At 34.7% G+C, this 57,671-nt stretch carries 54 protein-coding genes, 1 tRNA gene and 3 rRNA genes (2 of these 58 only partly in view); 42 read left to right on the forward strand and 16 right to left on the reverse strand.

Features of this window, described 5'->3' with window-relative positions:
- From rlmB to CIGN_RS01820, 11 genes are all read left to right on the forward strand, one after another.
- Window positions 1-628, forward strand: the 3' portion of a protein-coding gene (gene rlmB, locus CIGN_RS01770; RefSeq protein ID WP_086268890.1) for a 23S rRNA (guanosine(2251)-2'-O)-methyltransferase RlmB. Its footprint begins 59 nt before the window's first position; only the last 628 of its 687 coding nucleotides appear in the window; its start codon lies beyond the left edge, outside the window; its stop codon occupies window positions 626-628.
- Window positions 621-1,541 carry a hypothetical protein gene (locus CIGN_RS01775; protein WP_086225652.1) on the forward strand — a complete coding sequence of 307 codons (921 nt, stop codon included), beginning with the start codon at window positions 621-623 and terminating at the stop codon, window positions 1,539-1,541. Before rlmB ends, CIGN_RS01775 begins: the two co-directional genes overlap by 8 nt.
- Entirely contained in the window at window positions 1,535-2,353 is an 819-nt protein-coding gene (locus CIGN_RS01780) for a hypothetical protein (protein WP_086225654.1), read from the forward strand. Before CIGN_RS01775 ends, CIGN_RS01780 begins: the two co-directional genes overlap by 7 nt.
- A gap of 10 nt (window positions 2,354-2,363) precedes the next feature.
- Entirely contained in the window at window positions 2,364-3,572 is a 1,209-nt protein-coding gene (locus CIGN_RS01785) for an LL-diaminopimelate aminotransferase (protein WP_086225655.1), read from the forward strand.
- Window positions 3,569-4,834, forward strand: a complete 1,266-nt coding sequence (locus CIGN_RS01790; protein WP_086253896.1) for a homoserine dehydrogenase — start codon at window positions 3,569-3,571, stop codon at window positions 4,832-4,834. Before CIGN_RS01785 ends, CIGN_RS01790 begins: the two co-directional genes overlap by 4 nt.
- A 3-nt stretch (window positions 4,835-4,837) precedes the next feature.
- Window positions 4,838-5,176, forward strand: coding sequence for a YraN family protein (locus CIGN_RS01795; protein WP_086225657.1), 339 nt, complete (start codon window positions 4,838-4,840; stop codon window positions 5,174-5,176).
- 176 nt (window positions 5,177-5,352) lie between these two features.
- A complete protein-coding gene (gene trxA, locus CIGN_RS01800; RefSeq protein ID WP_086232468.1) occupies window positions 5,353-5,667 on the forward strand; it encodes a thioredoxin in 315 nt (104 codons plus the stop codon).
- Window positions 5,668-5,785: 118 nt separating this feature from the next.
- Window positions 5,786-6,724, forward strand: a complete 939-nt coding sequence (gene trxB, locus CIGN_RS01805; protein ID WP_086225660.1) for a thioredoxin-disulfide reductase — start codon at window positions 5,786-5,788, stop codon at window positions 6,722-6,724.
- Between the two features lie 115 nt (window positions 6,725-6,839).
- Window positions 6,840-7,601, forward strand: a complete 762-nt coding sequence (gene dapB / locus CIGN_RS01810) for a 4-hydroxy-tetrahydrodipicolinate reductase (RefSeq protein ID WP_086298815.1) — start codon at window positions 6,840-6,842, stop codon at window positions 7,599-7,601.
- Between the two features lies 1 nt (window position 7,602).
- Window positions 7,603-8,943: an amidophosphoribosyltransferase gene (purF, locus tag CIGN_RS01815; RefSeq protein ID WP_086302062.1), complete on the forward strand. Its 1,341-nt coding sequence runs from the start codon at window positions 7,603-7,605 to the stop codon at window positions 8,941-8,943.
- A gap of 572 nt (window positions 8,944-9,515) precedes the next feature.
- Window positions 9,516-11,114, forward strand: coding sequence for a flagellin B (locus CIGN_RS01820; protein WP_086252813.1), 1,599 nt, complete (start codon window positions 9,516-9,518; stop codon window positions 11,112-11,114).
- Between the two features lie 71 nt (window positions 11,115-11,185).
- On the opposite strand, the gene CIGN_RS01825 is transcribed toward CIGN_RS01820, so the two are convergent.
- The 10 genes from CIGN_RS01825 to CIGN_RS01870 all read right to left on the reverse strand — a co-directional run bounded on the left by CIGN_RS01825 (window position 11,186) and on the right by CIGN_RS01870 (window position 17,239).
- Window positions 11,186-11,551: an ATP-binding cassette domain-containing protein gene (locus CIGN_RS01825; protein ID WP_086229994.1), complete on the reverse strand. Its 366-nt coding sequence runs from the start codon at window positions 11,549-11,551 to the stop codon at window positions 11,186-11,188.
- 28 nt (window positions 11,552-11,579) lie between these two features.
- Window positions 11,580-11,930, reverse strand: coding sequence for an ATP-binding cassette domain-containing protein (locus CIGN_RS01830; protein ID WP_086229993.1), 351 nt, complete (start codon window positions 11,928-11,930; stop codon window positions 11,580-11,582).
- On the reverse strand, window positions 11,927-12,910 hold the full coding sequence (locus tag CIGN_RS01835; protein WP_086298819.1) for a FecCD family ABC transporter permease: 984 nt from the start codon (window positions 12,908-12,910) through the stop codon (window positions 11,927-11,929). Before CIGN_RS01835 ends, CIGN_RS01830 begins: the two co-directional genes overlap by 4 nt.
- A gap of 8 nt (window positions 12,911-12,918) precedes the next feature.
- Window positions 12,919-13,125: a hypothetical protein gene (locus CIGN_RS01840; protein WP_086229992.1), complete on the reverse strand. Its 207-nt coding sequence runs from the start codon at window positions 13,123-13,125 to the stop codon at window positions 12,919-12,921.
- Window positions 13,126-13,165: 40 nt separating this feature from the next.
- Entirely contained in the window at window positions 13,166-14,971 is a 1,806-nt protein-coding gene (locus tag CIGN_RS01845; RefSeq protein ID WP_086229991.1) for a TonB-dependent receptor, read from the reverse strand.
- Between the two features lie 11 nt (window positions 14,972-14,982).
- Complete coding sequence (locus CIGN_RS01850; RefSeq protein ID WP_181892515.1) at window positions 14,983-15,738, reverse strand: ABC transporter substrate-binding protein; 756 nt, start codon at window positions 15,736-15,738, stop codon at window positions 14,983-14,985.
- Window positions 15,717-15,944: a hypothetical protein gene (locus tag CIGN_RS01855; RefSeq protein ID WP_086229988.1), complete on the reverse strand. Its 228-nt coding sequence runs from the start codon at window positions 15,942-15,944 to the stop codon at window positions 15,717-15,719. Before CIGN_RS01855 ends, CIGN_RS01850 begins: the two co-directional genes overlap by 22 nt.
- A 21-nt stretch (window positions 15,945-15,965) precedes the next feature.
- Entirely contained in the window at window positions 15,966-16,565 is a 600-nt protein-coding gene (locus tag CIGN_RS01860) for a hypothetical protein (RefSeq protein ID WP_086239287.1), read from the reverse strand.
- Window positions 16,558-16,953 carry a hypothetical protein gene (locus CIGN_RS01865; protein WP_086302064.1) on the reverse strand — a complete coding sequence of 132 codons (396 nt, stop codon included), beginning with the start codon at window positions 16,951-16,953 and terminating at the stop codon, window positions 16,558-16,560. The genes CIGN_RS01860 and CIGN_RS01865 overlap by 8 nt, the downstream gene beginning before the upstream one ends.
- Window positions 16,954-17,041: 88 nt before the next feature.
- Window positions 17,042-17,239 (reverse strand): hypothetical protein, encoded by a 198-nt coding sequence (locus CIGN_RS01870; protein WP_086302065.1) that lies wholly within the window; start codon window positions 17,237-17,239, stop codon window positions 17,042-17,044.
- 247 nt (window positions 17,240-17,486) lie between these two features.
- Here CIGN_RS01870 and CIGN_RS01875 point away from each other — a divergent pair, with 247 nt between their 5' ends.
- From CIGN_RS01875 to CIGN_RS01885, 3 genes are read left to right on the forward strand one after another with little or no spacing between them, the layout of a single operon-like run.
- A complete protein-coding gene (locus tag CIGN_RS01875; RefSeq protein WP_086302066.1) occupies window positions 17,487-19,895 on the forward strand; it encodes a nucleotidyltransferase family protein in 2,409 nt (802 codons plus the stop codon).
- A 3-nt stretch (window positions 19,896-19,898) separates the two neighbouring features.
- Entirely contained in the window at window positions 19,899-21,707 is a 1,809-nt protein-coding gene (gene glmS / locus CIGN_RS01880; RefSeq protein WP_086302067.1) for a glutamine--fructose-6-phosphate transaminase (isomerizing), read from the forward strand.
- Between the two features lie 18 nt (window positions 21,708-21,725).
- Window positions 21,726-22,307 (forward strand): tetratricopeptide repeat protein, encoded by a 582-nt coding sequence (locus CIGN_RS01885; RefSeq protein ID WP_086302068.1) that lies wholly within the window; start codon window positions 21,726-21,728, stop codon window positions 22,305-22,307.
- 50 nt (window positions 22,308-22,357) lie between these two features.
- Here the strand turns inward: CIGN_RS01885 and murI are convergent, their stop codons facing one another.
- Both murI and CIGN_RS01895 read right to left on the reverse strand, forming a co-directional pair.
- Window positions 22,358-23,113 carry a glutamate racemase gene (gene murI, locus CIGN_RS01890; protein ID WP_086270193.1) on the reverse strand — a complete coding sequence of 252 codons (756 nt, stop codon included), beginning with the start codon at window positions 23,111-23,113 and terminating at the stop codon, window positions 22,358-22,360.
- Entirely contained in the window at window positions 23,113-24,915 is a 1,803-nt protein-coding gene (locus tag CIGN_RS01895) for a menaquinone biosynthesis decarboxylase (RefSeq protein ID WP_086302069.1), read from the reverse strand. Before CIGN_RS01895 ends, murI begins: the two co-directional genes overlap by 1 nt.
- Window positions 24,916-25,344: 429 nt before the next feature.
- On the opposite strand from CIGN_RS01895, the gene CIGN_RS01900 reads away from it, so the two are divergent.
- The 15 genes from CIGN_RS01900 (at window position 25,345) to CIGN_RS01970 (ending at window position 42,804) form a co-directional block, all read left to right on the forward strand.
- Window positions 25,345-26,856, forward strand: a 16S ribosomal RNA gene (locus CIGN_RS01900).
- A 98-nt stretch (window positions 26,857-26,954) separates the two neighbouring features.
- Window positions 26,955-27,031, forward strand: a tRNA-Ile gene (locus tag CIGN_RS01905).
- Window positions 27,032-27,780: 749 nt separating this feature from the next.
- Window positions 27,781-30,811 (forward strand): 23S ribosomal RNA (locus tag CIGN_RS01910).
- Window positions 30,812-30,962: 151 nt separating this feature from the next.
- A 5S ribosomal RNA gene (rrf, locus tag CIGN_RS01915) occupies window positions 30,963-31,082 on the forward strand.
- The 16S, 23S and 5S rRNA genes sit together here with 1 tRNA gene alongside, the layout of an rRNA operon.
- Before the next feature lie 1,236 nt (window positions 31,083-32,318).
- On the forward strand, window positions 32,319-32,453 hold the full coding sequence (locus tag CIGN_RS08400) for a hypothetical protein (protein ID WP_257789255.1): 135 nt from the start codon (window positions 32,319-32,321) through the stop codon (window positions 32,451-32,453).
- A gap of 309 nt (window positions 32,454-32,762) precedes the next feature.
- Window positions 32,763-32,963 carry a tautomerase family protein gene (locus tag CIGN_RS01925; RefSeq protein ID WP_086232857.1) on the forward strand — a complete coding sequence of 67 codons (201 nt, stop codon included), beginning with the start codon at window positions 32,763-32,765 and terminating at the stop codon, window positions 32,961-32,963.
- A complete protein-coding gene (bcp, locus tag CIGN_RS01930) occupies window positions 32,963-33,481 on the forward strand; it encodes a thioredoxin-dependent thiol peroxidase (protein ID WP_086253840.1) in 519 nt (172 codons plus the stop codon). The genes CIGN_RS01925 and bcp overlap by 1 nt, the downstream gene beginning before the upstream one ends.
- 5 nt (window positions 33,482-33,486) lie before the next feature.
- Complete coding sequence (locus tag CIGN_RS01935; protein WP_086302070.1) at window positions 33,487-34,560, forward strand: epoxyqueuosine reductase QueH; 1,074 nt, start codon at window positions 33,487-33,489, stop codon at window positions 34,558-34,560.
- Between the two features lie 107 nt (window positions 34,561-34,667).
- Window positions 34,668-35,114: a 3-hydroxyacyl-ACP dehydratase FabZ gene (gene fabZ, locus CIGN_RS01940; RefSeq protein ID WP_086228739.1), complete on the forward strand. Its 447-nt coding sequence runs from the start codon at window positions 34,668-34,670 to the stop codon at window positions 35,112-35,114.
- A gap of 12 nt (window positions 35,115-35,126) precedes the next feature.
- Complete coding sequence (gene lpxA / locus CIGN_RS01945) at window positions 35,127-35,912, forward strand: acyl-ACP--UDP-N-acetylglucosamine O-acyltransferase (RefSeq protein WP_086225530.1); 786 nt, start codon at window positions 35,127-35,129, stop codon at window positions 35,910-35,912.
- Entirely contained in the window at window positions 35,912-37,126 is a 1,215-nt protein-coding gene (clpX, locus tag CIGN_RS01950; RefSeq protein WP_086225529.1) for an ATP-dependent Clp protease ATP-binding subunit ClpX, read from the forward strand. The genes lpxA and clpX overlap by 1 nt, the downstream gene beginning before the upstream one ends.
- Before the next feature lie 10 nt (window positions 37,127-37,136).
- A complete protein-coding gene (locus CIGN_RS01955; protein WP_086225528.1) occupies window positions 37,137-38,171 on the forward strand; it encodes a rod shape-determining protein in 1,035 nt (344 codons plus the stop codon).
- Window positions 38,172-38,184: 13 nt separating this feature from the next.
- On the forward strand, window positions 38,185-38,910 hold the full coding sequence (gene mreC, locus CIGN_RS01960) for a rod shape-determining protein MreC (protein ID WP_236844774.1): 726 nt from the start codon (window positions 38,185-38,187) through the stop codon (window positions 38,908-38,910).
- Between the two features lie 169 nt (window positions 38,911-39,079).
- Window positions 39,080-42,334 (forward strand): carbamoyl-phosphate synthase large subunit, encoded by a 3,255-nt coding sequence (gene carB, locus CIGN_RS01965; RefSeq protein ID WP_086302071.1) that lies wholly within the window; start codon window positions 39,080-39,082, stop codon window positions 42,332-42,334.
- A 47-nt stretch (window positions 42,335-42,381) separates the two neighbouring features.
- Window positions 42,382-42,804 (forward strand): Sua5/YciO/YrdC/YwlC family protein, encoded by a 423-nt coding sequence (locus tag CIGN_RS01970; protein WP_086302072.1) that lies wholly within the window; start codon window positions 42,382-42,384, stop codon window positions 42,802-42,804.
- On the opposite strand, the gene CIGN_RS01975 is transcribed toward CIGN_RS01970, so the two are convergent.
- Genes CIGN_RS01975 through surE form a run of 3 tightly spaced genes read right to left on the reverse strand, consistent with a single transcriptional unit; the run spans window position 42,797 to window position 45,085 of the window.
- Window positions 42,797-43,678, reverse strand: a complete 882-nt coding sequence (locus CIGN_RS01975; RefSeq protein ID WP_180383730.1) for a nuclease-related domain-containing protein — start codon at window positions 43,676-43,678, stop codon at window positions 42,797-42,799. The genes CIGN_RS01970 and CIGN_RS01975 overlap by 8 nt on opposite strands.
- A complete protein-coding gene (locus CIGN_RS01980; protein ID WP_086302073.1) occupies window positions 43,675-44,313 on the reverse strand; it encodes a ThiF family adenylyltransferase in 639 nt (212 codons plus the stop codon). The genes CIGN_RS01975 and CIGN_RS01980 overlap by 4 nt, the downstream gene beginning before the upstream one ends.
- Before the next feature lies 1 nt (window position 44,314).
- Complete coding sequence (gene surE / locus CIGN_RS01985; protein WP_086302074.1) at window positions 44,315-45,085, reverse strand: 5'/3'-nucleotidase SurE; 771 nt, start codon at window positions 45,083-45,085, stop codon at window positions 44,315-44,317.
- A 79-nt stretch (window positions 45,086-45,164) separates the two neighbouring features.
- Between surE and lpxB the strand changes: the two genes are divergently transcribed.
- The 13 genes from lpxB to flhB are packed head-to-tail and all read left to right on the forward strand — an operon-like array spanning window position 45,165 to window position 57,320.
- Window positions 45,165-46,190, forward strand: coding sequence for a lipid-A-disaccharide synthase (lpxB, locus tag CIGN_RS01990; protein ID WP_086302075.1), 1,026 nt, complete (start codon window positions 45,165-45,167; stop codon window positions 46,188-46,190).
- A gap of 40 nt (window positions 46,191-46,230) precedes the next feature.
- A complete protein-coding gene (greA, locus tag CIGN_RS01995) occupies window positions 46,231-46,716 on the forward strand; it encodes a transcription elongation factor GreA (protein WP_086225517.1) in 486 nt (161 codons plus the stop codon).
- An 8-nt stretch (window positions 46,717-46,724) separates the two neighbouring features.
- A complete protein-coding gene (argC, locus tag CIGN_RS02000; RefSeq protein WP_086302076.1) occupies window positions 46,725-47,741 on the forward strand; it encodes an N-acetyl-gamma-glutamyl-phosphate reductase in 1,017 nt (338 codons plus the stop codon).
- Window positions 47,738-48,454: a UDP-2,3-diacylglucosamine diphosphatase gene (locus CIGN_RS02005; protein ID WP_086302077.1), complete on the forward strand. Its 717-nt coding sequence runs from the start codon at window positions 47,738-47,740 to the stop codon at window positions 48,452-48,454. The genes argC and CIGN_RS02005 overlap by 4 nt, the downstream gene beginning before the upstream one ends.
- A complete protein-coding gene (locus CIGN_RS02010; RefSeq protein WP_086225514.1) occupies window positions 48,447-49,403 on the forward strand; it encodes a chemotaxis protein in 957 nt (318 codons plus the stop codon). Before CIGN_RS02005 ends, CIGN_RS02010 begins: the two co-directional genes overlap by 8 nt.
- Window positions 49,404-49,413: 10 nt before the next feature.
- Window positions 49,414-51,774: a hybrid sensor histidine kinase/response regulator gene (locus CIGN_RS02015; RefSeq protein WP_086302078.1), complete on the forward strand. Its 2,361-nt coding sequence runs from the start codon at window positions 49,414-49,416 to the stop codon at window positions 51,772-51,774.
- 9 nt (window positions 51,775-51,783) lie between these two features.
- Window positions 51,784-52,284, forward strand: a complete 501-nt coding sequence (locus CIGN_RS02020; RefSeq protein ID WP_086232868.1) for a chemotaxis protein CheW — start codon at window positions 51,784-51,786, stop codon at window positions 52,282-52,284.
- Between the two features lie 9 nt (window positions 52,285-52,293).
- Window positions 52,294-52,917, forward strand: coding sequence for a phosphoserine phosphatase SerB (gene serB / locus CIGN_RS02025; protein ID WP_086229884.1), 624 nt, complete (start codon window positions 52,294-52,296; stop codon window positions 52,915-52,917).
- Between the two features lie 10 nt (window positions 52,918-52,927).
- Window positions 52,928-53,908 (forward strand): transaldolase, encoded by a 981-nt coding sequence (locus tag CIGN_RS02030; RefSeq protein WP_086239158.1) that lies wholly within the window; start codon window positions 52,928-52,930, stop codon window positions 53,906-53,908.
- A gap of 57 nt (window positions 53,909-53,965) precedes the next feature.
- Window positions 53,966-54,502, forward strand: a complete 537-nt coding sequence (locus CIGN_RS02035; protein WP_086227339.1) for a 50S ribosomal protein L25/general stress protein Ctc — start codon at window positions 53,966-53,968, stop codon at window positions 54,500-54,502.
- The gene (gene pth / locus CIGN_RS02040; RefSeq protein WP_086302079.1) at window positions 54,502-55,047 is read left to right on the forward strand and encodes an aminoacyl-tRNA hydrolase; all 546 of its coding nucleotides are present in this window, start codon (window positions 54,502-54,504) and stop codon (window positions 55,045-55,047) included. Before CIGN_RS02035 ends, pth begins: the two co-directional genes overlap by 1 nt.
- Before the next feature lie 53 nt (window positions 55,048-55,100).
- Entirely contained in the window at window positions 55,101-56,234 is a 1,134-nt protein-coding gene (gene nspC / locus CIGN_RS02045) for a carboxynorspermidine decarboxylase (protein ID WP_086289728.1), read from the forward strand.
- A gap of 9 nt (window positions 56,235-56,243) precedes the next feature.
- On the forward strand, window positions 56,244-57,320 hold the full coding sequence (flhB, locus tag CIGN_RS02050) for a flagellar biosynthesis protein FlhB (protein ID WP_086228752.1): 1,077 nt from the start codon (window positions 56,244-56,246) through the stop codon (window positions 57,318-57,320).
- Between the two features lie 228 nt (window positions 57,321-57,548).
- On the opposite strand, the gene thiS is transcribed toward flhB, so the two are convergent.
- Window positions 57,549-57,671 carry the 3' portion of a sulfur carrier protein ThiS gene (gene thiS / locus CIGN_RS02055; protein WP_086277262.1) on the reverse strand. It continues 78 nt past the right edge of the window, so only the last 123 of its 201 coding nucleotides appear in the window; the start codon falls outside the window, past its right edge; it ends in the stop codon at window positions 57,549-57,551.

The raw sequence follows: 57,671 nt of genomic DNA on the forward strand, positions 1-57,671 counted from the left end.
CGAAGAGATATATCTAGCAAAAGAGGTTCAAAAAGATATATTTAGCCAAATAGCAAAAGTCGGCTTGAAAATTCAAAAAGTTGATAATCAAAAAGCCCAAGCGCTTGCCCGTGGAGGCAATCATCAAGGCTTTTTAGCAAAGGTAAAAGATTACGAGTTTGCTAATTTAAATGAGATTAAAAAGTCTGATTATTTAGTGATTTTATATGGTCTTAGTGATGTAGGAAATATTGGCGCTATAGTAAGGACTGCTTATGCATTGGGTGCTGGCGGTATAGTTATAGTAGGTAAAAATGAGAGCCTAGCAATGCAAGGAGTAGTGCGTGCTAGTAGCGGTGCAGCGTATGAACTACCAATTGCTTTATGCACTGATGGGTTAAGCTTTATAAATGAGCTTAAGCAAGTTGGATTTAAAATTTATGCAGCAAATGCCGGAGGCAAGAATACTAAAGAATTTGAATTTGAGCCTAAAACTGCTTTAATTATGGGTAGTGAAGGCGAGGGAATACCAAATAAGGTATTGCAAAAATGCGATGAGAGTCTAGGCATAAATATGCGCAAGGACTGGGATAGCTTAAATGTCAGTGTGGCGTTTGGAATATTATTTGATAGGATTATAAATGGCTAATGGTATAGAAAAACTTTTAGAAATGGATTTAAAAGAGGTAACTAAGCACACTCATATCGAGACTGAGTATCTAAGATATATGTGTGAAAAAAATTTCGAAAAACTTCGCAAATTAAATGCTTCTGGTTTTGCTAAGATTTTAAGCCGTGAATATGATATGGATTTACAAGGCTGGATTGATGAGTATAATGAGTATTGTAAAGAACATAATGGTGATGATAATGCAGGTTTTACAGTAGCGCCAAAACTTCCAGCATATACACCAAAAACCGATAATAGTATGGCTTTAACAGTAATTTTGGTTGTAGTATTAATCATAGTAGCACTAGTTTGGGTAGTTAAATTTACAAATATTTTAGATAATATAGAGTTACCAAGTTTTGATAAAAATCAAAGCGTAACCTACTCAGCAAATGCCGTAGTAGAATCAGCTAAAGAGAATTTAGAAGCAATTAGTCAAACAATAGAAAAAGTGGTTCAAAAAGATGAAAATATCACTACTGAATCTAATCAAACTAAAATAGACTCAAATTCAACTTCTATAGAGGCCAATGCGACTACAGAACTAAAAACTCAAACTCTAAATATAGAAACTACAAAAGTAGAAGTACCACAGATTACAGCGCCAACCAATGAAATTGCTAAAATTATTCCAACTAAAAATATATGGATTGGTATTAAAGATATTGATGGTAAAAATAAAAGATTTCATACAACTAAAAATCCTATCGATCTAAATTTAAGCACTGATCAACTAATTCAAACAGGCCACGGCGAGTTAATTTTAGAGATTGATGGGGATCAAAAGAAATTTAGCGTTCAAAAGCCATTAAGATTTGTAATTCAAAATGGCACAATTAGAGAGTTGGAGTATGACGAATTTGTGAAACTAAACAAAGGTTCTCAATGGTAAGAGTAGCGTTTCTATTTTGTGTTTTTGCTTTTAGTTGTTTTGGATTTGATTTACATAGCAATATCAAAAGTATAATTTCAGAGCAAAGTTACGCTAAAAATAGAGATAAAATCGAGCAGATATTTGCTATAGAGTCTGATTTTATTGATAGTAGGGGTAATCCAAATTACGCTAAAATTACAAATACTTTAAGAGTAAATTCGCTCTTAAATCTTAGTTTTTCTTTGCCGGTGAATTTAGAAATTGCCTTTTATAGTCCAAGTTCTGATATTTTGCTTTTTAAAAGTGTATCTGAAGCTCTTAAAAATCTTGGCTATTCATATTTTTTGAGTAAGTCATTAAAGACTGATACTCAAGGAATAGTTTGGCAAATATCTATGAATTCACGCTTTTTGCTAGATCCAGGTGCGATTTATAGAGAGCTTGGAAAGAATCAAATTTATATAAAAGATATTAATCGTGATGGTGAGTTTAGTTTTACTTATAGTATTGATGCTAGCAAAGCTATATTATCTACACATCAATATATTAGTGATAGCGAATTTGACCTTGCAAAGCCATTAGAGCCATATTTTTTAAATATTAGTGGCAAAAGTGAGGCTTTAATAAAAAGCTACGCTTCTGATAGTTGGATTTGCGTTATAAAGGTACTTGATAGGGATCTAAATTTGATTACACAGATTAAATCAGATAAACCAGAAAAAGAAATATATATCAAATTTCCACCAAATTCATACTATATGCTAATTGATGATGCTTTTAGCTTAGAAAATATTAAGCGTGGATTAAAAATATATATAAAATCAAATTAAGGAGTTTTTTATGTTTGATGAAATTAGATTTAACACTATTGAGAGGTTGCCAAACTACGCATTTGCCGAGGTCAATGCGATTAAGATGGCAGCACGTAGAGATGGGGCTGATATTATAGATTTTTCGATGGGAAATCCAGATGGTAGAACACCACAGCATATTATAGATAAATTATGCGAGAGCGCTATGAAGGATAAAACTCATGGTTATAGTGTTAGTCAAGGTATTTATAAACTTCGTGTTGCGATATGTAACTGGTATAAAAGAAAATATGGCGTAATACTAGATCCAGAAACCGAAGCAGTCGCAACTATGGGTAGCAAAGAGGGATTTGTCCATCTAGTACAAGCCATCACAAATCCTGGTGATGTAGCTATTGTACCAGATCCAGCCTATCCTATTCATACTCAAGCTTTTATTATAGCAGGTGGAAATGTTACTAAAATGCCACTTATTTATAATGCAAATTTTGAAGTAGATGAGAATAAATTTTTTGAAAATTTAGAACATGCTATAGAAGAAAGTATTCCAAAGCCAAAATATGTTGTAGTAAATTTTCCTCATAACCCAACTACTGTAACCTGCCAAAAGAGTTTTTATGAGCGTTTAGTAGATATGGCTAAGCGTGAGAGATTTTATATCATTAGTGATATTGCTTATGCTGAGCTTACATTTGATGGATATAAGACCCCAAGTATATTTGAAGTAGATGGTGCAAAAGATGTAGCTGTAGAGTGTTATACCTTATCCAAATCATACAATATGGCCGGTTGGCGTGTAGGATTTATATGTGGTAATAAAAAATTAGTAGCCGCACTCAAAAAGATAAAATCGTGGTTTGACTATGGTATGTTTACCCCAATCCAAGTAGCGGCCACCGTAGCACTAGATGGAGATCAAGACTGCGTTGAGCAGATTAGACAGACTTATGAAAAACGCAGGGATACACTCATAGAAGCTTTTAGCGCAGCTGGTTGGGAGATAGCAAAACCTAGAGCTAGTATGTTTGCTTGGGCAAAATTACCACCGCAAGTAGGAAATATAGGAAGTAAAGAATTTGCTAAGCAGCTATTGACCAAAGCTTGCGTAGCTGTTAGCCCTGGTGCTGGATTTGGTGTGGCTGGTGATGAGTATGTCAGGATTGCATTTATAGAGAATGAAAATCGTATTCGCCAAGCTGCTAGAAATATCAAAAAATATTTAAAAGAAGTCCAATGAGAGTAGCGATATTAGGTGTTGGGACAGTAGGAACTGAGGTTGCTAATGTGCTCATTAAAAATAGCGATCTAATCGTCTCAAGAGCTGGAGTTAGTATAACTCCAGTAGTGGGTGTAGTAAGGAATTTATCAAAACATAAAGACTCAATAATTCCACTAACTGATGATATAGATAGTGTTATAAATAGAGATGATATTGACGTATTTATCGAACTAATGGGCGGAATTGATAAGCCCTATGAGATTATAAGTAAGATTTTAGAGCGCAAAAAGGCTGTAGTAACAGCAAATAAAGCGCTATTGGCTTATTACAGAAATGAGCTTGAAGCACTTGCTGGAGATACGGCATTTGGATATGAAGCTAGTGTAGCTGGTGGGATACCAATTATAAAAGCTTTAAGAGAGGGCTTAAGCGCAAACCATATTCAAAAAATAATGGGTATAATGAACGGAACGAGCAATTATATTCTAACAAATATGATGAATAGTGGAGTGCAATTTGACGAGGCGCTTAAAAAGGCTCAAGAGCTAGGATACGCCGAGGCTGATCCGACCTTTGATATAGGTGGATTTGATACGGCACATAAATTACTTATATTAGCTAGTATTGCCTATTGTGTGCATGCTAAGCCTGAAGATATTTTGATTGAAGGTATTAGTCAAATTAGTAGTGAGGATATATATTTTGCTAATGAATTTGAATATGCTATCAAGCTTTTAGCTATTGCTAAGCGTGGAGAAGGTACTTTAGAGCTTAGAGTTCATCCAGCATTTATTAGCAAAGATAAGATGCTAGCAAATGTAAATGGGGTAATGAATGCTGTAAGTGTCGTAGGTGATGCAGTTGGAGAGAGCTTATTTTATGGTGCTGGTGCTGGTGGGTCTGCTACAGCAAGTGCAGTTATAAGTGATTTAATAGATATTGCTAGAGAGATTAGAAATCCTATGCTAGGATATAAAGCTCCACTAGAGTCTGCACCATTAAAACTTCTAAAGCCTAACCAGATTAGAACCAAATATTATTTAAGATTAAAGGTAGCTGATGAGGTTGGGGTTTTGGCTAAGATTACAAATTTAATGAGTCAAAATAATCTCTCAATTGATAGTTTCTTACAAAAAGCAAAAAGCAAAGATGAAGGATGTGCTACCTTATTTTTTACTACTCATACTTGTTTAGAAGCTGATATGCTAAGAGTAATTAATAGCTTAGAAAATGAGAACTTTATCAAGGCTAAGCCATTTATGATTAGGATTGAGAGTTAATCTTTGGGTTTAGCTGAATATCTTTTTGGTCATGAAGCTGAGAAAAGTGCTGCTAAATTTTTATCAAAAAATGGCTATAAGATACTCAATTTAAACTATAAAACTAAATTTGGAGAGATTGATATCATTGCTAAGCGTGATTCAACTCTTCATTTTATTGAGGTTAAAGCCTCAACTAAAGATTATCAAACTATCTATAGAGTAACAAAATCTAAATTGGAAAAAATTATAAAAGCTATAGATTTTTATATGCTAAACTCAAATTTAAATTTACCATATCAAATCGATATAGTCTGTATAAATAATCAAAATATAGAATTGATAGAAAATATTACATATTGATTAAATTTCTTCTTTCATTTTTTTAAAATTTAATAATTAATAAAAATTATTAACTTTTATATTTTATAATAAGCCTTGATTTGATGAAGTTTGAGTTACCTAAAATTATGTTTGTTAGTTTTAGTTTAACTTTTTTGATGTATAATTTTTATTGTAAAACCATAGAAGGAGATAAAATGGGTAAATATATTGAATTAACTGCTGAAAATTTCAATATCGCTAAAGAGGGCGTTGCTCTAGTAGATTTTTGGGCTCCATGGTGCGGACCATGTAGAATGCTAGCTCCAGTTATTGATGAGTTGGCTGAAGAGTTCGATGGTAAAGCAAAAATCTGTAAAGTAAATACAGATGAGGTTCAAGATTTAGCTGTAGAATACGGCGTACGCTCTATTCCAACTTTACTATTCTTTAAAGATGGAGAGATTAAAGAGACATTAATTGGCGCTCAATCTAAAGCTGCAATTGCAGATAAAATCAATTCACTTTTATAATTCAAACGGGGCTTTGCCCCGACTCACTTCATTTCAAATCAATTTTTAAGTTAAATTTATTTTTATGTAATATATTTGTAATATTGTATAGATATAAATTTAAAATTAGGAGACTATAATGTTAGATGTAGCTATAATTGGTGGTGGTCCAGCTGGTCTTAGTGCGGGGCTTTATGCTACTCGTGGTGGATTAAAAAATGTTGTAATGTTTGAAAAGGGTATGCCTGGTGGTCAAATCACTAGTAGCTCTGAAATGGAGAATTATCCTGGTGTCGCTACTGTTATGGATGGTATGAGTTTTATGAGTCCGTGGCTTGAGCAATGCACTAGATTTGGTCTAAAACACGAAATGGCGGCCGTAGAAAAAGTATCTAAAAATAGCGATGGCAGCTTTACTATCACTTTAGAAGGTGGCAAAACTGAACAAGCAAAAGCCGTAATTGTATGTACAGGCTCAACCCCAAAAAGAGCTGGCTTTAAAGGTGAGGATGAATTCTTTGGTAAAGGCGTTAGCACTTGTGCTACTTGCGATGGATTTTTCTATAAAAATAAAGAAGTAGCTGTTTTAGGTGGTGGTGATACGGCTATCGAAGAGGCTGAGTATTTAACTAGAATTTGCTCAAAAGTATATCTAATTCACCGCCGTGATACATTTAGAGCTGCTCCAAGCTCAGTTGAAAAAGTTAAGAAAAATGAGAAAATTGAGCTAATTTTAAATGCTACTATAGATGAAGTCTATGGTGATAGCACTGCTGGTGTAAAAGGGGTGAAAGTCAAACTAGCAGATGGAAGCATAAGAGATTTAGTAGTGCCTGGCATATTTACATTTGTGGGTCTAAATGTAAGAAACGAAGTATTAAAAGATGGAGATAAATTCATTTGCGATATATTGCCATCAGGTCAAGTAAAAGTTGATTTAAAAATGCAAACTTCAACTCCAGGTTTATTTGCCGCAGGAGATTTAAGACAAGATGCGCCTAAGCAAGTAGTCAGTGCCGCCGCAGATGGTGCTGTAGCCGCACTTAGCGCTATGAGTTACATTGAGAGCTTACATTAATTCTTAAGCCACTTGCCTTAGCGAGTGGCTCTTTTATAAAATTCAATTTACTTATATCAAATTTTTATCTTTTTTTAGCTAGAATAAAGTTTTAATTTATCCAAAAAGGGCGATGATGATTCGTATAGGTTTGCATGGGGCAAGTGGCAAGATGGGAAGCGAGATAATCGCAAATTTAAAAGGGCTTAATAATGCGAAATTATCAGTAGCATACACTATAGAGCCTATGAGCGTGGATGATGGTGTGATAGTAACTGATAAGTATGATGTTTTGTTTGATAATAGCGATGTGGTTATTGATTTTAGTATCGCAAAGGCATCTATAAATTTGATTAATTACGCTAGGACAAATCCAAAACCACTGGTTATAGGCACAACTGGGCTAGGCGATGAAGGGGGCGAGCTAATCAAACTAGCAAGTGCTATGATGCCAATACTTCAAGCTACAAATATGAGTCTGGGTGTAGCGGTGCTAAATCGCTTAACTGAGATAGCTAGTAGGGTGCTAAGTGAATTTGATATTGAGATTGTTGAGATGCATCATCGCAATAAGATAGACGCTCCAAGTGGTACAGCATTGACACTTGGCGAACATGCTGCAAAAGGTAGAAATTTAAGTTTAGCAAATGTTAGAGTAAGCGGACGAGATGGAATGATAGGAGCTAGAAGCAAAGATGAGATTGCTGTAATGGCTTTGCGTGGTGGCGATATCGTTGGACGCCATACAGTAGGATTTTATAACGATGGTGAGTATATAGAGCTTAATCACACAGCTACAAGTAGGGCTACATTTGCTAAAGGTGCGATAAAGGCTGGAATTTGGCTAGCTAATAAAGAGCCAAAATTATATACAATCTATGACGCTTTAGGAATATAATATGTGTGCAATAGTTGGAGTAATCAATTCAAAAGACGCAGCAAAAACAGCCTATTATGGGTTGTTTTCTATGCAACACAGAGGGCAAGAGGCAAGTGGGATTAGCTCTAGTTATAATCATCAGATTAAAACTATTAAAAATAGAGGCTTAGTAACTGAGGTTTTTAATAGCGCTAGCTTCGAGATATTACAAGGGCAGATGGCTATAGGGCATAATAGATATTCAACCGCTGGAAGTGATAGTGTGCTAGATGCTCAGCCGGTGAGTGCGAAATACTCTTTGGGTGAGATTAGTATCGTTCATAATGGAAATTTGATTAATAAATATGAAGTTAGGGAGCGATTAATCGAAGATGGTGCGATATTTCAATCCAATATGGATACGGAAAATATCTTGCACTTAATAGCAAAAAGCAAAAAAGAGAATTTGCAAGACCGTATTATAGAGGCTTTGGGGCAGATCGTTGGGGCGTATTGTTTGTTGATTTTGAGTCGCTCCAAGATGTTTGTGGTGCGTGATCCATACGGCGTTAGGCCTCTTAGTATAGGTAGATTAAAAGATGGTGGATATATCGTAGCTAGTGAGAGCTGTGCTTTTGATCTGGTGGGGGCTACATTTGTGCGTGATGTAGCACCTGGAGAGATGATAGTATTTGAAGAGGGCAAAAGCGCCTTTAAAAGCATAGAGTTATTTGAAGCTAAAGACCCTAGATTGTGTGCATTTGAATATATATACTTTGCTCGTCCTGATAGCATGATAGATGGTAAAAATGTATATCAAATTAGAAAAAAATTAGGAGAAATTCTGGCTGATAAATCTAGCTGTAAAGCTGATTTTGTAGTGCCTGTGCCAGATTCTGGTGTTCCTGCGGCTTTGGGGTATGCTGCTAGGAGTAAAATCCCATTTGAGATGGCGATTGTGAGAAATCACTATGTGGGTAGAACCTTTATAGAGCCAACCCAAGAGATGAGAAACCTTAAGGTTAAATTAAAATTAAATCCTATGAGTAGTGTCTTAAAAGGCAAAAGCATTGTAGTAATCGATGATAGCATAGTGCGAGGGACAACTAGCAAGAAAATAGTAGAGCTATTACGCAATGCTGGGGCTAAAGAGATACATATGAAAATTGCTGCTCCAGAGATTAAACATCCTTGTAGATATGGTATTGATACTCCAAGTTATGAAGAGCTAATCAGTGCTAGGATGGATGCTAGAGAGGTGTGTAAATTTATTGGTGCTGATAGTTTAGAGTTTTTAAGCATTGATGAATTAACTCAAGGATTAGGTAATGAGCGTAAGTACTCTCTTGTAAGCTTTGATGGAGATTATTTTATAAGCTAAATTTGTCTATATACTTGTTTTGATATCTTTTAACTTTGCTTTGCAATTAGGCAAAATGTTAAATTGATTACAAGTATCGCATTTTCTTTTTTATCTCGCTTTAGCATAATCTAATCTGTGCTAAAGTGAGCCTAACATTATAAATATATAAATCATATCTTAAACACTAATATTATCTACAAATCACTATATATTAAATAGCAAATTTATGCAACATTATCTATAAACCAAATCTATAAACCAAAAACTATCAAATTCACTCTTATCCCATAGTCAACCTATTAACCTCCCCCAAACCCACAAATTTAATTACACCCCCATAATATTTAATATCTCACCCAATCCAATCTAAATTCCACTCTAAAAATTATAAAATCACTTAGCCTAAATCTACAATATATAATCTAAATTTAATAAATTTCTCAAATTTATTAAAAATTTGCAATATTTTCTTCAAATTTATCAAAATCCCCCCCCATATATAAACTTTTTAATATTTGGTTCGATATAATAAAAACAACCCCTAAATGGATTTAAGTTTTATAGGGAAATCTTAACACAAAGGAAAAGTTGTGAGCTTTAGAATAAATACTAACATCGCAGCGATGAATGCTCATGCCAACTCTTTGATCAATGATAGAGAACTTACTAGCTCACTTGGTCGCCTAAGCTCAGGTCTTAGAATTCAAACAGCAGCTGATGATGCATCAGGTCTTGTTATTGCTGATTCACTAAAAAGCCAAGCTAGCTCTTTAGGTCAAGCCATATCTAATGGTAATGATGCAATTGGTATTGTTCAAACTGCAGATAAAGCTATGGATGAACAGATTAAAATACTTGATACTATTAAAACCAAAGCTATCCAAGCAGCCAACGACAGCCAAAACAGCGACTCTAGAAAAGCAATCCAAAATGATATCTCAAGACTTCTTGATGAACTAGACAATATCGCCAATACCACAAGCTTCAATGGTCAAAAGCTATTAAATGGTAACTTCTCAAACAAAAACTTCCAAATAAGTGCTTATAGCAACCAAACGGCCAAAATCAGCGTAGAAAACACCAACTCAAACGCCATAGGCCACACCCATTATCTCTCTACTACGCCTATGATTTTTGATAATAATAATTTTGATACTGCGAATTTCACTATGCAATTAAACGCCGTCCCAAGCCATTTAAATGGCATTAAATTCGACGCTATCTCTGGTCAAGAGATACTAGATAATGGGCTAGGAGTCATAGCTGATAAGATAAACTCTTATAGCAGCGAGACGGGTGTTAAGGCTAAAGTGAAGAATGAATTTATTAGCTCTGTTCCGATACTTGGTAGTGCTTTTTTTCCCGGCAGTGTTTCGAAATTAAGCATAAATGGAGTAGAGATAGGGACAAATTTAAGCGTGGCAAATAGAGATCCTTCAAATGCTCTAATAGACACTATCAATGCCAAAAGCGATATAACTGGCGTTAGTGCTTATAATGCTGGAGGGCGTTTATCAATGAGCTCTAGTAACGGTAAGCCAATATTAATTCAAGTAGGCACGACAAATGATGCCGATGCATTGGGGCTAGCTATGCAAGATAGCACCGGTGCAAAAAGCACAAGTGCATTAATCTTAGGTGAACTCTATCTACAATCAAATAATGGCTCACCACCATCTTTGGATCTCAAAGAGACTACAGGCAATATAAAAGGTGCTGGGATTGATGGTTTAAATCCTAAGGCCGCTGATACAAATGATATAATAGGCTCTCAGCTAAGAGAACAATTATCACTTAGTCTAAGTGATTTGGTTAGAAACAAGCTAGATGAGCATGTATTAAGGGCGATGGGTCAAGTAGAGCTATTAAATCCAATTTTGGAGTTGCCAGCTGGAGTTAATAGCTATGCAGGGGCACAAGCTTTGATAGATGTATCATTAAATGCGCTTAAAAAGCTAGACAAACTAAGAGCTGATCTAGGTTCAGTCCAAAATCAATTAGTAGCTACGATAAACAACATCACAGTTACCCAAGTCAATGTCAAATCAGCCGAAAGTCAGATACGGGATGTGGATTTTGCTAGTGAGAGTGCGAATTTCTCTAAATTCAATATCCTAGCTCAAAGCGGTAGCTACGCCATGAGCCAGGCAAATGCTGTACAACAAAATATATTAAGACTATTACAGTAAAATCTGATTTTAGGAAGTGCCATTATTATAATGGCACTTCTAGCAAAAATTTTTATTATTAGGGTTTAGACTCAATGAATCTCTCCTAGATAATCAAAAAAACTATTTGATACATTAAAGCTTTTGCTAAGCTGAGTTTTGTTGATTAACGAATTATCTCCTAAAATATGTTTTTTATCTTTGTGCATTATTAATACTTTCTCGGCTAATTTTTTGGCATTTTGAGGATAGTGAGTATTTATAATTATAGCTTTATTTTGAGCTTTTAATTTTTGGAGAGTTTCTAGGATTATGTGTTGATTTTTAAAGTCTAAATTTGACTCTGGTTCATCTAAAATTATTATACTAGGATTATTTACTAAAGCTCTAGCAAAAACTACCATTTGAAGCTCTCCGCCACTTAGATTATCACAACTTTTATTGGCTAAATATTCAATTCCAAGACTAGATAAAGTGGCTAATGCTCTATCTTTGTGCTCTTTTTTTAGGGATAAATTTTATACTTGTATTGCATCCTAAAAGCATCATATCGATTACTTTTAGTCCGATATTTAAATTTTTAGCTTGTGGAATATAGGCAATATGTGAAAATAACTCGTTATTTTTAAAACTACAGATCGATCTGTTATTTATGTAGCTTTTGCCAGATTGCCATTTTAATAATCCAATGCAACATTGAATAAGTGTAGTTTTTCCTACGCCATTGCAACCTAAAATAGCTAATGCCTCTCCTTTGTTGATGCTAAAGTTTAAATTATCAAATATTACACGCCCTGATCTACTAAATTTTCCATCTTCTACTCTAAACATACTCATAATTTCATAACCTCTTTACTACGATATAAAATAACAATAAAAAATATTGCCCCAATTATAGCACTAAGAATTGATATAGGTATTTCCTCAGAGCTAATTGAGCGACTAAGTGTATCTATAATAATCATAAAAATAGCTCCTATGAGCATACTAAATGGTAAAACCAATGCGTTATTGCTTCCTATTATTAGTCTAGCAATATGTGGAATAACTAATCCAACCCAGCCAATAATACCACAAATACTAACTGAACTAGAGACTAATAGTGTCGAACTAAGAATTAAAAGAATTCGAATTTGTCTTATATTTAATCCAAGACTTTTAGCTTCATTATCATCAAGCATTAATAGATTATGTTTCCATCTAAAAATTAAAGTAATAACTATGCCTAATGTCATTACAATGCAGCCAAATATAAGTTGGGATATATTGCTTATGCTTAGGCTTCCAAGCAGCCAATATGTAATAGCAGGAAGAGTATCTTGCGGATCGGCTATATATTTTAAAATTGATATTAGACTTTGAAATAGAGCTGAGATAATAATTCCACCAAGGATAATCATAATGCGATTATCCATATCTCTAGCAACAATAAGCGTTAAAAATAGAGTTAAAATTCCAAATGCAAAAGCAAGGCTACTTAAAAACACTATATTTAATCCAAAAAGTAAAGCTAGTGCTGCTCCAAATCCAGCCCCACTAGCTACACCTAGTATATCTGGGCTAGCTAGTGGATTTCGAAAAATAGCCTGAAAAGATGCTCCAGCTACACCAAGTGCTGCTCCGACAAAAATAGCTAAAATTACTCTTGGCAATCGAACTTCAAATAGTATGTATCTTAGTTTTTCATCTATAGGATCCCCTTTGATTAATGCTATTAATAAGTTATAAATTTGATGATAATCAATGTCATATCTACCAATGCTAAGTGCTATTAAACTAGTGCAAATTAAAATCAAAGTTGCTATAAAGTAATACATTTTAACCCTTAGTAATTATAGGCAAATTTAAGAAATGCATTTGTTCCTGGCTCCATAAGTGGATTTGAGATAGTTTTTGAATATGCAATATCTTCTGCAACAGATGGATTTCTGCCTTTTGTATTAAAGAGATTTTCTACTCCAAATGTAATCCACATATTTTTAAATTCAGAATCAAAATATCCCAAATGTGTAGAGATATATATATCGCTCATTGTATATGATCTGCTCTTTCTTTCTTGTGTATTATCAATTCTATTTTTTACCCAAATATGCTCTTTGTGACCACTTAATATCTCCCCAGTTGAATTTGTATCCTAACGAAGCTAAACCATAAAATGGAGCTATATAGGCTAATGGCTTATCTGCGGTTTTATCTTGCCCATAATTATGTGAGCCTACTAAATCTATAAAAAAATTATTGTATTTATGATGACTTTCATACTCTAAACCTTGAATTAATGCTTTTCCTATATTTACTGGCTTAACTTTGTCATTACTTATAGGTTGATTTTGAATCATATCGGTATAATCGGTTCTAAAATAGACTAAAGAACCATAGTTATATGCATCGCTATATCTTAGGCCAGTCTCATATGTATAGGCAATTTCAGCTTTAAGATCGTGGTTTGCTTCCGTAGTTGGACTTGGAAATAATCCATTTGTGCCAGGGCTTTTATAGCTTCTAGAGAGATTACCCACAATGCTAAAATAGTCGTTAAGATTATATAATGCACCAATACTACCAGTGATAGCATCTGATGTTTTCATATCATTATCATTTAAAAATTTAGTAGCTTCTGGTGTTTCACCAGTATACTGTTGCGATCCAATTTTAACTATATTGTAATCATATCGCAAAGAGCCCGAAAGAGTTAAGTCATTAAATATGCTCCAATCATCTTTTATAAACGCAGCAATCTCAGTGCTAGATGTTGGTCTAGAGCTTGTACTTTCTCTATTAGTTGTTAAATTTACAATTTTTATTGGAGTTGGAGAGTAGGCTGTAAGTGTCGATATACCGTAGCTTAACAGATGATTTTGAATTTGTGAATCAAATAGTATATTTGTTCCTATTTGGTTGGTATTATATACTTTATTGTGTGTCCAAGGTTCGTTTATAGAGCGTCTATCTATACGCAAATCAGTATCATAATGCCTATAATAAGCATATATATCCATTTTATCGGCAAAACCTAAATTCCAAATTTCTGTTCCGACTCTTATATAGTACTCATACATTGGATCTTCATTTCGAATAATTCCAAATGAACTACCAGGTTTTGCATGGATACCGCCAGCATTATAGGTATTTATTTTTTGAAATTTACCCATTGAGTAGTATCTAATATCGTCATATGAGTAACCGATGTGATAATCAGCACCCCAGCTTTGATATTTGGAGCGTTGTGCTATGCCATCTGGGGTGCGAAAGTCGCTACCTTTTCTACCATGGGTACCAATTAATATATCCCAGCCATCGCCACCGCCGATTATTTCGGTACGTCCGCCAAAGCCGTTATTTACACTATTAAATTCTAATGCTCTGATTTTAGCGTCTAGATCAAATGGGGCATTTGTATCGCCGTGATAGAGTCTAGATTTAAAATTGATAACACCATTTATTGCGCTAGAACCATATAACGAGCTGGCTGCGCCTCTGATTACTTCTATTCCATCTAGTGAATTTGGATCAATCATATTTAATTCTAAAGTGCTTCTACCTGTGACTTTTACACCATCTACAGCGATTATTGAGCGAGAGTTATTAGAATTCATACCACGAACAGTAAGCTGTCCGCCAATCCCACCAGAGCGTGAGTATGTGATACCTGGAACGTTATTTAATAGGCTTTGAACGCCACCGCTGCCACCAGATGTAAGGATGTCTTGATTTGTTACGACACTAACACTTCTAGTTGGTAGCTCATTTTGATACTCTTTTAATTGTTCTGTTGTATCAAGGGAGTTTATATTTAAATTTGCAACGCTTTCATCTAACTTATGTACTTGTGCTAGAACGCAAGAAGTGGCCAAACTTATTAATAATATTTTTTTCATTTTACACCTTTTTAATTTATTATTGCAGCTTCTATAGATGGATTAAATATCATATGAATATCTTGATTATCAAGTGATATATCAAAAAATATTTTATAAAATTTTTCATATTCATCTTTTAAATTTAAATTCATAAATATATCTGGATGGTTGTGCTTAGCTAAAAATAAAAGCGTCAATCCAAGATCTAAACTAGGAGCAAAAGGACGATATGAAGCCATTGGTAATTTGTATACTCTTTTATTTTTTATAGCATTTATGCTTTGCCATTGCTTTTTTGAATATATATCATCTGGGGTAGTTTGGGTAAAATTTGAGATATAGATAATATCTGGATTATGTGCAAATATCTCCTCTATACTTATGCTAGTTTTTTGTTCTTTTCCCCATTGGTTTAAGGCGCCTGAAGCAGTTATAAGATAGTCATTAAATATGCCAGATGTGATGTTGTCTTTATCGATTCTATGTATGATTAGAGCTGTTGGTTTTTTAGCATTAGCAGTTGCTGTTTTAATCTGATTTTCAATATTTGATATATATTCTATTATAGATCTACTTTTTTCAGAGATATCAAAGTGCTTCTCAATCTCTTTTAGCCAGTGAGCTAGAGTAAGTTTGGAATTATATGAATCTATATTTGTAGTTAATTCAATAACATTTAAATTAGCAGCTTTTAATCCTTGACAGATTTTAATATTTGATATACCGCAGATGTATAAATCAGCATTTAATAAAATCAACTCTTCTAAATTTGGATTATTGGCCAAAATTGCTTTTTGGTATCCAGGACGATATTTTTTTTTATTAAAGAGTGCTCCATTGCGCTGTATGAAGCCTTTGGGATGAGTGTTAGATTAGCATCGCTAAGCAAGCTAACTATAGGTGGTAAAGGCCACAACCCAACAACAACAACGTTCTTGGCATTTGCTATTGTAGTAATAGCAATAAGTAGCAAAAATAGTAATTTTTTCATATTTTAGCTCCATTTTTTATATCATATTCTACCCATGCTATAAATTTTTTCTAAAAATACAATAGTAGTTGGCATGAAGCCTTGACCGATATGATAATCTGGATCTAATGAGGTTATATACATATTTCCTGCAAAACTATAGCTATCCTTATATAAAATAGTTTTGCCGATCTTATCAACTATAATTTTTTTAGCATATTTGGGTGGATTAAATACTCCATGATAGTGCCATTTGCATTCTTGCAACTTTAAAAAATTCCAAATCTCATCACTGCTATCATACGCATACATAGGTAAGTCAGCTCCAGGATGAATCCACCACCAAAAATTTACTTGAGTAGGGGTAAAATCTATAGATGGTAAATGATCGCCCATTATATCGCCAAAGCTAATTATATGCCCATCATTTTGTAGATATTCCTCAAATTTAGCCTTGTTTTGAGTTAAAATTTTAGGGTTTAGCCTTGAAGCAATGACAATATAGTCATATTTACTAAGATCTGTAGAGTGTAAATCCAATATATAGATTTGTTCTTTGAAAATATTTTTAAATTTACAATTGCAAACTTGAAAAAAATTTTGATTATGAAAGGCTCCACCAGTGATTATTGAATTATTCATTATTATTTCCTTTTAATTCATTTTCTAGCCATTTTATAAGATTTAACCCCATTCTTTTAGCTGTGCTTTGCTCAAATAATCCATATCCAAATAGATCAGCTCCAGCCGTATGTAATATGACCCCATTTGTGCTATTTTTATCTATATATGCGACACATTTGTCTTGACTGTCTTTTAAGATTATTGTTGCATTTTTAGGCGGAGTAATATAGCCACGACTAAAAAAACCACATACTCCACGCCTATATGTGATATCATAATCTTTAACTCCATTTGTAATTTGATGATAGCAGGTATGAATCATTCTACTTTTAATTGGAATTTGGCTTGGTATATATAGGGATGGAGTATCTAGCCAGTTGATATACATTGCGCAAAAAACTAGCAAAATACCGCCTTTATCTAAGAATTCGCTAATTTTATCTTTATGTTTTAATAAAAATATTTGATCGCAACTTCCATTTATTAAAATTATTTTAAATTTTTAATAAAGCATCTGCTTTTTCTAGCATTTCATATGCATTTATTTTAATAAAAATATCACCATAAAAGTTATTGTTTTGCGATTCCATGTTATCTATTTCTTGAGTATCTAATACAGCTATAGAATCTATAGACTTTATAAATTCAATTGAGCTGTCAATATCATCGTAACAGATGGGTTTTGATTGCATATTTTTCCTTTGTTAATATAATTTAAAGGCGGAATTATTACATAAATTAAATTATAAAGAAAATAAAACAAATAATATTTATTATCAATTTTAATCAAAAATAAATACTTTTAAATATCGATAAATACATATATATTTTTATAATTATTATTAACTAAATTATGTTAATATCAATTTGATTATATAAAATTTATGTATAATATAGTTACAAGTTGAATTTAGATAAAATACTACTTAAAGGAAGTAGATGGAACCTAATAAGAATAAAACAAATTTAAAACTTAAAGATGAGATTATAAAGTGTAAAAATAGCCTTAAAAGCAATTTTATGCGACTTGGTGGGCGCAATTATGGGATTTATCAATCCAAAGAGATAGATAAGTTTCTAAAAACAGCCTTTAATATACTCAAATTTGACTCATTTGGGGAGTTTGACCCAAGTGATGAGAGTGTGCCTTTGTGTGTGGTGGCAATCGGTAGCTACGCACTTGGTGAGATGAGTGTCAAGAGCAATATTGACCTAGCCATAATATATAAAAACGAGCTAGGATACAACTCAAATGCCATAGCGCAAAGATACGCTAATATCTTAAAAGAGGTTGGCCTAGATATCGAGGCTAAAATTTGTGAAAAAGATGAGCTATTATCTTTGGCTAATGATATTGAGCTTATGGTGCTATTTAGCCATATTCGCTTGGTTTGTGGATCAAAAATCTTATATAAAAATATCAAAAATCAAATTTCAAAACTCAATGAAAAGAAAAAAGATGAGCTAATTAGCTATCATTTAAGAAAACTTGAGCCGATGAGTTGTCCGCAATATTTAGATTGTAGCCCAAATCTACTTAATGGTAGCGGTGGATTTATGGATTATAAAAGGATATTTTGGCTTTTTAGCCTTTTTGGCGGGACATTAAAGACAAATATATTAAAGTATATTGATGAAGATGAGTTAAGTGAGTTGAATTTGGCTTTTGATTATATCAGCTCGCTTCGCTCTGCCCTTCAAATTAGCGGCGGTGGCGAGATATTGGGTCGTGAATATCTAGATTCTGTAGCTAAAATAATGCAAACCAAAGCAAAAAAAGGTCTAAGTCCTCAAGAGATACTCCTAAGCAAATGCCTATGGGCAATGCATACTATATATATCTACTCAAGATATTTAGCAAGGCGCGCTTTTGGCGTAAGAATATCTTTAGGTACTGCTAGAATTTGTAGGCTTTCAAATGGGATATATAATATTGCAAATACTATCTATGTGCCAAGCTGTAAAAAGCCAAAAGATTTTGAGCTTGTCCTTAAAGAATTAAGCCTACTCCCTGATGCTGAGCTTGCTTTTGATATAAGTGCTTTAATATATATAAAACGCCTAGAAGATAGTAGCTCTACAAAGGTCTATGAAGGGCTAAAAAAGATATTAAATCGCAGATATAGTAAGGATATCTTAAAGCTACTCTTAGATAGCTCAAAGCTATTTAAGATTATAAAGCCGATGGAGTTTAGCACTCACTTGGCTAGTTTAGAAGGTGAGTATAGCCTAGATGAGAGTTGCGTGGCGATCGTAGGAGAGATAGAGAATATCCAAGATAGATTTGTTCTTAGTCTATATAATGATCTTTGTGCTAATGGCAAAATGCTATTAAAGCTAGTAGCGCTTATGCATCAAGCCTCGCCAAATTATGTAAGTAGCGCTAATATATTTAGATCGTATTGTGCAAAATTAGATCTATTACAAAAGACTATAAATATGGGGATAAATCTGATAAAAAATCAAAATCAATTAATAGATATCCTATCAGAGCCAATTAGTGAGCCAATAATGCTAAATTTAGTAAGCTCTATCAAAGAAAAACAAGCTCTAAAACTACTATATATCCTAACTTACGCTAGGTTAAAAGCTAGGAATTTAAATCATTTTAGCGATATTGACAATGCCAAATTGCGTCAAATTTATGATAGTGCTTTGAGTGCTTTTGATAGCGATGAGAGCTTGATGGATAGCGTTAATAAACGGACAAAAAAGATAGAATTACTCAAAAAACAGAGAGAATTTATAGCTTTAGATAAGGATATAAAAGAGCAAATTCTAAGTATAGAGTCAAATTTGCTCTTTAGCAAGTATAGCCAGCAGCAGATAATAGATATCGCCCTTAGGGCTAGTGAGTGCTCAAATATCGATTTAGAACTAACTAGCCATAGCCTACAAATCATAGCCAAGAGCAATTGGAATATGGCGATGGCTCTTAGGGAGCTTCGTGGGTTTGATCTTGCGTATATGGAGATTTGTGAGCTTTTTGATGGTAAGAGCTATATAAGGCTAGATTATAATTCCAGTATTGATAAGAGCAAAAGCGAGATTATTCAAGCACTATGCTCTAAAGAGAAACCACAATATGACAAGCCGGTGATTTTGCCTAATGAAGTTAGCTTTGATATGAACTATTCTCAAAATTATGCGAAATTAAATATCAACGCCAAAGACCAGCGTGGATTTATGATTTATATCCTAAGTATGCTTAGCAAATTCCAAATTAAGCTAGCAAATGCTAGAATACAAACCATTAAAAACCGCACTAGAAACATGTTTCTTTTATCTATAAATGATGATTTAAAGAGCGTAGTGGATGAGTTTTTAAAAGAGATTATAACGGAGTAAAATATGTGTGGAATCGTCGGATATATCGGTAAAAAAGAGAAAAAAAATATTATATTAAATGGATTAAAAGAGCTTGAATATCGTGGATATGATAGTGCGGGGATGGCGATTATCATAGGTAATGAGATGAGCTATTATAAGGCTGTTGGTAAGCTTGAGAATTTAGCCAATAAAATGAAAGAGTGCCAATACCATGGTGATGGCGTAGCTATAGGCCATACTAGATGGGCGACACATGGCAAACCTACTGAGATAAATGCTCATCCGCATTTAGGCGAGTATAGCTTTGTTATTCATAATGGAATTATAGAAAATTACAAAGAGTTAAAAGATGAGCTAGAAGCTAGTGGGGTAAAGTTTTTAAGTCAGACTGATACGGAGGTTATAGTCCATCTTTTTGAAGAGTATAATAAAAATGCTAAAACCCCATTTGAAGCTTATAAAAAGACAATTAGCAGATTAAAGGGTGCTTATGCTACCTTGCTTGTTACTAAGGCTGCTCCAGATGAGATATTTTTTGCTAAAAATGCGGCTCCTTTGATTATTGCTAGAGATGGGGATGAAATTTATCTATCTAGCTCGGATTCTCCATTAATCGGCCTAGCTAAGGAGGCCATATATCTAGAAGATGGCAGTTACGGAGTGGCGAAATTAGGAAATTTAACTATATTTGATGAGAATAATCAAGAGATAAAGCCAAATTTCACCGAACTACCAAAAGACAAAGGCTACGCCCTAAAAGATGGTTATAGATTTTTTATGGAAAAAGAGATATATGAGCAGTCTCAAGTGATCGCTGAGTGCTTGATGGGTAGATTGAGCGATGATGATTTGAATTTGGATATCGATATAAGCTTGTTTAATGATATCGATGAGGTGGTCTTGTGTGCTTGTGGGACTAGCTACCATGCGGCCTTAGCTGCTAGCTATCTATTAGAGAGACTTGCTAAAATCAGAGCTAACGTAGTTGTGGCTAGCGAATTTAGATATAAAGAGCCATTTTTAAACCCAAATTCGCTATTTATAGTAATTAGTCAAAGCGGTGAAACAGCAGACACGCTAGAAGCCTTAAAAATAGCTAAAAACGCAAATTTAAAAACCCTAGCTATCTGTAATGTGGATAATTCTAGTATTGTCAGAATGGCTAAAGAAGTGTTGCTAACTCGTGCTGGGATAGAAAAGGGTGTAGCAAGTACCAAAGCCTTTGCTACTCAAATGATATGCTTATGGATGCTATCTCTAAAATTAGCTAAAATTCGCCACACAATCGATGATAAAACCTTAGAAAATGAGATTAAAACATTGAGAAATATCCCATCTGTTGTGAATTTTGATAAGAGCTTACAAGAGAAAATCTATCGCAAAGCCAAGCACTATGTCCATGGGCATGGATTTTTCTTTATCGGTAGGGATATATTTTACCCACTTGCTCTTGAAGGGGCGTTGAAATTAAAAGAGATTAGCTACCTACACGCCGAGGGTTATCCGGCTGGTGAGATGAAGCACGGGCCAATCGCTTTGGCCGATGAGGGGCTATATACGATTGCTTTATTACCACAAACCATCTTATATGATAAAACTAAATCAAATGTCGAAGAATTAGCCGCTAGAGATGCCTTCATCACTACCATTTCGCCTTTGGAATTTGAGCTTAGCGATGACTTTATCAAGATTAATTCTCACTCACATCCGATGAGTGAATTCTTTGAAATTATGGTTGTTTTACAACTTTTTGCGCTTGAGATTTCTATTAGATTAGGCAATGATGTAGATATGCCAAGAAACCTTGCTAAGAGCGTAACGGTAGAATAGGAATTTAATAAAAATATTATGAAAAGGCTTATTTGGATTATTGCGTTACTTTTTAGTGTGGTTGTGGCTAAGGATTTGAATTTAAAAGAATTAGAAATCTCTTGCGATAATGGCGATATGGATGCTTGCTTTTATCTTGGATATTTCTATAAATATGGCAAATTTGTAGAGCAAAGCTACCACAAAGCCGCCGAGCTATATCAAAAAGCTTGCGATAATGATTACGCATTTGCCTGTTCTGCTCTTGGGGATCTGTATGTAAGTGGCAAAGGTGTAGAGCTAAACTACCGCAAAGCCGCAAAATTATACGAAAAAGCCTGTGATAACGGCGATTTATGGGGTTGTGGTAGCCTTATAAACCTATATCGTGAAGGCGAGGGTATAAGACAAAATTACCAAAATGCTATCAAATCATCCCAAAAGGCTTGTGATAATGCCAACTCACTAGGTTGCCTTAACCTTGGAATCGCATATGAAAAAGCCAAAGGCGTAAGACAAGATTACGCTATAGCTAAGGAGTATTTTGGCAAGGCGTGTGATTTGGGCGATCAAATTGGTTGTGATAATTATAAAAGATTAAATATCTATGTAAAAGATTAAATAATAGATAGCTTATAATGATCTAAGCATATATCCCACGGCTTATCTGATTAGATTTTTCTCATCTCATCAAGCCTTGAGAGAAATGGGGTGATGAGATTTATATCTTTTTGTTTTTTAGATGAGTAGTAGATTAAATTTTTATCTAAATTTTTGCCATTTTCTAGCTCATCTAATCTTCTTTTGATCTGCTTTATAGTCCCATTTATCCCATCTACAATCTTACAATTTGGCATTAAAGCAGCAAAACTATCTTTAAAATAGTTAAAATGCGTACATCCTAGTACCAAAAGGGATATATTTGTAGCATTGATTTGAGCTATTTGCTCAGCTATATATCGCTTCACTGATGGTGAGTCAAACTCCATATTTTGAGCGAATTCCACTAGCTTTGGCATAGGTAAAAGATAGGTTTTATCGCTTAAATTTGATCTTTTTAAAAGCTCATTTAGCTTAGCACCCTTTATCGTAGCTGGCGTAGCGATAACTAGTATATTGCCATCTTCGCTTTGACCTAACTTCACTGCTGGTTCCATCCCGATAATTGGTATGCTAAATTTCTGCCTAAGGTCGCTTATAGCAGCACTCGTGGCGGTATTACACGCAATTACTATTATATCAGCCATAGGGCGCAAAAACTCGACCGCATCAGTGCTAAGAGCTCTTATCTCATCAATGCTCTTTACCCCATAAGGTGCGTTGTCATTATCGGCAAAATATATAAAATCACACCCTTTAAGCTCCCTTTTAGCCTCATTTAAAAGACTTAGCCCCCCAAATCCAGAGTCAAATACCGCTACAACCATCAGCCAAATATCTCAAATTTTTCAAATAATTTTGTATCATTATCTATCAAGCCTCTATCAATCAAATTTTTAACAACTTCTTGATTGCAATTGGTCTCTTTAGGCCACTCTTTTGTATAGCCATCATCTATGGTTTTGCGAGTCGCATCAATGCAAATTTGCTCATCATCTATATATATATCTCGCTGGGCATCAATACTATTAGTAATACGCCATACCATCATATATGGATTATCTATTTTTGAATCAATATCTGTAAATATTATAATTTTAAAATGTTTTTTAAGCGTTAAAAGAGAGTTAAAAAGAGATTTTAGGTTTGATTTTTTATCTACTTTTACCATACAGATTGGATTTTTGGTATCGGTAAAATATTGATATATCTCTAAAATATCAGAGCTTATTTTTTTAAATTTATCTAGTAGTTCGGTATTGCTTATCACACTTGGTGTTAAAGTAGAGTAGTCTATAGATGCATCTATGCCTAGTTTGCCTCCATAGCATGAGTTTGGACTAGCATGATCGAGCTGATCGCAAACTCCACTTGTTATTAGGCAGCTTTTTGGACTAAATTTATTTAGTACAAATTTAGCCAAATTTTCATAATCATCTAAATCAGGTGCATTGCTTGGGACAAATATAGCATGTTTTACAAAGCTCATCTGACCAACGCCCCAAAATGCATGCATAAGCTGCTGAGCGTGTGCTGGATAAAGGTTATTAAATTTAGCTAATATTAAGTTATGAAATACTCCATTTTCAGGCATTTTATAATCAATCAGATCTGGCGCAGTAGTTTGCAAAAGTGGCAAAAATATACGCTCAGTTGCATATCCCATATATTTATCTTCTAAAGGCGGCTTGCCCACGACAGTTGCAGCAAATATTGGATTTGTCTTATGCGTAATTTTGCTTACTTTCATTACTGGAAACGGCTCTATTGGGGTATAATAGCCAGTATGATCGCCAAATCTTCCCTCATCTTTTAACTCATTTGGATCTACAAATCCCTCGATAATAAAATCAGCATCAAAAGGCACATAAATATCATTAGTAAGTGATTTTACCAATTTCGCTGGTTTTTTACGAATAAATCCATATAGCATTAATTCAAAAATATTTTTTGGTAGTGGTGCTTGCCCACACCATATATATAATGGATCTCCGCCAATAGCAACGCTTACAGGCATTTTTTGGCCAGCTTGTTTGTATTCGTGAAAAAAATGCGCCCCATCTTTGTGAATTTGCCAGTGCATTCCAAGTTCATTTTGGCTATGGACTTGAAGGCGATACATACCCAAATTTTGAGTAGTTCCATTTAACGCCTTAGTATAGACTTGACCCATTGTGATAAAGGCGCCACCATCATCATCCCAAGTTTTCAAAACCGGAAGTTTATATAAATTTGGCTCTTTAAATTCACATTCTTGACATATACCATTGCCTTTTAATCTTTTTGGAAAAATGGATTTTAAACTCAAAAGATAGCCGAAAAAATCTATTTTTTCTTTCATTGAATTTGGTTTTTTAGGTTTTAAAAGAGCTGAAATTTCATTAGAAATATCACTAATATCACGCCCAAAAATTATCTCAAGTGCCTTAAAACTACCAAAAATATTTGTTATCACAGGGGGAAATTTATCACCATTTTTATTAGTTGGATTGGTAAATAGTATAGCTTTAGAATTATCTTTTTTAACTTCGATGTAGCTAATATGAGCAATTTCAAGATCAATATCGCATGGCGCTTCTATAATTTTTAATAGATTATTTTTTTTAAGCAAATTTATATAGTAATGCATGTTTACTCCATTTTTAAACAAAGAAAGTCTATCATAATATATAAAACATTAAGCAAAAAGTTAGATAAAATCATAAATTTAGAGTAAAAAATTTGAATTTAAACTAAATTTAATTAAAAATTTAAAATATTTAGGAAAATAGCCTAATATTTAATCTTTTTTTAAGCATATCTCTTATATAATTCCAGCTCACGAATTGAGAAACACCTTAACCTTCTGAAAAGCTTGGTTAAATCATCTCTTTATCGTTTTTGTTTTTTAATTTTTATAATGTTAAACTATCTTTTATAGTCAATCTTTGAAATCTAAACAAGTGATCGATTGAGCCAGAATCTTATTATATTATAATAGATTCAATACTTATATAACAGATATAAAGTTTTTAGATTAAAACTTCATAATACTTAAGTAGTTTATCTACTTTAATTTTTTATGGAGAGTTTGATCCTGGCTCAGAGTGAACGCTGGCGGCGTGCCTAATACATGCAAGTCGAACGGACAAGTAAGAGCTTGCTCTTATGAGTTAGTGGCGCACGGGTGAGTAATGTATAGTTAATCTGCCCTATGCTGGAGGACAACAGTTAGAAATGACTGCTAATACTCCATACTCCTTCTTAACATAAGTTAAGTTGGGAAAGTTTTTTCGGCATAGGATGAGACTATATTGTATCAGCTAGTTGGTGAGGTAATGGCTCACCAAGGCTATGACGCATAACTGGTCTGAGAGGATGATCAGTCACACTGGAACTGAGACACGGTCCAGACTCCTACGGGAGGCAGCAGTAGGGAATATTGCTCAATGGGGGAAACCCTGAAGCAGCAACGCCGCGTGGAGGATGACACTTTTCGGAGCGTAAACTCCTTTTCTTAGGGAAGAAATTTGACGGTACCTAAGGAATAAGCACCGGCTAACTCCGTGCCAGCAGCCGCGGTAATACGGAGGGTGCAAGCGTTACTCGGAATCACTGGGCGTAAAGGACGCGTAGGCGGATTATCAAGTCTTTTGTGAAATCTAATGGCTTAACCATTAAACTGCTTGAGAAACTGATAATCTAGAGTGAGGGAGAGGCAGATGGAATTGGTGGTGTAGGGGTAAAATCCGTAGAGATCACCAAGAATACCCATTGCGAAGGCGATCTGCTAGAACTCAACTGACGCTAATGCGTGAAAGCGTGGGGAGCAAACAGGATTAGATACCCTGGTAGTCCACGCCCTAAACGATGTATACTAGTTGTTGCTCTGCTAGTCAGGGCAGTAATGCACCTAACGGATTAAGTATACCGCCTGGGGAGTACGGTCGCAAGATTAAAACTCAAAGGAATAGACGGGGACCCGCACAAGCGGTGGAGCATGTGGTTTAATTCGATGATACGCGAAGAACCTTACCTGGGCTTGATATCCTAAGAACCTCTTAGAGATAAGAGGGTGCTAGCTTGCTAGAACTTAGAGACAGGTGCTGCACGGCTGTCGTCAGCTCGTGTCGTGAGATGTTCGGTTAAGTCCGGCAACGAGCGCAACCCACGTATTTAGTTGCTAACAGTTTGGCTGAGCACTCTAAATATACTGCCTTCGTAAGGAGGAGGAAGGTGTGGACGACGTCAAGTCATCATGGCCCTTATGCCCAGGGCGACACACGTGCTACAATGGCATATACAATGAGACGCAATATCGTGAGATGGAGCAAATCTATAAAATATGTCCCAGTTCGGATTGTTCTCTGCAACTCGAGAGCATGAAGCCGGAATCGCTAGTAATCGTAGATCAGCCATGCTACGGTGAATACGTTCCCGGGTCTTGTACTCACCGCCCGTCACACCATGGGAGTTGATTTCACTCGAAGTCGGAATGCTAAACTAGCTACCGCCCACAGTGGAATCAGCGACTGGGGTGAAGTCGTAACAAGGTAACCGTAGGAGAACCTGCGGTTGGATCACCTCCTTTCTAGAGTACAAAGTGATAATCTCACAATTATCACTTCAATATATCTCAATCACACTTGTTTAGGTTTGAGGGATTGATTTTTTAAAAGTAGTTATTAAGGGCCTATAGCTCAGCTGGTTAGAGTGCACCCCTGATAAGGGTGAGGTCACAAGTTCAAGTCTTGTTAGGCCCACCATTATTCATTTTTATCCGTTTTTATTTTTCATATTGGCATATCATATTTGTAATTCTCAAGATTTTTGTTATTTAAATTTTTTAAAATCTAATGTTGCTTGATTAAAATTTATAATTTCTATTTTTCAAATACTATATTCTTATATTTTTTGATTTACCTAAAATTGCTTCATTTTGTATTAAAAATTTTTAATAATATTAAATTTTTTAATTATTTAACTAGATTTTAGTACAAATTTTCAAAAAATTATAATATTTTCTGAAAATTGTTTTATATTTAAGCTTATTTTAATATTAATATTGTATAATTCCACTCACATTTCAAGTTAATCTTATTTAGCTTTGAAAAGTAAAGTTACTTAAATTACCATTGTTAAAAGTTACAATCAAGTTTTAATATTTAAAACAATTTTACAGGACTTGTTAGAGCTTTGAATTTAGTTTAATTTCAAATATTCTATATCAAACACTGTTATCCCAATAATATAAAAGATATAGTTTATAAATATTAACTTCACAATCTATTAAGCTTTAAAACTTACTTAATAGTAGTTAATACTTTCCGTCTTATTAAATTTAAATTCAAATACTATAAATCTAAACAGATTAACAAGAATTAAGTAATTAATTCTTAAATAATTAAATAGTTTATTTTTATATTTATATTTATCTATTTAATTTATATCTACTAGACTTTATCTTTAACAAGGAAGTGATGCGAATTAGAATATCAATAATCTAATTAAAAAAAGGTAAGCTACTAAGGGCAAATGGTGGATGCCTTGGCTAGTAGAGGCGATGAAAGACGTGCCAGGCTGCGATAAGTCTCGGGGAGCCGTCAAGGGGCTTTGATCCGGGAATTTCTGAATGGGGCAACCCAGTATATAGTGATATGTACTACCGCAATGCGGAGCGAACGTTGGGAATTGAAACATCTTAGTACCAATAGGAAAAGAAATCAAACGAGATTACGCTAGTAGCGGCGAGCGAAAGCGTAAGAGGGCAAACCACTAGCTTGCTAGTGGGGTTGTAGGACTGCAATATAGACTTAAACAATCTAATAGAATAAGTTGGAAAACTTAAGCATAGAGGGTGATACTCCCGTATATGAAAGTGCGTTTATACTTAGCAGTATCCTGAGTAGGGCGGGACACGTGTAATCCTGTCTGAAGCTGGGTAGACCACTATCCAACCCTAAATACTACTACTAGACCGATAGTGCACAAGTACCGTGAGGGAAAGGTGAAAAGAACTGAGGTGATCAGAGTGAAATAGAACCTGAAACCATTTGCTTACAATCATTCAGAGCCCTATGATTTATCAGGGTGATGGACTGCCTTTTGCATAATGAGCCTGCGAGTTGTGGTGTCTGGCGAGGTTAAGGAAACCCGGAGCCGTAGCGAAAGCGAGTCTTAATAGGGCGTATAGTCAGATGCTGCAGACCCGAAACGATGTGATCTATCCATGAGCAGGTTGAAACTGGTGTAAGAGCCAGTGGAGGACCGAACAGACGGCCGTTGAAAAGGCTCCTGATGACTTGTGGATAGGGGTGAAAGGCCAATCAAACATCGTGATAGCTGGTTCTCTCCGAAATATATTTAGGTATAGCGTTGTGTAGTAACTTTGTGAGGTAGAGCACTGAATGGGCTAGGGCATACACCAATGTACCAAACCCTATCAAACTCCGAATGCGCAAAGTGTAATCACAGCAGTCAGGCGGCGAGTGATAAAATCCGTCGTCGAGAGGGGAACAACCCAGACTAACAGCTAAGGTCCCTAAATCTCATTTAAGTGGAAAACGATGTGGAGTTACTGAAACAACCAGGAGGTTGGCTTAGAAGCAGCCATCCTTTAAAGAAAGCGTAATAGCTCACTGGTCTAGTGATTCTGCGCGGAAAATATAACGGGGCTAAAATGAGTACCGAAGCTTTAGACTTGCACTTAATTCTAATTATAAATTTGGCTATGAGCTTTTAAGTTATATTTCTTATAATTTAATTGCACTCATATAAATTAAATTATGAGAAAATAGTTTAGCTAAAATAATTAGAAGTAGTTAGAATTAAGTGCAAGTGGTAGGAGAGCGTTCTATTCAGCGTTGAAGGTATACCGGTAAGGAGTGCTGGAGCGGATAGAAGTGAGCATGCAGGCATGAGTAGCGATAAAAGGGGTGAGAATCCCTTTCGCCGTAAACCCAAGGTTTCCTACGCGATGCTCGTCATCGTAGGGTTAGTCGGGTCCTAAGCAAAGTCCGAAAGGGGTATGCGATGGAAAATTGGTTAATATTCCAATACCAATTATTATGTGCGATGGAAGGACGCTTAAAGTTAGTGGAGCTAGCGGATGGAAGTGCTAGTCTAAGGGTGTAGGTTGAGTTATAGGCAAATCCGTAACTCTCTATCCGAGACCTCAAAGGCTCTTGACGCTCTTCGGAGTAGATGGAGAATCCATGATACTATCGAGCCAAGAAAAGTTTCTAAGTTTAGTAATAATTGCCCGTACCGTAAACCGACACAGGTGGGTGGGATGAGTATTCTAAGGCGCGTGGAAGAACTCTCTTTAAGGAACTCTGCAAAATAGCACCGTATCTTCGGTATAAGGTGTGCCTAACTTTGTATTAAGATTTACTCCCAAAGCAAAGAAGGTTACAACAAAGAGTCCCTCCCGACTGTTTACCATAAACACAGCACTCTGCTAACTCGTAAGAGGATGTATAGGGTGTGACGCCTGCCCGGTGCTCGAAGGTTAATTGATGGGGTTAGCATTAGCGAAGCTCTTGATCGAAGCCCGAGTAAACGGCGGCCGTAACTATAACGGTCCTAAGGTAGCGAAATTCCTTGTCGGTTAAATACCGACCTGCATGAATGGCGTAACGAGATGGGAGCTGTCTCAAAGAGGGATCCAGTGAAATTGTAGTGGAGGTGAAAATTCCTCCTACCCGCGGCAAGACGGAAAGACCCCGTGGACCTTTACTACAGCTTGACACTGCTATTTGGATAAAGATGCGCAGGATAGGTGGGAGGCTTTGATCCATAGACTCTGGTTTATGGTGAGCCATTGTTGAGATACCACTCTTCTTTATTTGGGTAGCTAACTAGCCTAAGTTATCCTTAGGTAGGACAATGTCTGGTGGGTAGTTTGACTGGGGCGGTCGCCTCCCAAAGTGTAACGGAGGCTTACAAAGGTTGGCTCAGAACGGTTGGAAATCGTTCGTAGAGTATAAAGGCATAAGCCAGCTTAACTGCGAGACGTACATGTCAAGCAGAGACGAAAGTCGGTCTTAGTGATCCGGTGGTTCTGTGTGGAAGGGCCATCGCTCAAAGGATAAAAGGTACCCCGGGGATAACAGGCTGATCTCCCCCAAGAGCTCACATCGACGGGGAGGTTTGGCACCTCGATGTCGGCTCATCGCATCCTGGGGCTGGAGCAGGTCCCAAGGGTATGGCTGTTCGCCATTTAAAGCGGTACGCGAGCTGGGTTCAGAACGTCGTGAGACAGTTCGGTCCCTATCTGCCGTGGGCGTAAGAAGATTGAGGAGAGTTGACTCTAGTACGAGAGGACCGAGTCGAACTGGCCACTGGTGTATCAGTTGTTCTGCCAAGAGCATCGCTGAGTAGCTAAGCCGGGATGTGATAAGAGCTGAAAGCATCTAAGCTCGAAGCCAACTCCAAGATGAATCTTCTTTTAAGAGCTCTAGTAGACTACTAGTTTGATAGGCTGGGTGTGTAATGGATGAGAGTCCTTTAGCTGACCAGTACTAATAGCTCGTTTGCTTATCTTATAAGCATCACTTCCTTGTTAAGGATAAATATAATCCTTTTAGGTTTTTTAAAATATTTTTAGATATTAAACTTAGTGATTTTTAGCTTTAATACTCTAAGCAGTGTTAAATAAGATATTATCTTTATTGATATGATATTTTATTTAACACTGCTCGTGGCTATACATGATTAGGAAACGCCTTGCTCCATCTCGAACCAAGAAGCTAAGCTTTTCATGGCCGATGATACTCTCCCTTACTGGGATGCTGGAAAAGTAGGTTGCTGCGAGCTTTGTTTTTTATTCTTTGTATCTTATATTTATTAATCTATAGTTTTAGTATTTATTTGTTTTTACCTTAATAGATGAAATGGTATAAATCGCTTTTTATTTTTATATCTTTTAACTAATTTATTAATTCTTGGATATTTTATTATTATAAGTTGTTAAGCTTAGATGTTTTAGTGTTTTTATGGCTTATATTATTAATCCTTTAGATATTCTTGTTTTGGATGGAACTTTATTAGATACTAATTATACTAATCTTATATTATATAAAGATGTTTTAAGCAATAAGTTTGGAATGTCTCACTTAATAGAGTTACTATAAAAACTTTAAACAACTGTTTGGAAAATCCATTATCTGTAGTAGAATTACTTAAAATAAAAGAGTATAAAGATCAAATTTATTCTAAATATTTAAATTTAACAAAAGTAAATTATTTACTATTATTAGAATTGCATAATTATCTAAAAACAAATAGAATTATTTTATTGACTAATACTAATAAAAATAGAGCTGATGAGCTTATAAAATTTTTTATGATTTACAAAATTATTTTTCTTATATCTATTATAACTCTAGCAGAAATAAGTATTATAATTTGATTAATAATTTAAATTTAGTTCCTAATAATCTTATTGCTTATGATGATGAAACAATTTAAATTTAAAATGCAAGAATGCGTGAAGTAAAACTATATTATCAAATTTTTATATAGGATAAAATATGCAAAAATATAATATATTTGATTTTACAATTAGTAGAAATGATTTTTATCTAAACTATAAAAGCCTTTTATAGCTTAGATTATATTGGTAATTTACGTGTTGATTGTGAAAATTTAAAAAAGAATCCTGCTAGATTTATTTATACTATTAAAGATGATTTTTGCAAATCAAAAGATCAAGGTAAACTTGATAATACTTCAAATATATGTTTTAAATATATCTATACTTTTTTATCAAATATTGATTTGCTTAAATGGTCTTTTAAGTATTCATATTATGTTTGTTTGGTTTCTGATATAATACTAATAATGAAAAATGCGCTTTAGAGATAGCTAGATTTGCGTGAATAATTTAAAAGATCCTATAATAAAAGATGGTATTGATTTTTTCTTAGAGTTAAAGATGATGAGTGTTTGTATATATTGCTTCTAAATTTGTACAAAAATGGAGTCGTGATTGCAAGTGGATTAGCATTTAGATGTGATGGTATTGCTCATAGGGCTGCTTTTTAATTTAATATGCTAACAGTTACGATTTTACCAAGTAGGATAAAAGAGATTATCCCTAAACAAAATACTGATTTGGCAAACCAAATATCTATTAATGGTGAATTGATTATTAGTAGATATTATAAAGATGCTTTAAATTTTTAAAGAACAAATGAGTGGATGTGTGTAAAGAGATTTAAAATTTACTATGTGGTGATTATAAATATTATTCTTTTATACTATTTATATCGCTGAGTTTTATTTAGGATTGCTAAAATATTAAAATAAAAGCATATTAAATATATTAAGAATTGAATTTGCAAGACATATTTTACACTAGATATTAAAATGTTTATTAATAATTATAAAAATATTGATATGTAGTAATTATCCAAATTTATCTTTATCTTTTGTTTTTTAATATTAGATATAATTTTCTAAATTAAATTTCAAAATCAAATCTAAAGGAAAAATATGCCAATTATAAATATTAAGCTTTCAGACCCAATGCCAAGTCGTCAAAAACTAGATGAAATCGCAACTAAAATTACTGATATAATGGTAAATGATCTAGGCAAAAATCCTCAAAGAGTTGTTATAAATTTTGATGAGATTAGAAGTGATGCAACATATTTTGGTGGTAAATCTGTTCAAGCTATAAAAGAGGGTAAATAATGGCTGAAAAAATAAAAGAAGCTACAGTATTTAATCAAGAAGATATTGATCGTAAAGTAATTTTAGCAGCTGGTGACATGGCTCCAGAATTTAGTCTAGAAAATAGTGATGGAGTAAGTATTAGTTTAAGAGATTTTAGAGGTAAAAATGTAGTATTATACTTCTACCCTAAAGATAATACTCCAGGATGCACAACTGAGGCGTGTGAATTTAGCGCAAATTATGATGAATTTGTAGCTAATGATACTGTGATTGTAGGAGTTAGCCCAGATAATACTAAGAGCCATAGTGGATTTATCGCAAAGCAAAATTTAAAACATATCCTACTAAGTGATATTAATAAAGATGTAGCAAAAGCGTATGGTGTGTGGCAGGTTCGTAAAAATTATGGCAAAGAGTATCTAGGCATAGTAAGAACTACATTTATCATAGATAAAGAGGGCAAAATAGCAAAAGTCTATAAAAGTGTAAAAGCAGCTGGCCATGCTGCTAAAGTCTTAGCTGATTTAATAAAGTAGTTAATTTGTTAGTTCATATATGTTGCAGTGTCGATAGTCACTATTTTATTGCTGAGTTGAAGAAATTATACCCTAATGAGCGAATTATTGGCTACTTTTATGATCCAAATATTCATCCATATAGTGAATTTTTGCTAAGATTTAAAGATGTCAAGCGTAGTTGTAAGCAGCTTGGCATAAAGGTTATTTGCGGCGAGTATGAGTATGAAGAGTGGCTAAGAGGCACTAAGGGTTTAGAAAATGAGCCAGAAAAAGGTAAACGTTGTGAATATTGCTTTGAATTTCGTGTAGGAAATAGCGCAAAAGCCGCCATAGAATTAGGGTGTAAAAAGCTTACTACAACATTGTTAATGAGTCCTAAAAAAAATTTTACACAGTTAGAAAATGCACTAAATAATGCTATAAAAGGGACAAATTTAGAATCTGTTGCTGTGGATTTAAGAAAAAATGGCGGCACCCAAAGACAGTTTGAACTAGCTAAAAGGGATAAGCTCTATCATCAAAACTACTGCGGTTGTATATACGGATTAATTAAACAACGTCAAAATGAAGAGGTGATAGACGAGCTTTGTGAACCACTTGGCGCTCAAATTCAGCCAGGTTCTATCAGTTATCGTTTAAAATTATATAAAAAGGTAAGAAAACTAGAACAAAAAGGGGTAGAATTTGATCTAATTAGACAAAAGATTCTAAACTATAGATTACATTTTGGAAGGGTAAAAATTGATACTAATGTTGTACCTAGTTATTTTATCTTTTACTCACATTTTAAGCTTAAGAGTTCTAAGTTTAATATTGAAGTTTTAAGCGAGCAAGTTAATGTAAATAAAGATGATATTAAACTAATAAGCTTAGCTAAGTTTAACTCCATCGGCGGTTTTAAATATAAAAATATAATGGAATTATTAATTAATCCCCCAAAGATAAAAAAAGAGTTAAAATTGCGTAAAATGATAACAGGTTTAGAATTTAATCTTAGTCCAATCATTGTGTTAGATGAGATAAAAACTGGTAGATATATAATTGAAGCAAATAGTCAAATTTACCACTCTAGCATAGAGTTAGCAGTAAAAATTTAAAAAAATATATCTGAATTTAGCGAAAATTTTTAATATTATTAATAAAATTCAACTAATATTTTGCTAAATTTAGATACAATTTAGCACTTTTTATTCCGAGGTATTTAATGATAGATGTAGTTGAAATCCAAAAAATATTACCACACAGATATCCATTTTTGCTTATTGATAGAGTGTCTAAGCTAGAACCTAGCAAATTTATTAAAGGTTATAAAAATATAACAATTGCTGAGCAAGTTTTCCAAGGTCACTTTCCAGGTCATCCTATATATCCAGGCGTTATGATAATCGAAGGAATGGCGCAAGCTGGCGGTATTTTGGCTTTTAAAAGCATGGGTGAGGCTGAACAAGCTAACGCAGAAGATAAGGTAGTTTATTTTATGAGTATCGATGGGGCAAAATTTAGATCTCCGGTTCGCCCAGGCGATAAACTAGAGTACCATTTAGAGGTCTTAAAACATAAGGGAAATATTTGGGTTTTAGTTGGTAAGGCTTATGTAGATGATAAACTAGTAGCTGAAGCTGAGCTAAAGGCAATGATCGTAGATAAATAATAAGTAGAAAATATGCAAATTCATAGTACAGCAGTAGTTGAAGATGGTGCAATTTTAGGCGATGGGTGCGTGATTGAACCATATGCTTTTGTTAGTTCAAAAGCAATTTTAGGTGATAATGTAACTATTAAACAAGGTGCTAGAATCATTGGTGATACCCATATTGGTAGTGGTAGTAAAATTTATAGTTATGCTATAGTAGGTGATATACCTCAAGATATCAGCCACTCTTTAGAAGATACAGGTGGGGTGAGAATTGGTACTAATGCTACAATTAGGGAGTTTGCTACAATAAATTCAGGCACCAAAAAAGGTGATGGATATACCATAATCGGCAATAATAATTTTATAATGGCTTATACGCACATAGCTCATGATTGTTGTCTTGGTGATGGGATTATTTTGGCTAATGGTGTAACTCTTGCTGGGCATGTGATAGTTGATGATTATGCTGTAATTGGTGGGCTTACCCCAGTTCATCAGTTCGTTCATATTGGTGAGAGTTGTATGATAGCTGGCGCCTCAGCACTTAGTCAAGATGTTGTACCGTTTTGCTTAGCTGAGGGCAATAGAGCCTATATTAGAAGTTTAAATTTAGTCGGAATTCGTAGAAGATTTGATAAAGATACGGTTGAGGATATTAATAGGGCTTATAAATTTCTATTTAGAAGTGGTGGAGGATTAAAAGATAGAGCCTTGGAACTTTTAGGACAAAATCCTACTATAGAAGCTAAAAAAATGTGTGAATTTATCATAAATACAAAACGAGGAATACCGCTTGATAAAGGGAGAGATTAATGGCTAGAAAGTGTAGTTTTTGCGGTGAGAGCGAAGCAAATGATAGAAAACTTTTAGCTAACGAGAGTGATAGCTCATTTATATGCGAATTTTGCGTAGATGCAGCATATAATGCAGTTCATGGTGATGAAATAGGATTAAATAGCCAACCGGCAATGGATTATAAAGATATTACGCCAAAGATCTTAAAGGGAGTTTTAGATGATTATGTAATTGGTCAAGAAAGAGCCAAAAAAGTCTTTAGCGTAGGAGTTTATAATCATTATAAAAGAATATTTAAGCAACATAGTATCGAAGATGATACCGAAATTTCAAAATCAAATATTTTGCTAATTGGTCCAACTGGAAGTGGTAAGACCTTGATGGCACAGACTTTGGCTAGATTTTTAGATGTACCAATTGCTATTTGCGATGCTACAAGTTTAACCGAGGCTGGATATGTAGGCGAAGATGTGGAAAATATCTTAACTAAGCTTTTAAATGCAGCTGGCGGAGATGTAGCTAGAGCGCAACAAGGAATTGTTTTTGTAGATGAGATTGATAAGATTGCTAGAATGGGCGAGAATCGTTCAATTACTCGTGATGTAAGCGGCGAGGGTGTTCAACAAGCCTTGTTAAAAATTATTGAAGGTAGTGTAGTAAATATTCCGCCAAAAGGTGGCAGAAAACATCCAAATCAAGAATTTATTCAAATAGATACTACTAATATTTTATTTGTGTGCGGTGGTGCATTTGATGGGCTAAAAGATATAATCGAGCGTAGACTTGGTAAGAATGTTTTAGGTTTTGGCCAAGAAAAACGAGGTAAAAGCGAGAAGACAAATTTGCTTAGTCTTGTAGAGCCTGATGATTTAGTGCATTTTGGACTTATTCCTGAGCTTATTGGTAGATTGCATGCTATTACTACTTTAAATGAAATTACGACCGAGGATATGATAAGAATATTAACTCAGCCAAAAAATGCACTTTTAAGGCAGTATGAAAAGCTTTTTGCTATTGATGGGGCTAGGCTTAAATTTGAAGATGAGGCGATTAAAGAGGTAGCAAATCAAGCTATTAAACGCAAAACCGGAGCAAGAGGCCTAAGAAGTATAATGGAAGATGTTATGATAGATATTATGTATGACCTTCCAGAACTAAATGGCTATGATGTAATAATATCAAAAAGTGTAATCGATGGCGAAGCAAAGCCGTTATTAATGAAAGTAAAATAAAAGGGGATATATGATTTTAGACCAACTAGTAGGACTTTTTTCAAGTGATATGGGTATTGATTTAGGCACGGCAAATACATTGGTTTTAATAAAAGATAAAGGTATTGTAATTAACGAACCAAGCGTCGTAGCAGTTCAAAGAGAGAAGTATGGTAAGCAAAAGATACTAGCAGTTGGACAGGATGCTAAGGAGATGGTAGGTAAGACTCCAGGTGATATAGAAGCTATTAGACCGATGAGAGATGGAGTTATAGCTGATTTTGATATGACTGAGAAAATGATTAGACACTTTATAGAAAAAACTCATAGAAGAAAGACATTTTTACGTCCTAGAATTATTATCTCTGTACCATATGGCTTAACTCAAGTTGAGAGAAAAGCTGTAAGAGAAAGTGCGTTATCAGCTGGAGCTAGAGAGGTTTTTTTAATTGAAGAACCTATGGCTGCAGCAATTGGAGCAAATTTGCCGGTTCGTGAACCTCAAGGTAGTTTAGTAGTTGATATCGGAGGTGGTACAACTGAGATTGGCGTGGTATCTTTAGGAGGTTTGGTAATTTCTAAAAGTATTAGGACTGCAGGAGATAAGCTTGATGCAAGCATTGTAAACTATGTAAAAGAGAAATTTAATCTATTAATTGGTGAGAGAAACGGTGAAGAGATAAAAATCAAAATTGGCTCAGCGATCCAGTTACCTAAAGAGCTATCTATGGTTATAAAAGGACGAGATCAAGTAAGTGGCCTATTAAGTCGTATCGAAATTACTAGTGAAGATATTAGAGAGGCAATGAGAGAGTCTTTAAAAGAGATTGCTGATGCGTTAAAAACAGTTTTAGAAAATATGCCGCCTGATTTAGCTGGTGATATAGTTGAGCGTGGTGTCGTGTTAACCGGTGGTGGAGCGCTTATTAGGGGGCTAGATAAGTACCTATCTGATATTGTTAAGTTGCCTGTATATGTAGCTGATGAACCACTTCTTGCAGTGGCTAGAGGTACTGGTAAGGCTTTAGAAGAAATAGGGCTTTTACACCAATTAATCAATGAATAAACTTAAATTCTTATTGATAGTTATCTGCTTAGGTTTTATATCATTTTACTTAAGCGATTATGCTAGAAGTGTAGTGATGAGCGGGGTTAAGCTTACACTATCTTTATACCAAGATAGCAGGGATTTTATCCTAGATACTATCAATGAACATTTTAATCAAGCCAGTGAGATAAGAGCGCTTAGAGAACAAAATATTGAATTAGAGCGCTCTGTTACGCTACTTTCAGCTTTTGCTTATAAGCTTGATGCTTTATTAAATGAACAAAATTCTACTAAATTTACACCAAATATCCAGTTGGTTCGAGCACTATCATATATGAATATTGGCGATCATGATAAGGTTTGGATTGATTTTGATGAATTTGATGAAAATAAAATCTATGGCTTAATCTCGCAGGGTAAAACTGCTGGAATCGTGATAAATAAAGATGGCAGTCCGCTTGCTCTACTACAAACCGATCCAAAGTCGACATTTTCAGTTAGTATAGGAGAGCAGCGCATAGCAGGAATTGCTACAGGAAATGGTAAGAATATTGTAGTTAAATTTATTGCTCAATGGCTAAGCCCAAAAGTCGGCGATGAGGTTTATACTAGTGGGCTTGATGGGATATTTTTTAGCGGTGTTCCAGTAGGTAAAATTACCAAAGTTTATGAAGAAGAACTATATAAAAGCGCAATTGTAGAAACTGATTTGAAAATTCAAGTCCCAAGCTATCTTTATGTTGTAACAAATCAATAGCTTTACTATTTTGATTAAATTTAATATAAATTGCTAAATTTAACAGTAAATTTTCCTCCTTTTTATGCTGATTTTTATCTACAATTCAATATAATTACGCTTAGTTTTTATTTGAAATCAAAATAAATTGATAATCTTAAAATGCATATAAATTAAGAGAGGTAGAACTATGCCAAAAAGAGAAGATATCAAGACAATTTTATTAATAGGTAGTGGTCCTATTATCATTGGCCAAGCTTGTGAATTTGATTATAGTGGTACTCAGGCTGCTAAGACTTTAAAAGAGCTAGGATATAGAGTAGTGCTAATTAACTCAAATCCAGCTACGATTATGACAGACCCAGATTTTGCCGATGCAACATATATTGAGCCAATTACTAAAGAGAGCATTAGTAGAATTATTAAAAAAGAAAATGTAGATGCGCTCTTGCCTACGATGGGTGGTCAAGTTGCTTTAAATGTAGCTATGGAGCTTTATGAAAATAATATGCTTGGCGATGTTAAATTCCTAGGTGCTAATCCAGAAGCAATCAAAAAAGGAGAAGATAGGGTAGCATTTAAAGAGGCTATGATTAAAATCGGTATGGATCTACCAAAATCTATGTATGCATATAATATGGAAGAAGCACTAAAAGCTGCTAATGAGATTGGATTCCCGCTTATTATTAGAGCTAGTTATACTCTTGGCGGTGCTGGTAGCGGTGTGGCATATAACCTTGATGAGTTTAGAGATATTGCTGAGAGTGGGATTGAGGCTAGTCCAATAAATGAGATTTTAATAGAAGAGAGTTTGTTGGGATGGAAAGAGTATGAGATGGAGGTTATTAGAGATAGAGCTGATAACTGCATTATCGTCTGCTCTATTGAAAACTTTGATCCTATGGGCGTGCATACAGGTGATTCTATAACTGTAGCTCCAGCTCTTACGCTAACTGATAAAGAGTATCAGTATATGCGTGATGCAAGTTTTAAAATCTTGCGTGAAATTGGCGTAGATACTGGAGGCAGCAATGTGCAATTTGCTGTAAATCCAAAAAATGGTAGAATGACTGTAATTGAGATGAATCCACGTGTAAGTAGAAGCTCAGCCCTAGCTAGTAAGGCTACAGGTTACCCAATTGCTAAGGTCGCTACAATGCTTGCTGTGGGCTTTACTCTTGATGAGATTAAAAACGATATTACAGGAACACCAGCAAGCTTTGAGCCAGTAATTGATTATATAGTAACTAAAATTCCTAGATTTACCTTTGAAAAATTCCCAGGTTCTAATCCATATCTAGGTACTGCGATGAAGAGTGTTGGCGAGGTTATGGCAATTGGTAGAAGCTTTAAAGAGAGCGTTCAAAAGGCTCTTTGTAGCTTAGAAAAAGATTATAGTGGATTTAATTATCTAAATTTAAGCGACGAAGATTTGGTTTTTGGATTAAGAAATGGCCATGAAAATAGAATTTTATATATTGCACAAGCTTTTAGAAATGGCAAAAGCGTAGAAGATGTTTATGAATTAACCAAAATTGATAGATGGTTCTTAACTCAAATTTATGAGATAATTGAATTTGAAGACCGTATAGATATGGATATTTTAAATGATAAAGAGCTATTAAGAAAGGCTAAAACTTGGGGCTTTAGCGATAAGATGATAGCGCACTTAATCAATTCTAAAGATAATCTAGAACTAAGTCAAAACGATATATATTATGCTAGAATGCGTCATCAAATCGGCTTAGAATATAGCGAGGTTGATACTTGTGGTGGCGAGTTTCCAGCACTAACTCCATATCTATATAGTAGCACAAATATCACTCCAAATCTACCAAATCTACCTACAAATAGTAATAATAAAAAAGTTTTAATAATTGGTGGAGGCCCTAATCGTATAGGTCAAGGTATTGAGTTTGATTATTGTTGTGTGCATGCGAGTTATGCACTAAGGGATTTAGGTATCACGACTATAATGTATAATTGCAATCCAGAAACCGTCTCAACTGACTATGATACTAGCGATATTTTATATTTTGAACCAATTGATTTTGAACATTTAAGAGCGGTAATTGAGCGTGAAAATCCAGATGGCGTTATCGTTCATTTTGGCGGACAGACTCCACTTAAATTTTCTAAACGCTTATCAATGATTGGTGCTAAGATAATTGGAACTACAGCTAGGGTAATTGATATTGCTGAAGATAGAAAAAAATTTAGTGAGTTTATCCGCTTAGTTAATGTAGCTCAGCCCGATAATGATACTGCTATTAGCGAATCTGAAGCACTAGAAAAGGCAAATAAAATCGGCTATCCAGTTTTAGTTCGTCCTAGCTATGTCTTAGGCGGTAGAGCAATGAGAAGAGTTCATAGCGAGATTGAGCTTAAAGAGTATATGAGTGAAGCAGTTAGAGTTAGTAATAACTCTCCAGTTTTACTTGATAAATTTTTGCAAGATGCAACTGAGCTTGATGTAGATGCTATTAGCGATGGCAAAGATGTCTATATCGGTGCGATTATGGAGCATATAGAAGAAGCAGGAATCCATAGCGGTGATAGCGCTAGCATACTTCCACCGCAAAACTTAAGCCAAGATATCATAGATCAAGTAGAAAAATGTACCAAAGATATCGCTTTGAAGCTTGGTGTTATAGGGCTTATGAATATTCAATTTGCTGTGTATGATAATAAACTTTATATCATTGAGGTTAATCCAAGAGCTAGTCGCACGGTGCCTTTTGTCAGTAAAGCTACAGGCTTACCAATGGCTAAGGTAGCAACACGCGTAATGTGGCAAGGTAATTTAAAAGAGGCGCTTGAGTTTTATGATCAATTTAAAGTAGTTAAATTTGATGGCGAAATTTATAAGCCTAGTTTAAATGGCGTAGTATGCGTGAAAGAGAGCGTGTTCCCATTTAATAAATTAAGTGGAGCTGATCTAATCTTAGGGCCAGAGATGAAAAGTACTGGTGAGGTTATGGGTATTAGTGATAGTTTCGAAAAGAGCTTTGTTAAATCACAAATTGCAGCTAAAAATATCTTGCCAAGTGGTGGTACTGTCTTTATCAGTTTAGCTGATGCAGATAAGAACCGCGGTATTGAACTGGCTAAGAAATTTGAAAATTTAGGTTTTGAGATTGTAGCAACTGGTGGTACATATAAAACTCTAGCTCAAGCTGGAGTAAAATGCGAGATGGTTTATAAAATTAGTGAAGGCCGTCCAAATATCGAAGACAGGCTAAAAAATGGCGATATAGCCCTAGCGGTAAATACTAGCGATAGCAAATCTAGCACTAGCGACGCTGTGAAAATCCGCCAAGCGGTGCTTAGATTTAAAATCCCATATTTTACTAATATGAACGCAGCTCTAGTCGCAGCTAGCTCTATCAGTGCAAATGAAGCAGCCTTAGAAGTAAAAAGCTTGCAAGAGTATCTAAATAGATAATAAATTTGCCACGCTTAGTCGTGGCAGCTTATTTAAGATATATTTAAATGATCTACCTAGCACAAACTGATACAACAGCTGGATTTTTAAGCCAAAGCTTAGAAGAGTTAAACAGGCTTAAAAATCGCCCTTTAAATCAGCCTTGCTTGATCTGTGTAAGTAAATTTAGCGTATTAAAAGAGCTTTCAAGAGCGCCTAAAAAATATAAAAATTTAATCCGCCGCACCAAAAAAACAACATTTATATACCCAAACTCACAAGCTATAAGAGTGGTAAGAGATCATCCACACGCTAAGTTACTAGATAAATTAGGATGGGCATATTCTACTAGCGCAAACCCTCATAAAAAGGGATTTGATATCGAATTTGCGGTGGCTAATGCGGATATAATCATAGATACGAAATTTACCCCAGCCCCAGCTTCAAAAATCTATAAAATTTCAAAAACCAATATCAAAAAGATTAGATAATTTCATCATCTTTTACGATCTTTTCTATAAGGCCAAATTGAATATGCTTAATCTCAAATTCCCCAGCTTTTATAAATCCTATGCTATCATTTGGGCGGATTTTGTAAATTTTGGATTTGATTTTGAGCTTTTTTCGTCTGCCAAATAGTGCGTTGATAAAGCTTATTGTGTTGTTTCTTTGCCAGTTTAGATCTAAATTTACTCTAAAATGCTTTGGCAATTTTTTCTTTTTACTACCAATCAAAAAATACCTAATCGAACCTGTTAAGATCTCACCACCATATAGATGCAGCCTTGACCAGATCGTCATAGAGCTTAATATCTGCTTAAGCTTATCTTCTTCGATTGTATTGGGGCGAGTTTTGCTACGATTTTTATCTATGAATTTCAAAAAATTATGTTTGGTAATAATCTGCTTATTTTTGAGAATTTGCCTTGATAGATTGATTCTAGTTTTGTCAAAAACAACAAAGCTTAAAATATTAAATTTACTCAAATCAACCTCTTTATTTTGGAGATAATCTTTAAAAATTTGAGTATTTTTAATCAGTTTAGCAAATGGATCTTGATGAAGCGTGGTGCGATTTTTGGTAGTTTGTATCCACTCATTGCCCTTGATATCGATATTTCCAACCCAGTGCTTAAACTCTATAAGATAGATATTAAGCCCATCTACAATGATAAAATCAATCTCGTGTAATCCAGATTGGCTATCTTTGACACGCTTATTTTTGTAGATATTTAACCCTTTAATTTGGCTAATTGTATCGAAAAATTCACTCTCAGCTATACTCCCAGCACGACTAGCCATATTTGGCAAAGTTATGCTTGGGCTTGAGATAAGCTTATAATTTTGCCAAAAGTTTTTTATCATTTAATCAGCCTATTTACGGCTAAACTAGCTAAATTTAGTCCAAAACTAGCAGTTACGCCTATGAAACTTCCTAAATTCACGCAATTTGGTGCTTCAGTAGAAAATACCACCTTATAATCACCCTTAAATCCAGCTTTTTTAAGCTCATATCTTATTTTTCTAGCAAATGGATCATTTGTAGTTTTCCAGATACTTGCGACTTTTATTTTTGTTGGATCTAACCTTTTAGCGCCACCCATTGAGCTAAGCAGTCTTTTGGAGCAAATTTTGGCTATTGCTACTTTGGCAGGGATATCATCGATACAATCTATTATAAGGTCAAACTCACTAAAATCAAATTCGCTTATCACGCTAGGGGTTAGCTTTAAATTTAGTGTCTTTAAGCCAGGATATAATCTAGCAAATACATCTGTTTTATACTCACCGATATTTTCGCTACCTATTTGGCGATTTTGGTTGGTAATATCGAATTTATCGCAATCAATCGCCGTGATATGTCCAACGCCGCTACGATAGAGCGCATCGATACACACGCCACCCACACCGCCACAGCCACATACTAAGACTTTGGAGTCTTGGAGTTTTTCAAATTTATCGCCAAAAATCCAGCGACTTCTAGTAAATCTATCAACCATTTTAAATCCAATTTTTTATAGTTTCTATGCTTTTGTGAGCGGTCATATCAAGCTTAATTGGCGTTAGACTAGCGTAGTTTTCATCAAGTGCTGATATATCACACTCATAGCCTAAATTAGCAGCATATCTAATCCCAGGTGTCCCTAGCCAGTAGTACTCTAGCCCTCTTGGATTGCGATGGATTTGGGCGTTTGTGTTATAGCTTTGCTGACCTGCGGGGACGATTTTTAGCCCTTTATATTCGCTTTTTGGAATAGCGGGGATATTTAAATTTAAAAACTCTCTACCGCTTAATGGATAGCCATTTTCAAAGATATTTTTGATTAAATCCAAAGTAATTTCACAAGCTAAGCTAAATCCAAATTTATCCAAACTATCATTTTTATATAGTTGCGAAACCGCAATGGAGCAAACCCCTTGAAGTGTGCCCTCCATAGCACCACCACAAGTGCCTGAATAGGTGATATCTTCGCCTATATTTGCGCCGTGATTTATCCCACTTATTATAAGATCAGGCTTTTTATTTTTATACATTGTCTCAAGCGCAAGATATACACAATCACTAGGCGTAGCATCATCAAGTTTGAAAAATCCATCATCAAGCTGAATAAATCTAAGTGGGCGAGTAAGAGTAATAGAGTGCGAACAAGCTGATTTTTCGCTACTTGGAGCGACTACTACTACATTAGCTATTTGGCTAAGCGCATCACGCAAAGCCAGTATCCCAGCTGCCTCAAAGCCATCATCGTTTGTTATTAAAATCTCTTTCACTTATATCCTTTTTTGATGAATTTTACCTATAATTTTTAAATTGTTAGCTATAATTTGAGCCAAATTTAAAAGGGAAATTATGAAAATTTTAGTTTCTTGCCTAGAAGCATCGGCAAATTTACACCTTAAAGAGATTTTAACTCATCTTGATGGGGTGGAGATTTGTGGGATTTTTGATAAGAGATTTGGTGCTGCTCTTTATGATAGTAAGGAGTTTAGCGCTATGGGATTTGTGGAGATTTTGCCACTGATATTTAAGGCCAAAAGAGCGTTAAAACAGATGGTGGAGCTAGCTAAGACTTGCGATAAAGTTTTGCTAATAGATAGCCCAGCTTTTAACTTGCCTTTGGCAAAAGCGATAAAAGAGGCGAATTTAAAATGTGAGATAATATACTATATCTTGCCACAGGTTTGGGCGTGGAAGCCAAAGCGAGTAGCTAAGGTAGAGAGATATTGTGATACTTTGGCATCTATTTTGCCTTTTGATAGTAAATTTTATCATAGAAGCCAATATGTAGGCCATCCACTCTTAGATGAGATAGATATCCAAAAAAATTCTTATAAGAAAAACTCTATAATATCATTTATGCCAGGATCTAGAAGAAGCGAGATAAGTCGCTTAATGCCGCTATACAAAGAGGTAGCTAAAAACATTAATGGCAAAAAACTTTTGGTGATTCCGCCATTTTTGGCTAATAATATTGCTGAGTATTATGGGGATGTGAGTGAATTTGAGATTATTTATGATACCAAAGAAGCATTGATAAAAAGCGATTTTGCCTTTATCTGCTCTGGGACAGCTACTTTAGAGGCAGCCTTGATAGGAGTGCCTTTTGTGCTTTGCTATAAGGCAAAAGCGATTGATATATGGCTTGCTAGAAAGCTTGTGAAGTTAAAATATGCTGGATTAGCAAATATAATATTTGATTTCATGGGTAAAGAGCCTTTACATGATGAGCTAATCCAAGAAGATGCCAACGCCCAAAATTTAATCAAATCTTATAATAATTATAACGAAAATAAATTTATAAAGGCCGCTAAGGAGCTAAGAGAGTATCTAAAACACGGAAGTGCTAAGAGCGTTGCTGATATGATTTTAAGATAAAATAGGATAAAATCCCAAATCAAATTTAAAAGGAAAAGCCATGACAGAACCAATGACAATCTATGGTTATGAGAAGATTACAGCTGAATTAAAAGATCTAAAGACAATCCAAAGACCAGCGATAGTAAAAGAGATAGATATAGCAAGAAGCCACGGCGACCTAAAAGAAAACGCCGAGTATCACGCTGCTAGAGAGAAACAAGCCTTTATAGAAAATCGCATAGCCGAACTTAGTGATATAGTAAGCAGAGCTAAGGTAATTGACCCTAGTGAGTATGAGCATGATAAGGTTAAATTTGGCTCAACTGTAACTATAATGGATATCGATAGCGAAGTTGAGACGACATACACTATCGTAGGGATAACCGAGAGCGATCTTAGCCGTGGGCTAATCTCTATTTCAACACCAATTGCTAAGCAATTAATCGGCAAAAAAGCAGGCGATGAGGTGATTTTGACCTTGCCAAATGGTAAAAGCGAGATAGAGGTGGTTTCAGTATGCTATAAACCGATTAAATTTAGTTAAGGTTAAATATGAAAATAAATGTAGGGATAGTTGGAATTAGTGGTTATACGGGGCTTGAATTAGTTAAAATGATAGTGGCTCATCCAAATTTTAAGCTTTGCTATGCGGGGGCTAGTAGTAGTGGGAATTTGGCTCAAAGCTTTACTAGTTTAAAAGGCGTTATTGATATGCCAATCGAAGCAGCAAATACCGATGAAATCAAGGCTAGATGTGATTTAGTATTTTTGGCTTTGCCACATAGCGAAGGAATGAAAATCGCTAAAGAGCTAAGAAAAAGCGATATAAAAATCGTAGATTTATCGGCTGATTATCGTGTGAGCTTAGAAAATTATGAGAAGAAATATTGCGCTCATTTGGATAAAGATGGATTAAAAGATGCCGTTTATGGGTTAGTGGAGATGAATAGAGATAGGATTAAAAAGTCAAATTTAGTAGCTAATCCGGGGTGCTATCCTACTTGTTCGCTTTTGGGTTTGTTGCCTTTTGCCAATATGCTAGATCCTAAATTTGGTGTTATGATCGATGCTAAAAGCGGATTAAGCGGAGCTGGAAAGAGCCTAAAATCTAGTAGCCACTTCATAAGCGTAAATGAGAATATGAATGCCTATTCGCCACTTACTCACAGGCATAGCGATGAGATTAAAGAGCATCTGAATTTAGCTCATAATACCAATATTGATGTAATGTTTGTGCCACATTTAATCCCGCTTAGTCGTGGAATGCTAGTTAGTAGCTATGGGGTTTTAAAGCCTGAATTTAAGGATATTGACCCAATAAGCGTTTTAGAAAATTTTTATAAAGATGAGAAATTTATACGCATTAGGCGTGAGCCAGTTAGTATCAAAGATGTCGCTGGGACGCATTTTTGCGATATTTTTGCGATAAATAATGGGGGCAAGATTTGGATAAATTCTAGCATAGATAATCTTCTTCGTGGCGCTTCATCTCAAGCTTTAGCAAATGCGAATTTAATGCTCGGGATAGATGAGGCGGTGGCTTTGCCGATTATTGGGAATTCTATATGAGAATTTTAGATGGGGCGATTCTTATAGCTGATGCACATGAAAACGCTAAAAGATCTCAATTCTTAAAACTTATTAAAAGCTTCAATAATGGCGCTTTGCCGCTGCCACCACAGATATTTTTGGTTGGTGATATATTTGATTTTCTTAGCTCCACTAGCTATACTCAAATATTTTATAAAGAGTGGATTGAAGAGCTAAATTTGCTTGCTAAAAAGAGTGAAATTCACTATTTTGAAGGCAATCATGATTTTAATCTTAGCTCTGTTTTTAAGGGTATTACAATCTATCCTATCTCATCTCAACCAGCTATTTTTACCCTTGATGATAAGCGTGTAGCAATAGCTCACGGCGATATATTTTTGGGATTTTTTACACAAAATATACTTAAATTTCTTAGAAATAATAGGTTTTTAAAATTGATGGATTTTATAGATAAGAGTTTAAATCACAAGATATCTAAGTGGATTTTATCTACTCAAAAAGATAAGAATTTATCCTATAAAATACCAAATTTCAAAGAGCTAATAAGTCAAAAAATCGCTAATTACCAAGGTGATATTGTAATTGAAGGACACTATCATCAAGGGGTTAGATTTGAGATAAATTCAAAAGATTATATAAATTTACCTTGTTTTGCGTCTGAGCGTAGTTATTTTATTGTAGAATACGCCGATGAAATTAAATTTCAACTTATAAGGAGCCCAAATGTTTGATGATAATATCTTAAAAACGGGTTCGAATGAGATGGAGCTTGTTGATTTTCGCATCTTAAAAAAGGGCAAAGATACTGTATATGAGGGTATTTACGGTGTCAATGTTGCTAAAGTAAAAGAGATAATCAAAATGCCAAATCTCACCGAACTACCAGGCACGCCCGATTATATTGAGGGGATTTTTGACCTTCGTGGCGTAGTTATTCCAGTTATTAGCCTTGCTAAATGGATGCAAATTGAAGAGCCTAAAGAGGCCTTTGTAAAACCTAGAGTTATTATTGCTGAGTTTAGTAATATATTTATTGGTTTTATTGTTCATGAAGCTAAAAGAATTAGACGTATAAACTGGAAAGATATTGAACCAGCAAATTTTGCTGGAAGTGCTGGAACTGGAACTTTAGACAGATCTAAAATCACAGGCGTAACAAGAATTGAAAATGATGATGTTTTACTTATTTTGGATTTAGAAAGTATTGTTGAAGAATTAGGAATATATCAGCCAAAAATGGAAGTTGAGGTAAATGAGATACATAAATTTAGTGGTGTAGCACTAATTTTAGATGATAGCCTTACAGCTAGACGTTTAGTTAGTGATGCACTAACAAAAATGGGTTTAAGAGTAGTAGAGGCAAAAGATGGCGTTGAAGGACTTGAGAAGCTAGAAGATCTTTACTCAATGTATAAAAATGACTTAGAACAAAATCTACGTGTTATTATCAGCGATGTTGAGATGCCTCAGATGGATGGATTTCACTTTGCAGCTAATGTAAAAGATGATAAGAGATTTGCTAATATTCCTATTATCTTTAACTCATCATTGAGTAATGAATTTAGTGAGCTTCATGGCAAGGATGCAGGCGGTGATGTGTTCTTAACTAAATTTAATGCTACAGAATTTTATGCCGCTGTTTCAAAAGTGATTGAATCACGCAAAAAATATATCAGTTAAGAGGTGATTTATGGATGATATGCAAGAGATACTAGAAGACTTTTTAGTCGAGGCATTTGAGCTTATTGAGCAAATTGACCATGATTTAGTCGAGTTAGAGGCTAATCCTGAGGATCTAGAATTATTAAATAGGATATTTCGTGTAGCTCATACAGTCAAAGGTAGCTCGTCATTTTTAAATTTTGATGTTTTAACAAAGCTTACTCACCATATGGAAGATGTGTTAAATAAAGCTCGCCACGGAGAGTTAAAGATAACTCCAGATATTATGGATGTAGTGTTAGAATCAGTTGATATGATGAAAGCGCTTTTAAGAAGCATTAGAGAGCGTGGAAATGATGTTGATGCGGGTGTGAATATATCTGATATATGCGATAGATTAACTGCTATTAATGAAGGCAGAGATCCAAATGCTGATCATAATATATCTACACAGCCACAAGAAGAGGCGCAATCTAAGCAAGATAGTCATTTAGAGCCACAATCAGCAATGGATCAAGAGCCAGAGGTGGATGTAAATAGTTTAAGCGAAGCTGAAGTAGAAGCTGAGATCGAAAGATTGCTTAAAGTTCGTAAAGCTGAAGATCAAGCTAGACGTGATAAGCAAAAACAAAATAGCGAACAATCAGCTGTGCAAACTCCTGAATCAACCCCAGCACCAGAACCAGCACCAACTCCAGCTGTTAAACCAGTGCCTAAAAAAGAGTCAAAAGAATCAAATGCTCCAGCTCATTCTAGCGCCTCAGCTGTAGAACAAACTATTAGGGTCGAGGTGAAGCGACTTGATAACTTGATGAATTTAATCGGTGAGCTAGTTCTTGGTAAAAATAGACTTCTTAAAATTTATGATGATGTAGAAGAGAGATATGAGGGTGAAAAATTCCTTGAGGAGTTAAACCAAGTAGTAAGTGCATTAAGTTTAGTAACAACTGATATCCAGTTAGCTGTTATGAAGACTAGAATGCTACCAATTGCTAAAGTATTTAACAAATTCCCAAGAATGGTGCGTGATTTAAGTCGTGAACTAGGTAAGCAAATTGATCTAGAAATAAGCGGTGAAGAGACAGAGCTAGATAAATCAATCGTAGAAGAGATTGGCGATCCGCTAGTTCATATCATTAGAAATTCATGTGACCATGGTGTTGAAAGTCCTAAAGAGAGATTAGCAGCTGGCAAACCTGAAAAAGGTATTATTCAACTAAAAGCTTATAATGAAGGCAATCATATCGTAGTTGAAATAGTAGATGATGGTAAGGGAATTGACGCTTTAGCTGTTAAGATGAAAGCATTAGAAAGAGGCTTAATCACAGAAAGAGAAGTTGATAGCATGACTGATAAAGAGGCATTTTCGCTTATATTTAAGCCTGGATTTTCTATGGCTAAGCAAGTTACAAATGTTAGCGGTCGTGGCGTGGGAATGGATGTTGTCAAGACAAATATCGAAAAGCTAAACGGTATTATAGATATAGATAGCGAAGTAGGTAGAGGCACGATAATGAAACTCAAAATTCCACTAACTTTAGCTATTATCCAATCATTGTTAGTAGGCTCTCAAGAGGAATTCTACGCTATACCACTAGCAAGCGTAAAAGAGACTGTTAGAGTTCCAGTAGATAATATTTACACTATTGAAGGTAAAAATGTCCTTAGACTTCGTGATGAAGTTCTTAGTCTTGTTAGACTTGGTGATCTGTTTGGAGTTAAGCAGGTATTTGAAAGTGGCGATCAAACCTATGTAGTTGTAATCAATGTAGCTGATAGTAAGCTTGGTATTATTGTAGATAGCTTGATTGGCCAGGAGGAGATTGTTATTAAATCACTTGGTAACTACTTGCAAAATATCCGTGGAATTGCTGGTGGTACAATTAGAGGCGATGGTAAGGTAACTCTAATTGTAGATGTAGGTATGATTATGGATATGGCTAAAGAGATTAAAGTAGATATCAGAGCCAGTATGGAATCAAGCGCACAAATGTCTAAAAAAGAAAAACCAAGCGATTATAAAGTCCTAATCGTAGATGACTCTAAGATGGATAGAACAATTATGCAAAAATCGCTTGAACCAATCGGCGTAACTGTGATTGAGGCAACAAATGGTATAGAAGCACTAAATATAGTAAAATCAGGCGATCACAGCATAGATGCGATGCTAATAGATATTGAAATGCCTAGAATGGATGGATATACCCTAGCAGGCGAGATTAGAAAATACTCTAAATATCGCAATCTGCCATTAATTGCCGTTACCAGTAGAACAAGCAAGAGCGACCGCTTAAGAGGCGTAGAAGTAGGTATGACTGAGTATATCACCAAACCATACTCACCAGAATACCTAGAAAATGTCGTAAGAAAAAATATAAAGCTAGTGTAAGGAAGTAAAATGAGCGATAGATTAGGTGAAGTTTTACAAAGACAAAAACAGCAAATAAATGAACCAGAAAATACTAAAGATAGAGAAGAGATAGAACAGCTTGTAGGCTTTATCGTTGGGGAAGAGGAATTTGCTATTCCGATTTTATATATCAAAGAGATTATTAAGCCAATTGAGTATACAAGAGTACCTAGCGTCCCGCCATATGTGTTAGGTGTGTTTAATCTTAGAGGTAGTGTAATTCCTTTAATAGATTTAAGAATTAGATTTAATCTAGAACCTAGCAAAATGACCCCAAATACTAGATATATCGTTATGCAAGATAACGAGAATATCGCAGGGTTTGTTATAGATAGGCTAACTGAAGCGATTAGAATAAAGACTAATCAAATTGACCAGCCACCTGAAACTTTGGCAAAAGATAAAGGTATGATACAAGGTATTGGCAAAAGAGATAATAATATCTTAACGATATTAAAGGTTGAATCTTTATTAAAGCGTGATTTTTAAGGTTTTTACATGATAAAACTTTGTGTTTTTGATTTTGATTCTACGCTAATGGATGGTGAGACTATCACCATCCTCTCAAGTGCGATGGGCAAGGATAAAGAAGTTGGCGAGATAACTGCTAGAGCGATGGCGGGCGAGCTTGATTTTTACGAGAGTTTAGTACGACGTGTTAGATTGATTGAGGGTTTAGAACTTAGTAGGGCACTAGAAATTACATCAAATTTACCATTTATTGCCGGTGCAAAAGAGATAATCGCATATCTAAAATCTAAAAATATTAAGACAGTTGTATTTAGTGGTGGGTTTCATATTGCTACTGATTCAGCACAAAAAAAGCTTGGCTTTGATCTAAATTTTGCAAATGAGCTTCATCATAAAAATGGTATTTTAACTGGTAATGTCGGTGGCGAGATGATGTTTGGTGACTCTAAGGGCAAGATGCTTTTACGACTTAAAGATTTTATGGGTTTAAGTAGCGATGAGGTTGCCTGCGTAGGCGATGGAGCAAACGATTTATCTATGTTTAAAGAGGCTGGCACTGGTATTGCATTTTGTGCAAATAAGATACTAAAAGAGGCAGCAACTCACATCATAGATATTAAAGATTTAAATGAGATTAAAAAAATTATATAAAAGGTAGAAAATGAGAGATATTAACTTTTCTCTTTGGTGTGATTTTTTAGAGCGTGATTTTATAAATTCAGAATTTATAGAATTAATTCAAAATGACACAATCAATGGAGCTACAAGTAATCCAAGTATATTTAAAGAGGCGATTTGTAATTCACAAGCCTATAGTGAACAAAAAGCCAAATTTAGCAAAAGAAGCGCAAAAAAGATATATGAAATTTTAGCTACAAACGATATTAAAATGGCAGCACATAAAATGCTTGCTAATTATGCAGCTGGAAACGATGGCTTTGTAAGTATTGAAGTAGATCCAAATTTGATCTTAGCTAGTGATATCATCGATGAGGGAAAAAGATTATATAATGCGATTAAGATGCCAAATGTGATGATTAAAATTCCAGCTATATCATCTGGATTTGATGCAATGTGCGAATTGATGAAAAAGGGAATTAATGTAAATGCAACACTGATTTTCTCTAAAGACCAAGCGCAAAATTGTTTAGACGCATTTAAAGAAGGTACTAAAAAATATAGTAAAAAATTTCCACAGACTCCACTTCCTCAAGGAGTGATTAGCGTGTTTGTAAGCAGGTTTGATAGACTACTTGATGAAAAGCTTGAAGAGACTGGTAAATTTGGAATTTATAATGCTACAAATATCTATAACAAAATTCAAAATGCTGGCCAAAGAAATGTAAGAACACTATTTGCAAGTACTGGAGTAAAGAGTAATCAACTTCCAGCAGATTATTATATTAAAGAACTTTTGTATCCAAATTCAATTAATACAGCGCCACTTGATACTATTAAATCATTTATCGCAAGTGGCGAATTTACTCCAAAAACTATACCAAGTAGCGAGGAAATAGATACATTTATGACTAAAGCTAAAGAAGCTGGAGTGGATTATAATAAGGTTTGTGCTAAGCTTTTAGATGATGGCTTGGATGCATTTGTAGCGGCTTTTGATGAAATTTTGACATCATTATCATAAGCTTAAATTTAGATTTTTTAGCTATAATTGCCGCTTATTTTATTTTAAGGAAAGATAATGTTAGAAGGCATTGTTAGAGAGAGTATTGACAAAAGAAGCACGAAAGCTCTTAGGAAAGATGGTTATCTAATCGCTAACATTTACGCAAAAGGTATTGAAAATATCAATGCTGCTTTTAAAGTAAATGATTTTATCAAAGCTGTTAAGGCTAAAAGCGGTTTGAAATTTGATGTCAGCGTAGGTGGTAAAACCTATAATGTTGTGGTTGTAGATTACCAAAAACACCCAGTAACAAGTATTTTAAAGCATGTTGATTTAAAAGTTGTTTTACCAGAAGTTGAGTCTAAATACCTTGTCCCAGTTGTCCCTGTAGGTACTCCAGCAGGTATCAAAAATAAAGGTGTTTTACTACAATCTAAAAAACGCTTAAAAGTTAAATGTAAAGGCAAAGACCTTCCAGATAGCTTTAAAGTAGATGTATCGCCACTTGATATTGATGATACTATCTTAGTTCGTGATATCGAGGCTCCACAAAATGTCCGCATCATCGATGCAGGTCGTGTAGCTGTCTTAGGTGTGGTAAAAGCTAAGTAATGACTCTAATAGCCGGACTTGGCAACATTGGCAAAGAGTATGAAAATACTCGCCATAATGTTGGATTTATGCTTATCGATCTAATCTTAAAAGATGGTGGATATAGCGATGTAAGTTCGGCTAAATTTCAAGGTGAGCTATACAAAAATGGCTCACTTCTTCTTCTTAAACCATCTACATATATGAATTCAAGTGGCAAATCCTTAAAAGCTGTAAATGATTTTTACAAACCTAATCACATTATCGTTATCCATGATGATCTTGATATCGCTTTTGGTGCGATGAGATTTAAAAATGGCGGAAGTAGTGGTGGCCATAATGGAATCAAATCTATTGATTCTTTAATAGGTAATAATTATGATAGGGTTCGCATAGGTATAGGGCGTAGTGATAGAAGTGTTATTGATTATGTTTTGGGTGAATTTGATAATAGTGAGATGACGCAACTTAATAAAATTTTATCTCATGCTAAAGAAGCTGTTTTAGCCTTAGCAAATTCTGGTGATATTGCAGCTATTTCATCTAAATTTACACTTAAAGCATAAAATTATCTTAATCCTAAATTTGATATAATACCAAAATTAAATTTAGGATTAACATGAAATTAGAAGATATTAAAACTCCAGCCTATGTTTGTGAAGAGGCGAAACTTAAGTCAAATTTGAATATACTTAGTCATGTTGCTAAGGAGAGTGGAGCTAAGGTGCTTTGTGCGCTTAAGGGCTTTGCTTTTTCCCCTGGTATGCCACTTGTCTCCAAAATGTTAAATGGTGCTACATGTAGTGGTTTAATAGAAGCTAAATATGCTAAAGAGCATGGTTTTAGAGAAATTCATACCTATTCTCCAGCTTTTAGCGATGATGATATAGATGAAGTTTTATCAATTAGCCATCATGTTGTTTTTAATAGTTTTGCACAGTGGAGAAGATTTGCTACTAAGGCTAAAAATAGTAAAGCTAGCATAGGCTTACGTGTCAATCCAAATGTCTCAGCTAGTCCAACTGATATGTATAATCCATGTGGAAAATATTCTCGTTTAGGCATTACTAAAACAAACTTTGAATTTAGCGAGCTTGATGGAATTGATGGATTGCATTTTCACGCACTTTGCGAGGAGAGTGCTCAAAGCTTAGAGATTGTTTTAAAAGCATTTGAAGAGCAATTTGGTCAGATTATTCCACGTATGAAATGGATTAACTTTGGTGGAGGCCATCACATTACAAAAGCAGGATACGATATAGAGCTATTAATAAATTTAATTAAAAACTTTTCCCAAAAATATGGTGTACAAGTCTATATTGAACCAGGTGAAGCTGTAGGTTGGGAGTGCGGATTTTTGATTGCAAGTGTGCTTGATATTGTAGATAATGAGCAAAAAACTTGTATAATTGATGCCTCGGCTGAATGTCATATGCCTGATACGATTTTAATGCCATATCGTCCAAAAATTAGAGGTGAGAGAGTTGATGGTAAATTTTGTTACAGATTTGGTGGAGCGACTTGCTTAGCTGGTGATATAGTAGGAGCTGAGGCTGGTGAGCCAATTTACAGCTTTGATAAGCCAATAGATATTGGTGATAGGGTAATTTTTGAGGATCAAATTCACTATACAATAGTTAAAAATACCACATTTAATGGCGTTAAGCTTCCAAGTTTGGCAATGATGGATGAGAGTGGCAATGTCGCTATTTGGCGTGAATTTGGTTATGATGATTATGCAAAACGAAACTAAGTAGATTAAATGGCAGACGAACAAGAAAAAACCGAAGAGGCCACCGCCAAGAAGATTGAGGATGCTAGAAATAAAGGTAATGTCCCTAAATCTCAAGATATGAGCGGCTTTGTAACATTGCTTGTAGGATGTGTAGCACTCATTGCTTTGATGGGATTTATGGGCGATCGAGTAATGAATTTGTATCTATATTATCAAGATATAATTGGTACCCCGCTTACTAGGGAGCTGTTTTTTAAGATTGTAATTCATTCGGTTTTACAGTGTTTGCTGATACTTTTACCGCTATTAATTTGCGTGATGATCGCAGGTATTATTGCTAATGTTATGCAGTTTGGTTTTATTTTTACTACCGAGCCGCTTACGCCAAATTTCTCTAAACTTGACCCAATTAAAGGTCTTGCTAATCTTTTTTCACTCAAAAAAGCTGTGGAGACGGTTAAGATTGTAGTTAAAGTTTCGGCAATTTTTGGCTGTGCGTTTTATGTATTTTTACAATTTATTACCGAGTTGCCTTATACAATGTTTTACACGATGTTTGACCAGTTAGTTTGGCTTAGAAATAAAATGTTTATTCTAGCTGGGATTATGCTCTTGCTCTTTATGCTGATTGCAATTGCAGATATTTTTATCGTAAGGTATCAATATTTTAAAGGGCTTAGGATGTCCAAACAAGAGGTAAAAGATGAATACAAGCAAATGGATGGAGATCCTCGTGTCAAAGGGCGAATTCGTCAGCTTCAGATGCAAGCAGCCAAGAAGCGTATGATGCAAAATATTCCAGCAGCTGATGCTATTATAACTAACCCAACTCACTATGCTGTAGCTATCCGTTATGATAAAGATAAAGAATCAGCGCCTGTAGTGCTAGCTAAAGGCGTGGATCATTTAGCGCTAAGAATTAGACAGATTGGCATTGAGCATGGAGTGCAAATAGTAGAAAATCCACCATTGGCTCGTGAGTTATACCGATTGTGCGATGTTGATGATCAGATTCCAGCTACGCTATTTAAGGCTGTGGCTGAAGTACTTACATTTGTATATTTAGGCAATAAGACTAAATTTGCTAAAAGATTAAATGGGTAAGTGTTTATTTTTATCATATGCATTGCTTATGGTATAAGATGTTATCTTTATTTTGGTTAGCTGAGATTCTTCTATAGAATGTTTAATAGCAGTTGGTATTACTTATGACACATATAATGGTTTTACTTAAAAAATAGTAATTGGTATGAAACACAAAAAGGCTTTAGTAGAGTATTGCCTTAATGGTTTTCTTAATGTATATAATGATATAGTAATTAAATCAACTACTTAGCCACCACCGACAAATTCAACAATTTCGATTTTCATCTGATCTTTTAGTTTGAATTCACTCCAGATAGTCCGTGGGACTATCTGCATATCAACTTCGGCAGCAACTCTATTGCTATCATA

The organism is Campylobacter devanensis (assembly GCF_002139915.1).
GTDB lineage: Bacteria > Campylobacterota > Campylobacteria > Campylobacterales > Campylobacteraceae > Campylobacter > Campylobacter devanensis.

Coding starts and splice junctions, on each gene's coding strand:
- CIGN_RS02015 (WP_086302078.1), top strand. CDS start 49,414: ATGGATGATATGCAAGAGATACTAGAAGACTTTTTAGTCGAGGCATTT.
- CIGN_RS01955 (WP_086225528.1), top strand. CDS start 37,137: ATGATTTTAGACCAACTAGTAGGACTTTTTTCAAGTGATATGGGTATT.
- CIGN_RS01835 (WP_086298819.1), bottom strand. CDS start 12,910: ATGTATTACTTTATAGCAACTTTGATTTTAATTTGCACTAGTTTAATA.
- murI (WP_086270193.1), bottom strand. CDS start 23,113: ATGGTTGTAGCGGTATTTGACTCTGGATTTGGGGGGCTAAGTCTTTTA.
- dapB (WP_086298815.1), top strand. CDS start 6,840: ATGATTCGTATAGGTTTGCATGGGGCAAGTGGCAAGATGGGAAGCGAG.
- lpxB (WP_086302075.1), top strand. CDS start 45,165: ATGAAAATTTTAGTTTCTTGCCTAGAAGCATCGGCAAATTTACACCTT.
- CIGN_RS01775 (WP_086225652.1), top strand. CDS start 621: ATGGCTAATGGTATAGAAAAACTTTTAGAAATGGATTTAAAAGAGGTA.
- CIGN_RS01925 (WP_086232857.1), top strand. CDS start 32,763: ATGCCAATTATAAATATTAAGCTTTCAGACCCAATGCCAAGTCGTCAA.
- CIGN_RS08400 (WP_257789255.1), top strand. CDS start 32,319: ATGCTAACAGTTACGATTTTACCAAGTAGGATAAAAGAGATTATCCCT.
- CIGN_RS02010 (WP_086225514.1), top strand. CDS start 48,447: ATGTTTGATGATAATATCTTAAAAACGGGTTCGAATGAGATGGAGCTT.
- CIGN_RS01790 (WP_086253896.1), top strand. CDS start 3,569: ATGAGAGTAGCGATATTAGGTGTTGGGACAGTAGGAACTGAGGTTGCT.
- trxB (WP_086225660.1), top strand. CDS start 5,786: ATGTTAGATGTAGCTATAATTGGTGGTGGTCCAGCTGGTCTTAGTGCG.
- CIGN_RS02035 (WP_086227339.1), top strand. CDS start 53,966: ATGTTAGAAGGCATTGTTAGAGAGAGTATTGACAAAAGAAGCACGAAA.
- CIGN_RS02020 (WP_086232868.1), top strand. CDS start 51,784: ATGAGCGATAGATTAGGTGAAGTTTTACAAAGACAAAAACAGCAAATA.
- trxA (WP_086232468.1), top strand. CDS start 5,353: ATGGGTAAATATATTGAATTAACTGCTGAAAATTTCAATATCGCTAAA.
- fabZ (WP_086228739.1), top strand. CDS start 34,668: ATGATAGATGTAGTTGAAATCCAAAAAATATTACCACACAGATATCCA.
- CIGN_RS01870 (WP_086302065.1), bottom strand. CDS start 17,239: ATGCAATCAAAACCCATCTGTTACGATGATATTGACAGCTCAATTGAA.
- lpxA (WP_086225530.1), top strand. CDS start 35,127: ATGCAAATTCATAGTACAGCAGTAGTTGAAGATGGTGCAATTTTAGGC.
- CIGN_RS01980 (WP_086302073.1), bottom strand. CDS start 44,313: ATGGTTGATAGATTTACTAGAAGTCGCTGGATTTTTGGCGATAAATTT.
- CIGN_RS01860 (WP_086239287.1), bottom strand. CDS start 16,565: ATGAATAATTCAATAATCACTGGTGGAGCCTTTCATAATCAAAATTTT.
- flhB (WP_086228752.1), top strand. CDS start 56,244: ATGGCAGACGAACAAGAAAAAACCGAAGAGGCCACCGCCAAGAAGATT.
- CIGN_RS01885 (WP_086302068.1), top strand. CDS start 21,726: ATGAAAAGGCTTATTTGGATTATTGCGTTACTTTTTAGTGTGGTTGTG.
- CIGN_RS01975 (WP_180383730.1), bottom strand. CDS start 43,678: ATGATAAAAAACTTTTGGCAAAATTATAAGCTTATCTCAAGCCCAAGC.
- clpX (WP_086225529.1), top strand. CDS start 35,912: ATGGCTAGAAAGTGTAGTTTTTGCGGTGAGAGCGAAGCAAATGATAGA.
- glmS (WP_086302067.1), top strand. CDS start 19,899: ATGTGTGGAATCGTCGGATATATCGGTAAAAAAGAGAAAAAAAATATT.
- nspC (WP_086289728.1), top strand. CDS start 55,101: ATGAAATTAGAAGATATTAAAACTCCAGCCTATGTTTGTGAAGAGGCG.
- purF (WP_086302062.1), top strand. CDS start 7,603: ATGTGTGCAATAGTTGGAGTAATCAATTCAAAAGACGCAGCAAAAACA.
- CIGN_RS01970 (WP_086302072.1), top strand. CDS start 42,382: ATGATCTACCTAGCACAAACTGATACAACAGCTGGATTTTTAAGCCAA.
- CIGN_RS01875 (WP_086302066.1), top strand. CDS start 17,487: ATGGAACCTAATAAGAATAAAACAAATTTAAAACTTAAAGATGAGATT.
- CIGN_RS01840 (WP_086229992.1), bottom strand. CDS start 13,125: ATGAGCGATATATATATCTCTACACATTTGGGATATTTTGATTCTGAA.
- carB (WP_086302071.1), top strand. CDS start 39,080: ATGCCAAAAAGAGAAGATATCAAGACAATTTTATTAATAGGTAGTGGT.
- CIGN_RS01855 (WP_086229988.1), bottom strand. CDS start 15,944: ATGAAAAAATTACTATTTTTGCTACTTATTGCTATTACTACAATAGCA.
- argC (WP_086302076.1), top strand. CDS start 46,725: ATGAAAATAAATGTAGGGATAGTTGGAATTAGTGGTTATACGGGGCTT.
- CIGN_RS02005 (WP_086302077.1), top strand. CDS start 47,738: ATGAGAATTTTAGATGGGGCGATTCTTATAGCTGATGCACATGAAAAC.
- CIGN_RS01785 (WP_086225655.1), top strand. CDS start 2,364: ATGTTTGATGAAATTAGATTTAACACTATTGAGAGGTTGCCAAACTAC.
- CIGN_RS02030 (WP_086239158.1), top strand. CDS start 52,928: ATGAGAGATATTAACTTTTCTCTTTGGTGTGATTTTTTAGAGCGTGAT.
- bcp (WP_086253840.1), top strand. CDS start 32,963: ATGGCTGAAAAAATAAAAGAAGCTACAGTATTTAATCAAGAAGATATT.
- CIGN_RS01780 (WP_086225654.1), top strand. CDS start 1,535: ATGGTAAGAGTAGCGTTTCTATTTTGTGTTTTTGCTTTTAGTTGTTTT.
- CIGN_RS01830 (WP_086229993.1), bottom strand. CDS start 11,930: ATGAGTATGTTTAGAGTAGAAGATGGAAAATTTAGTAGATCAGGGCGT.
- serB (WP_086229884.1), top strand. CDS start 52,294: ATGATAAAACTTTGTGTTTTTGATTTTGATTCTACGCTAATGGATGGT.
- greA (WP_086225517.1), top strand. CDS start 46,231: ATGACAGAACCAATGACAATCTATGGTTATGAGAAGATTACAGCTGAA.
- pth (WP_086302079.1), top strand. CDS start 54,502: ATGACTCTAATAGCCGGACTTGGCAACATTGGCAAAGAGTATGAAAAT.
- CIGN_RS01895 (WP_086302069.1), bottom strand. CDS start 24,915: ATGCATTACTATATAAATTTGCTTAAAAAAAATAATCTATTAAAAATT.
- CIGN_RS01845 (WP_086229991.1), bottom strand. CDS start 14,971: ATGAAAAAAATATTATTAATAAGTTTGGCCACTTCTTGCGTTCTAGCA.